Origin of the sequence: Lactobacillus sp. CBA3605, assembly GCF_002970915.1 — a bacterium.
Lineage (GTDB): Bacteria > Bacillota > Bacilli > Lactobacillales > Lactobacillaceae > Lactiplantibacillus.
In genome coordinates this window covers 749,731-807,401 of sequence record NZ_CP027190.1, presented here as the reverse complement: position 1 = coordinate 807,401, position 57,671 = coordinate 749,731, and the positions used below count along the sequence as shown (strand labels likewise).

Sequence of the window (57,671 nt, the reverse complement as noted above, 5' to 3'; positions counted from 1 at the left end):
GTACCGCTTTTGGGGCGCCAACAGTTGCACTCGGTGAGTTAGTTTTTAATACCGGCATGAGTGGGTACCAAGAATCGATTACAGATCAATCATATAATGGTGAAATCTTGATGTTTACCTATCCTTTAATTGGTAATTATGGGATTAATCGTGATGATCATGAATCAATAACACCGACTTGTAAAGGCGTGGTCGTGCATGAACTTGCCCGTCGTGCCAGCAATTGGCGTAGTGAAATGTCGTTGGATGATTACTTGAAAATGACAGGAATTCCTGGGATTACGGGGATTGATACGCGTGCAGTAACGAAGCATATTCGGACGATGGGAGCGATGAAGGCGACCATTGTGGATACGGTTAAATCAGATACTGTGACGCGGCTACAGGCCACAGTCTTGAATGCGGCCGTTGTGGCTGAAAGTTCTACCACCAATGCTTATCCGAATCCAGCTACTGGACCCAACGTGGTCGTGGTTGATTTCGGGTTGAAACATTCCATTTTGCGAGAATTAGCTAAACGACAATGTAACGTGACCGTGTTACCGTACAACACGACGGCTAGCCAAATTCTAGCGTTAAATCCAGATGGGATCATGTTAACGAATGGCCCGGGTGATCCTAAAGCGGTGCCTGAAGCGTTGACGATGATTCGTGAAGTTGAAAAGCACGTGCCACTCTTTGGTATTTGTTTAGGGCACCAGTTATTTGCTTTAGCAAATGGGGCCGATACTTTCAAAATGAAATTTGGACATCGGGGCTTCAATCATCCGGTGCGAGAAATTGCGACGGGCCGAATTGACTTTACGTCCCAAAATCATGGTTATGCGGTGGATCGGGCCTCATTAGTACAAACCGACTTGATGATAACGCACGAAGAAATTAATGACGGTACCGTCGAAGGCGTTAGACATCGGCACTATCCGGCCTTTTCAGTTCAATATCATCCGGACGCCGCCCCGGGCCCCCATGATGCTGACCATGTTTTTGATGAATTTATTGATTTAATGGCTGCACAAGCAACGACGCAGAAAGGAAGCAATTTCAATGCCTAAACGCACAGATATTCATAAAATTATGGTCATTGGTTCGGGCCCCATTATTATTGGGCAAGCTGCTGAATTTGATTATTCTGGGACCCAAGCTTGCTTAGCTTTAAAAGAACTTGGCTATGAAGTTGTTTTAGTTAACTCAAATCCAGCGACCATTATGACGGACAAAGAAATTGCCGATCAGGTTTACTTAGAACCAATCACTTTAGAGTTCGTTTCGCAAATTCTGCGTAAGGAACATCCGGATGCCATTCTGCCGACTTTAGGTGGACAACAAGGGCTAAATATGGCGATGGAATTAGCAGATTCCGGTATTTTAACAGCACTTAAAATTGAATTATTGGGAACCAAGTTGAGTGCAATTGACCAAGCAGAAGATCGCGAGAAATTCAAAGAACTGATGGAGACCTTAGGTGAACCCGTTCCAGCTTCAGGGATTGCTTATACGGTTGAAGATGCTGTATCTTTTGCAACAACGACCGGCTATCCGGTCATCGTGCGCCCGGCCTTTACTATGGGTGGCACGGGCGGTGGGATTGCTGAAAACGAAGTCGACTTACGGACGATTGCTGAAAATGGGTTGGCGTTGTCGCCAGTGACCCAAGTCTTGATTGAACAAAGCATTGCTGGGTATAAAGAAATTGAATTTGAAGTCATGCGGGATGCGGCCGATAATGCGATGGTAGTTTGTAACATGGAAAACTTCGACCCCGTGGGAATTCATACCGGGGATTCGATTGTGTATGCGCCCGTCCAAACCTTATCTGATCGTGAAGTGCAACGTTTACGGGATGCATCGTTAAAGATTATTCGGGCATTGAAAATTGAAGGGGGCTGCAATGTTCAACTTGCCTTAGACCCTAACAGTTTTAACTATTATATTATCGAAGTGAACCCCCGGGTAAGTCGGTCATCGGCCTTAGCCTCTAAGGCGACGGGGTATCCCATTGCGAAAATGGCTGCCAAAATTGCGGTCGGGTTGCACTTAGACGAAATTAAAAATCCGGTTACTGGTACCACGTATGCGGAGTTTGAACCGGCATTGGATTACGTGGTTTGCAAGATTCCACGGTGGCCATTTGATAAATTTACCCATGCTGATCGGCGTCTTGGCACCCAAATGAAAGCCACTGGCGAAGTGATGGCCATTGGGCGTAATATCGAAGAAGCCACGTTAAAAGCGGTCCGCTCCCTAGAAATTGGTCATACTTATATTGATGACCCGGCATTAGCAACGGTTGACGACGATACGCTTAGCGATAAGCTGATTCATGCGCAAGATGACCGGCTATTTTACTTAGCCGCGGCGATTCGTCGGGGGTATCAGATTGAAGACTTAGCGGAATTAACCAAGATTAACGTATTCTACTTGGATAAATTATTACATTTGATTGAACTTGAACGAGCGTTAACCGCGCAGCCGGATAATCTGGAAATCCTGACAACTGCTAAACAAAATGGGTTTGCGGATGCGACGGTGGCCAATTTATGGCACGAAACAGTTGATACCGTTCGCCATTTTCGGCAAGCTAATCAGTTAACGCCGGTTTATAAGATGGTGGATACTTGTGCAGGTGAATTTGCTTCCACGACGCCGTATTACTATGGCACGTATGAGACTGAAAATGAAAGTCAGGTTAGTGCACGCCAATCGGTCTTAGTTCTTGGTTCTGGACCGATTCGGATTGGGCAAGGTGTGGAATTTGATTATGCCACGGTTCATTCAGTTAAAGCAATTCAACAAGCTGGTTATGAAGCGATTATTATGAATAGCAATCCAGAAACAGTTTCAACCGATTTCTCGATTTCCGATAAACTATATTTTGAACCTTTGACCTTAGAAGATGTTTTGAATGTGATTGATTTGGAACAGCCCTTAGGGGTTATCGTGCAATTTGGGGGTCAGACTGCGATTAATTTAGCTGCGCCGTTAGCAAAACGTGGTGTTAAAATTCTTGGCACCAGCGTGGCGGATGTGAACCGTGCTGAAGACCGCGATGAATTTGATCGGGTGATTAAGCAATTACAGATTCCACAACCAGCTGGCGATACGGCTAGTGATGAAGCCACGGCATTGGCGATTGCGGACCGCTTAGGCTATCCGGTCTTAGTTCGGCCAAGTTATGTATTAGGTGGTCGGGCGATGGAAATCGTTAAAAAACGGGCGGATTTGGACTATTACATGCATAATGCGGTCCAAGTCTCTCATGACCATCCGGTGTTAGTGGACCGATATTTAGTCGGTAAAGAATGTGAAGTGGACGCCATCTGTGATGGTGAAACGGTCTTGATTCCGGGCATTATGGAACATATCGAACGAGCGGGCGTCCATTCGGGAGACTCGATGGCCGTCTATCCGCCACAATCACTTTCGGCAGTGGTGCAACAACAAATTGTGACTTATACGAAACAATTGGCCCTGACTTTAAACTGCATCGGTATGATGAATATTCAATTTGTCATTCACGATGAGCAAGTGTATGTGATTGAAGTTAATCCCCGGGCTAGTCGGACGGTGCCATTTTTAAGCAAGGTTACCGGGATTCCGATGGCCCGGGTCGCAACGCGTGTTATTCTAGGACAAACCCTGCAAGCGCAAGGCTATGCGACGGGCTTAGTGCAGCCGGGGCCACTCGTACATGTTAAAGCCCCAGTCTTCTCATTTTCCAAGTTGAACCGTGTTGACAGTCTGTTAGGACCAGAAATGAAGTCTACTGGTGAAGTGATGGGGAGCGATCAGACGATGGCAAAAGCGTTATATAAAGCTTTTGAAGCAGCAAAACTCCACGTACCGAGCCATGGCAATGTCTTGATTACGGTGCGCGATGATGATAAACCTGAAGCGCGGCAATTAGCCCAACGGTTCCATGAACTGGGCTTCCAATTAATGGCGACTAGTGGCACTGCCACGGACCTGACCGCAGCTGGCTTACCAGTCAAGGTGGTCAATAAAATTGCAACCGGTGAACATGACTTACGCCATCAAATGGAGGCGGGACAAGTTCAAGTGGTAATTAATACCGTTTCAGATGAAGAACAAGCTGAAAACGATGGGACGTTGATTCGTAATACGGCAATTGCCCATGGCATTCCGTTGTTTACCGCTTTAGATACGGTTGCTGCAATTTTGCAAGTCTTAGAATCACAATCATTTGTGACGCAAGCCTTATAAATAGGAAAAGGGGATCAACATGGAACGATTAGCAGTTAATTTAGCAGGGGTAACGTTTAAAAATCCAGTGATGCCCGCCAGCGGTACAGCCGCTTATGGTCAAACGATGGCGCAACAATTAGCACTGGGTGATTTGGGTGGCCTCGTGATAAAATCCACAACTGCCCAACCTCGCGTGGGTAATCCACGACCAACAACTGCAGTAACGTCTGCTGGTTGGTTGAATGCGATTGGGTTGAAAAATCCAGGCATCGAAAATGTGTTGGCAGAAAAGTTGCCATGGCTAGCGACGCATTATCCAGATTTACCAGTCGTTGGGAGTGTAGCCGGTAACACATTTGACGAATATGTGACAGTGGCCCAACAAATGGCAACGGCACCGAACGTTAAATTACTGGAAATTAATATTTCATGTCCCAATGTTGATCACGGTGGCTTGGCGTTTGGCACTGACCCAGCCGTGGTGGAAGCTCTAACACGACAAATTGTGACGGCGGTTGATAAACCTGTTTTTATGAAGCTAACGCCGAATGTAACGGCAATTGTTCCAATTGCGCAAGCCGCTGAAGCTGGCGGGGCTGCCGGATTAACTATGATTAATACGCTAACGGGGATGGGGATTGATTTGCAGACCCGGCAACCCATTTTAGCGCATGGCACTGGTGGTTTATCTGGCAAAGCTATTCATCCATTAGCTGTGCGGATGATTCATGAAGTTCGGCAACACACCAAGTTACCAATTATTGGTGTCGGAGGCGTCTTTACGCCAGCCGATGTATTGGAATTTTACTTAGCCGGTGCCAATGCAGTCCAAGTTGGCGCAGCGACGTATGGGCAGCCGACCGCCTGCACGGATATTATTGCGGGTTTGCCTGCAGCAATGGATCAATATGGGATTACGAGCTTAACCCAATTGATTTCGGAGGTGCAAGGATGAGTCGACCAGTGATAATCGCCTTGGATTTTCCAACTGCAACGCAAGCATTGGCTTTTTTAGACCGCTTTCCGGCACAGTTATCGTTAACGGTTAAAGTGGGCATGGAACTCTTTTACGCTGCTGGACCACAGATTGTAACGGCCATTGAAGCGCGGGGGCATGCGGTGTTTTTGGATTTAAAGCTCCATGATATTCCCCATACGGTAGGTGCAGCGATGCAGGTCATCGGTCGGTTAGGTGTTCGTTATACGACGGTTCATGCCGCCGGTGGAGCAGCTATGTTGACGGCAGCAAAACAGGGCCTGGTCGCGGGAGCTGCTGAACGTGGGTTAACAGCACCGCAGTTATTGGCGATTACCCAACTGACATCGACCAGTCAAACGATGTTGAATGATGAGCAACAAATTCCTGGCACCGTTGCTGCCAGTGTGGTGCACTATGCAAAATTAGCGCAGACGAGTGGGTGTGACGGGGTTATTTGCTCCGCCCAAGAAGTGGCAGCAATTCATGCCGCCGTTGGCCCGGATTTTATTGGCATTACGCCGGGAATCCGCCCACTAACAGCGGCGACTGACGATCAGCAACGGGTGATGACGCCAGCAGCAGCGGCGCAAGCCGGTAGTAATGGCTTAGTTGTCGGTCGACCGATTACCCAAGCAACTGATCCGTATCAAGCATATCAACAAATTTTAACTGAATGGAGTGCTAGCAATGACTGAAATAGCAGCAACAATTGCGACAGATTTATTAACGATTAAGGCGGTCACGTTACGTCCCAACGACCCATTTACTTGGGCTAGTGGGATTCATAGCCCCATTTATACGGATAATCGCTTAACGATTTCGTATCCTCAGGTTCGCCAACATATTGCTGCGGGGATTGCCGCAGTGATTCGTGCACAATATCCTGAAGCCCAAGTGATTGCGGGCGTCGCAACTGCGGGGATTCCACATGCGGCTTGGGTGGCGCAAATTCTGAATTTACCATTGATTTATGTGCGTTCTAAACCTAAGGATCATGGCGCTGGTCGTCAGATTGAAGGGGTCCTTAAACCGGATGCTAAAGTTGTTATGTTGGATGATTTAATCTCTACAGGTGGGAGCGTGCTCCAAGCAGCTAAAGCGGTTCAGGCCGCTGGGGGTGATGTTTTAGCGGTCGGTGCTGTTTTTAGTTATGAACTGGCTGCTGCCACGCAAAATTTTGCCGCTGCCAACTTGCCATTGTTTAGCTTGTCGAACTATACCACACTGATTAAAGTCGCTCGGGCCGCCAATTATATTGATGACCAAGAATTAGCCTCATTACATGCCTGGCGGGAAGATCCGGCCGCTTGGGCCTAATGATTTAAACTAAAAAAGTTAGCAAGCCCCCGAGCTTGGCTCAGCAGCCAAGCTTGAGGGCTTTTTTTGTCGGTAAGTGACCTGCATTTTTCGGGTAAAAACTGCTGGCAACGTCCTTTTTTTGTCGTGTTAATTATGCGATAATTAAACTTAATTAGTAGAACGTTTGTTCAGATTGAGGGAGGTTATTCTAGTGAGTTTACAATTCGTTTTAGGTCCAGCTAAGCAGGATCACCGGACAACGATGGTGGCCCAGTTAGTGGCCGCATTAAAGGCCCAGCCGACTGATCAGTTTTTTTATTTGGTTCCCAATCATATTAAGTTTGAGACTGAAGTTGATGTTTTAAACCGCTTGTCACAAGCTTTTGCGCAGCCCGATTTATATGCGCAAACGCAAGTCCAAGTGTTTTCGTTTACCCGGTTAGCTTGGTATTTAATGAAAAATGAAGCAGCATACCAGGTGCCGCGGTTATCAGCAGCCGGTGTCAACATGCTGCTCTTTAAAATTTTACGGGCCCATGCGACGGAATTGCAACTTTTCGGTGGGGAAAGCAACCAGACTGGTTTTGTGACCCAACTAGCAAAAGAAATCAATGAATTGCAGACCGCTAATTTAACGCCTGAAGCGGTTGTTCAATTAGCTGAACAGGCGCCAGCGGGAGATTTAAAGGCGAAGCTACATGATTTGGCCCTAATTTATGCTGACTTTACCACAGCCACTGCGGGTAAGTATCTAAAAGCGGCGGATGTGTTAGCCCAGTTGAATCATTATTTGCAACAACAGGATTTAACCGGAATGCACGTGTATGTTGAACTGGCTGGCTTTGCACAGTTACCCGCACAGGAACAAGGTATTATTACAACGATGCTGGACCGGGGCGCCGACGTGACCATCAGTCTAATGTTAGACCATGCGCGAACGGATCAAGCCCCAGATAATGGGCAGTTATTTTACCAGACAGGGCGGTTGTATTATCGACTGTATCAATATGCCCGGATTCGGCAAATCCCTGTATTAATGGATATTCAAGCGCAAACGTGCCGAGTTAGCACCGGGTTAGCTGCGTTAGATGATTATTGGCGTGGTCACCCGCAACCTATGACGCCGCAAACCGCTAGCAATGCAAATATCCAGTTATTCCGGACGGATACCCGGCAAACTGAATTAGCCCAAGTGGCCCGCCAGATTCGCCAATTAGTTGCGACTAAGGGGTATCATTATCGAGATTTCTTGGTACTGACGCGACACTTGGATCGGTATCAGACTATGTTAGCACCGATTTTTCAAACGATGGCGATTCCATTTTTCGTGGATTTGCAACGTTCAATGGCGGATCATCCCCTGGTTGAATTAATTGGGGCCTTATTTGATTTAGATGCGAAGCATTATCAATATCAGGATGTCATGCGAATTTTGAAAACTGAATTACTCGTACCGATGGTGGATGGTCAACCAATGGACCGACAAGCCTATCGGCAAGCCGTTGATTTGACGGAAAACTTTATTTTAAAGAGTGGGTATGCGGGTAATCGCTGGTTACAAAGCCAGGATTGGGAGTATTTCCAACTTACTGCTGGTGATGCCGGTGTTGAGACTGATAAGAATGCAGCAATTACCGCGCAAATTAATTTGATTCATCATTTTGTGGCTGACATCTTTCCACCATTCTTTAAAGAAATGGCGCAAGCCGTTGACGGGCGAGCGGCGGCAACGACCTTATTTAACTTTTTAAACCAACATGGCGTCGCCAAACAATTGATAGCATGGCGTGACCAAGCGTTAGCGCAACAAGCCGTGGCGACGGCTGCCGAACCTGAACAAACGTGGCAGACTTTTTGCCAGATGTTAGATGAATTTGTGACGACGCTGGGGGCTGAACCTTTTGATAGCACGGACTTTTTAGCGTTATTGCAAGCCGGCTTTGAAGGGGCAAGTTACAGTCAAATCCCAGCAACCCTAGACCAAGTGCTGATTTCCGAAAGTGGGATGGTTCAAAGTCAACAACGGCAGGTCGTCTTTATGATTGGTGCCACTGACTTAGTGATGCCTGATCGCATCATGAGTAATGAGCTGTTGAGCGATGTTGATAAGGCTGCAATGCAGCCAACCTTAGCCGAAATCCCCGGTGACCATTATTTAAGTGATACTGCTGTTATTCAATTAGGTGATGAACGGTGTTTGAATTATTTAGCCTTTATGAATGCCCAGCAAACGCTATTTTTAAGTGCACCGCTAAAAGATGATCAGGAAACTGATTTGAATTTATCTAATTACGTCAAGCAATTGCAGCAGCACTTTAAATTGCCAGTGACGACTTACTTGAGCGCACCAGATCCAACGCAAACTAAAGTTGCCCCGTTTATTGGGACTAAGTGGCGGACGTTAACGCACGTGATTCAAGTTTATCGAGAAGTCTTGACGGCTAATACTGACCGTAATCGAGTTGGAGAACCCTTGCGACCAGCGCCAATTTGGGTCTGGTTACGCCGGCGTTTGACGCAAGATTCCCAGTTTGGGGCTTTGGCGCAGCAATTGCTGACGGGATTGAGTTATCATAATGTCCCCACACCTTTGACTGCGGCCAGTGTACAAGCTCTTTACGGTAATCAAATTTATACGTCAATTTCGAAGTTAGAAGAATTTTATCGTAACCAATACGCGTACTTTTTAAAGTATGGCTTAAAGTTGCGTGAACGTGATGTGTTTGAACTTTCAGCGGCTAGCACCGGTGAGTTCTTTCATGCGGTTTTGGATGGCTTAATTAAGGCGATTCGTGCGGACCACCTTGCGTTAGCCAGTGTCACAGATGGTCGCTTGGATCATTATTTAGATCAGGTGACTGCAACGGTCTTAGCACAACCGCAATTTATGATCTTAGCTAGTTCGCAACGGATGGGCTATGTGCAGCAACAGATGATTAATACAGTACGACAAATGGCCGTGGCGATTCGTAATCAGAGCACATTTTCCGCTGCCCAACCGCAACAAACGGAGTTGTTATTTGGGAATGTGGGCCAAAATAAGGGACTACGTGCCTTGGATTTTCAAGTAGATGCGACGCACAGTGTGCATGTGCGTGGGAAAATTGATCGTTTGGATCGGATTCAAGTAGCGGATCAAAGTTATTTAGGTATCGTGGATTATAAGTCTTCAACCCATCGCTTTGATTTTCAACAAGCCTACTATGGCTTAGCGATGCAAATGCTAACGTATTTAGATGCGGTCTTGGCCAATGAACAAGCAATTGTGGGCACCGATACACCGGCGCCAGCCAAAGTGAAGTTGGCTGGTGCATTATACATGCACATTCAAAATCCGACGCTCAAACCTAGTGATGTAAAGACGGGCTTTGAAGCTGCCGTCTTAAAAGCGAACAAATATAAAGGCATTTTATTGGATGATCCGGACTTATTAACGCAATTGGATAGTGATTTACAACAGCAAAGCGGAGTTTCCAAAATTTATCCGTTCCGGCGTAAGACTTCTGGCGCTTATAATCATGCTAATACGCGGACGCCATCCTTGGTGACAGAAACGCAATTGACCCAATTGTTGGCGCATAACCAGGAGCTGATTGTCGCCGCTGCGCAGGCCATTTTTGCGGGTGCAGTCGCATTGAATCCAGTGCGATTGACCGATAAGACGACAGCATTACAATATTCGCCGTATTTATCAATTATGCAATTTGATGCGATGTTAGCGGAAAATAATTATCGGGACATGCCACCGTTGACAGCTGCTGAGGTGTTGCAACGGTTAGCGGACGAACAAGGAGGTCAGTCAAAATGACAGCATTTACAACCAGTCAACAAGCGGCAATTACGCAACAGGGTAATAATTTGTTGGTTTCAGCTTCGGCAGGTTCTGGGAAGACGACCGTGTTAATTGAACGTATTATGCGCAAATTAGCCGCCGGGACAAATCTGGACCAATTGTTAGTGGTCACATTTACGAATTTAGCCGCTAAGCACATGAAACAAAAATTAGAACAACAATTAAATGCCCAAATCTCCAAGTTGTTGAAAACTGAAGCTGGTCAAGCCCAGACCTCCATAGCCGTGCAACAATTACGGCAACAGTTGAATTTACTCGGTGTGGCCAATATTAGTACCCTAGATGCTTTTTGTTTACGACTGATCCAACGGTATTATTACGTTATTGATTTGGACCCGGTGTTCCGATTACTAACAGACAATACGGAAGGTCTCTTGATTCGTGACCAAGTTTGGGGCGCCGTCCGTGAAAAGTTATACGGTGATGATGGTGAGCTATTTGCTTTATTAACGGCCAACTTCTCGAATGATCGTAATGATGATGGCCTCAGTGCGCTAATCATGCGATTATTTGATTTTGCCCAATCAACACCAGATCCGAATGCCTGGTTAAACGCGTTGCCAGCGAACTATAACTTGAAGGCAGCCACAGTAACGACGGCAGATTTTTATCAGACGCAGTTGTTACCGATATTACAGACCGAAGTTCAAACCATGTTAACCACTAATCAACAAGCCATTACAATTGCCCAAGGGGTGGACTTGGAAGCCAAGACGGTGACTGCTTTGCAACTGGTTCAGACCCAATTAACGACTTTACAGACGGCTTTAACCACGGCCAGTTGGAATGAGTTACGCGATCAATGCCAAACGTTAAAGTTTGGTCGTTTGAAGAAAACTTATAAAGACGACGAGCTCCGCACGACAGCCGCCGCCACGGTCGGTACTTTAGTCGATGGCATTAAGAAACAACTGAAACAACTCAGTGACCGTTACTTTGCGGCGGATGAACAGCAGGTCTTGGATATCATGACCGGGGCAGCGGCCATTGTAACGGAACTCGTGCATGCGACCCAACAGTTTAAAACGGCCTTTGCGGCGGAAAAACGGCGTCGCCACGTGTTAGATTTTAGTGACTTGGAACATTTGGCACTCCAGATTTTAACGCAGGATAGTGACAGTGGGCGGGGCGCTTTAGCCCAACTACGGGCGCAGTTTGAAGAAGTGATGGTGGATGAATATCAAGATATTAATAGTCTGCAAGAGACGATTCTCCAGTTAATATCGCGACAAACCCCAGGTAATATGTTTATGGTGGGCGATGTTAAGCAATCGATTTATCAATTCCGACTAGCCGACCCCTTATTATTTTTAACGAAATATCGTGATTATGGTCAGCAGCCGACGCATGGTGATCGCATTGTATTAGCTGAAAACTTCCGATCGGTTGAAAATGTGGATAACTTAACGAATCTTATTTTTAGTCAATTAATGGATGCACCGGTTGGCCAGATTGAATATGATGAAGCGGCTTATCTTAAGTATGGTCCAAAAGATTACCCCGCTGATTTACCGCAGACGACGCATTTATTGCTCTATCAAACGGGACAAGCTACGCCAGCAGTCACGCCGGATGTGGAGGCAGATTTTGCGATTGATGATCCTGCTGAAGGTAGTATTCGGATGGTGGCTCAAAAGATTTTAGCGTTAAAAGCGATGGATCGACCAATATATGATCGGACTACCAAGACGTATCGACCGTTTCGCTACAGTGATGCGGCGTTGTTAGTTCCGACCCGTAATCATAACTTAACGATTATTGATATTTTTAAGCAATTACAGGTGCCAATTGTGGTCAATGATGCACAAAATTATTTTCAGACGACTGAAATTCGAATTATGATGGCTTTACTGAGTATTATTGATAATCCGTATCAAGATATTCCATTAGTGGCCGTTTTACGATCACCCATCGTCGGCTTTGATGAAAATCAATTGGTTTATTTACGGATTCAAGATAAAACCAGTGATTATTTTCAGGCGTTACAAACGTTTTACACCGAGTATCCGCAACGTGATCATAATCAATATGGGGATGTGGTGTTTGCCAAGCTTGAGCAGTTTATGACGCAATTGACTGAATTTCGCGATTTAGCTCGGCGTAATCAACTTGTTACGTTGATTTGGCGGATCTATGAACGGACTGGTTTCTTAGATTATGTTGGTGGGATGCCCGCTGGAAAACAACGACAAGCAAACTTAAATGCGTTGTATGAACGAGCGCATGCTTATGAAGCTGGGAGTTTTAAGGGCTTATTCCAATTTGTTCGGTTCATTAAACGGATGCAAGCTAAGGATCAGGATTTGGCGTCAGCAGTGGCTGACACGGATACCGAAGCTGTTAGCGTAATGACGATTCATGGGAGTAAGGGCTTGGAATATCCAGTGGTCTTCATTATGGATCTCGATAAGCAGTTCAACCAGACTGATACACGGCAATCCGCTTTATTAGATCGGCAAGCGGGGATTGGGATTACTTACTTGGATCCTGAAACTCGGGTCAAATATCCGACGTTACCAAGATTAGTCACGCAACAAGTCGTTAGTCAGAAATTGCGGGCTGAAGAGATGCGGAAATTGTACGTGGCGATTACGCGGGCTGAACAACAATTGTATCTGGTAGGAACCATTGAAACCATTGAGGTTGCCACTAAGCAATGGCGGCGTGTTTTAGATACGCCACAACGGGTGTTGAATGCCCAAGCGCGCATCACGGCTAAGAGTGACTTAGATTGGCTGGGGATGACCTTGATTCGCCATCCAGATTTAAAAGAGTATTGGGATGGGATGCAACCGGCATTTTCATTTACGGATGATAAGACTCACGTCGCAATCGAATTAGCGGATACTAAGACGTTTGTGACGACCAATACGCCGGCTGCAGCGGCGCAAGACACTAATAGCGTGGATTTAGTAGAGGCGCACGTCACTGACACAGTTCCGACTGCCACGCAAACAGCTGTCGCTCAGCTCTTGGATTATCATTATCCAGATCAAGTGGCGACGGCAACGACAGCCTATCAGTCCGTTTCAGAAATTAAGCGGGTCTTCGAAGATCCGGATACACCGCTGATGCAAGCCAATCCATTAGTCACAGCCCAGCCAATCACTAGTCGGTATGTGACGGATGATTTAGGGCAACCTGAGTTCTTACAAACGGCCCAAGCCCCGACTAGTGCCGAAGTGGGGAGTGCCACGCATTTGGTTTTGGAACAGTTACCGTTGATGCAACCAGTAACGCTGACAGTGGTTACGACGACCATTGCTGATTTAGTGGCAAAACAAGTCTTAACAGCGGCAGTGGCTGCCTTGGTATCACCGGCTGAAATTGTGGGTTTTTATACCAGTACGTTGGGCCAACAAATCTTAGCGGCACCAACGAATGTGCATCGTGAAGTGCCATTTTCATTATTAATGCCAACCTGGCGCTTGTTTGATGAATTTGATCAAACCGATGAGAATAAAATTCTGATTCATGGGATTATTGATGGGTATTTAGAAACGCCGGCTGGCTTGATTTTGTTTGATTATAAAACTGATCATGTGAAGCAACCAGCTGACTTAATTAAACGTTATGCCGGGCAGGTTAACTTATATGCCAAGGCATTAGAATCAATGTATCAACGGCCGGTGGTGCAAAAAGTCTTGTACGCATTGGCTAGTCAAACCATTGTGACGGTTCCAAATTAATTTAAGCAGTGGTCAAATAATTCGAAATCGGCGGTCATTCTTTTTTTGAATGACCGCCGATTTTTAGATTATTAAAGGTTAAGTTGATAAGCATTGCGCTGATCGGTAACGTCGCCGTCCATGACGACGACGCCTTGATACGTAAAGCCAGCTTTGAGAATTACGTGCTGCATTCGTTGATTTAAAGCGTGCGTGTCGACGCGTAATTGTCGAAAGCCAAGTTGGTGGCTCAAGGTGATCAGATTACTGAAATAAAAGTCAGCCAAATGTTGGCCATGATAAGCACCAGCAATGGCAATCCGGTGAATTGACGTGTAAGGAGTCGTTGCGTCAATCCATTGACCAGCTTGCATGACTTGGTAATTAGGGTCCGGAGTAGTGAGTAAGGCAGCAGTTCCTGCAATCTGACCATCGACGATTAATAGCCAGGCGCGCTTAGCCGTAATATCAGCTTGGATATCAGCAGCAATGGGATAGCCATCCTGCCACTGTGGAATCTGATCGTTAGCGAGAACGGTCCGGGCTTGTTCAATAATGGCTAACATGGCGGGTAAATCCGCAATAGTGGCGGTACGAACGTATTTAAGCATGGCGGATAACTTCCTTCTTAATTGAGATGGCTCTTATTATAAGACTAATCTGAGACTGGGACAAATCCTGAAACATATTGATACCAAGTTAGTGATGATTAGCTTTATAATAAGAACTATTAATAATTGGGAGTGACGAATATGAAAGTATTTATAATTGGGGCTCATGGCCAAATTGGTAAGAAGATTGTTTCAAAGTTAGTGGCCCAGGGCGATCAAGTCTTTGCTGGGATTCGTAACACTGATCAGGCTGAAGCTTTTGAAGATGCTGGTGCACAACCAGTTAAGTTCGATTTATTAGCACAACCAGCCGAATTAGCGACCGCTTTTGCAGGGATGGATGCCGTGGTATTCGCAGCTGGCTCGGGTGGTAAAACTGGATATGATATGACCTTAATGATTGATTTAGATGGGGCCGTTAAGTCGATGCAAGCAGCTGAACTGGCTGGTGTACAACGCTATCTGATTATTAGTGCAGAATTTGCGGCGGATCGTGAAAAGTGGACGTCAACTTTGAAACCATATTACGTTGCCAAATACTATGCGGATGATTGGTTAAAAAATCGGACGCAGCTTGATTATACAATTCTACAACCTGGGGGCCTGGTTAATGATGCTGGGACTGGTAAAGTGACTGTTAACCCTGGTGTTGGTGGCGAAATCACGCGTGATGATGTTGCCACGTTTGCCGTTAAAGCCTTGGCAACGCCAGCGACGATTGGTCAAACGATTACGTTGATTAATGGTGATACCGAAATTACGACAGCTGTTAAAATGGCTTAAACCACCGGCTAAAACTAAATTTAAATCGAAAAAAAGCTTGGCATTCATTCATGATGCCAGGCTTTTTTGGTACTGATTGCGTTACTGTTTGTTTTTTGAATGGTTCACAACTAACATTGTGCCTAACACACTAATCATGACTATGGCTATTAAACCTAAGGTGCCCCCTAGCCACATGAAGGGGAAGCCACCGAAATACCAACCACCACACATGTTCTTCACCACTTTCTACGAACCGAATTATAACTTCATTATAACTGGTTCTTAAGGGATAAAGAACTATTCTGCCTTGAAGGTTAGTTGATCAGTCAAGGTCGCTTGCTGGGTCGGTGTTAGGGGTAGGATGGGTAACCGTGGCTGCCCAACGTCGCAGTGGCGTTGATTTAAAGCTGCTTTGACTGGCGCCGGTGAGGGTAAACTGAACAGTGCCGCCATTTTGGGAAATAGCTGGCGTTGGCGTTGACCCGCCAACGTAATTTGACCAGTATCTAAGGCCGTGAGCATTGCTGACATTTCATCGCCAAATAGATGACTAGCAACGGAAATAACCCCATGAGCACCGAGTAATTTAGCTGTCAGGGTCTGAGCATCTTCGCCAGTATAAACGTAAAAATCACGTGGGGCCTGTTCAACGACGGCGGCTAGTTCTTCTAAGGAAGTACACTGCTTAACGCCAATAATATTTGGATGTTGAGCCAGTGTTAGGATGGTATCAACTTGCATTTTAACGCCAACGCGACTGGGAATATTGTAAATCATCAGCGGCAACCCGCCACGATCAGCGATAGCGGTAAAGTGAGCTAGCATCCCAGCTTGATCGGGTTTGTTATAAGGTGGCACCACGACTAACGCCGCATCAATCCCGACGATTTGACTGGCTTGGCGTGTTAAGGCAATGGTTGCGGCGGTATCATTTGATCCGGTATTCGCCATCACTGGGACCCGCCCAGCGACAATTTGCGCGGTTGTTCGAAACAGGGTTAACTTTTCAGAATGAGTTAAGGTTGGTCCCTCACCAGTTGTGCCACCAACGAGTAACCCATTGGTATGGTGGGCAAGTAAGGTCTCAATTAAGCCCTTTAAACGGGCATAGTCAAGCTGATTTTGGTCATCGAAGGGCGTGACCATCGCCGTCATTAAAGTTGCGGTTGTAAAATCCATTGTAAAAAACCTCCGTTTATAAATTTTGACGTTGGGCACACCAAGTTGCGAGTTGATTCATCCCTTGACGCAAAGCGGCTTCGCTAGCCGCATAGCTGATTCGAAACCAACCTTCACCAGCGGCGCCGAAAGCGGATCCCGGAATAACAGCTACCTGTGCTTGTTTGGCTAACTGAGTTGCAAAATCCAAGCTGGTTCCTTTAAAGTCAGCGGGAATTTGAGCGAAAAGGTAAAAAGCACCAGCCGGATGGAGATAGTTAAGGCCAATTTCGTTTAGTCGCTGCATTAAGTAATCCCGCCGGTGCTGATAACTGGCCCGCATCTTGGGGCCATCGGCTAGGCCATTAGTGAGGGCCTCAATCCCCGCCATTTGCGTAATGGAACTCGCAGAAGTCACTAAGTATTGATGGGTCTTTTTCATTTCAGTCATGAGGGACTGGGGGGCCATAATGAAGCCCAGGCGCCACCCTGTCATGGCATGTGATTTGGACAGGCCGTTGATGGTAATGGTACGTTCTGGATATAGGGTTGCCAAGGCCACATGGGGTTGGTCGTAGGTGATTTCACTGTAAATCTCATCGCTAATGACGAGTAAGCCAGCTTGACGAATGACCTTGACTAGTGCGGCTAATTCCGAGCGGGTGTAGGTGACCCCGGTCGGATTTGTCGGGTAGTTTAAAATAATGGCTTTTAAGTTATCTGCGTGATGGGCCTGAATGGTGGCGGCTAAGACTGTTGGTGTCAACTTATAGTTACTGGCCGTGGTGTCAATGGGAATGACTTGGGCTTGGGCCATTGCTAATACGGGCTCATAGCTGGTGTAGCAAGGCATAGGCAATAAGACGCCATCACGGGGATTGAGCAGGGTCAGTAAACTCGTTGCCACCGCCTCGGTAGCCCCGACCGTTGCTAGAATTTCATTTGGTTGATAAAGTAAACCGTATTTTTCGTGAAAATAATGGCTAGCTGCCACTTGTAATGCTGGAAATCCCATTAATGGTGAATAATGACTGCAATCAGCTTGGATGGCACGGATGGCTGCTTTTTTGATATGGTCAGGCGTTGGTAAATCCGGTTCGCCCACGGTTAATTTGATAATGTCAGGAATGGTGCTGATGGCCTCATCGAAACGGCGGATACCAGAGACTTGAATTGTTTTTATAATGTGATTAGTCAATTAAATCAGCTTCCTCTCCTCAAGATTAATGCCTATAATAGAGAAAAACTGTATTGATTAAAATAGACACTTTTGACAAAAATGAAAGGACAGTTAGCTTATGCCACTTGATCGTCACTCAGCGACACCGTTGTATTTACAGCTTTATCACCAATTGCGAGCGAGTTATGTGCCCCAACAATCGGCCCATCAAAAGTTATGGTCGATTCGAAAACAAGCACAAAATCTTGGCGTTTCGAAGACAACGGTAGAACAGGCCTATGAACAATTATTGGCAGAGGGATATGTATATGCGGTGCCTGGCAGTGGTTATTATTTTAATGATATTCGTCATTGGCCTGCGACGGCTAAGCCGGTCATCCCAATCCCGCCACGGCGGATTGCCCCGCGACCCATTCAATTTGATTTTCGTTATGGGGTGACTGAGGTTTTAAAACCCAGTTGGAATAGCTGGAAACGAGCTGTCCGCTTGGCACTACAACAAACTGAGCAGGCGCCTACCGAACTGTATCCAGATGCGCAAGGTTTGTTGACGTTACGCGAACAACTGGTGGTTTTTTTGCGGCAAACGCGTGGGGTTCAATGCCAGGCTGATCAGATTGTCATTACCAATGGGCCTAAAACTGGCCTTAGCTTATTGCTGAGCTTGCTGCCAGCTGGGACGGTGGGCATTGAAAATCCCGGTTATCGTGGGTTAGCAACCTTGATTGCTGGGGTTGGTCACCAAGCAGTGCGCTTACCAGTTACCACGGCTGGCGTGGACTTAACTGCCATTGAGCAACAACAGCCACAGGTCGTTTATACAACGCCATCCCACCAATTTCCATTAGGTTATGCGTTGCCGATTGCCCAACGCTTAGCCTTATTGCAATGGGCCGCCGAACATCAGCGTTTAATCGTGGAGGACGACTATGATAATGAATATCGTTATGATGCCCAACCTTTGCCAGCACTTCAATCGTTAGCTACAGCGGATCAAGTCGCCTATTTAGGGACGTTTGCCAAAGGAATTGATCCGACCTCACGCATGGGTTACGTGGTCTTACCAACAGCGTTGATGGCAACGTATCATCAGCAGTATCAATATCGCTCCGCCATGGTTGCAGGATTACTACAACAAACGATGGTGAACTACTTTGAAAGTGGGGCCTATTATCGGCATTTGAGCCGTAGTCGGGCCTTAAATCGCCAAAAATATCAGCGGGTGTGCCAATTGTTAGCGGCTACTGCACTGATTATGCCGATTGAAACGGGAGCTGGCTTACACCTAGTTGTCCAGATTCCAAATTTAGATCAAACGCAACTCTTAACCGCTTTAGAAGCTGCTGGTATTCGGATTTATCCGTTGGATTCGAATTGGGTTGCCATGCCTAGTCACGACTACTATTTATTAGGCTTTACGGCGTTGACGTTAGCGGAATTAACCGTCGCAATTCCGAAGTTAATCGCAGTTTGCCAGCGTTTGATAGCCAACAAGACGACCAAGTAAAAATGACTTGGAGTGATGAAATAACAAAAAAATGTCCCGCTGAGAAAAAATTCTCAGCGGGACATTGATTAACCTTTATAAATCCAGTCGTTACCATCACGCTTTAATAAGTCATCTGAAGCGGTTGGTCCCATAGTTCCAGGTTGGTAGTTCGGAAAGTCAGGGGTATGTTCATCCCAGTATTTCTGAATAACATCGACGAACTTCCAAGAATAGGCCACTTCTTGCCAGTGAGTAAAGTTGGTAGCATCGCCATTTAAGGCATCATGCAGTAAACGTTCGTATGCTTCAGGACTATTCGCCGTGGCTTCAGAATCGTGATCGAAATCGAGCTTGACGGGGGTCGTTGCAAAGCCTTGACCGACACATTTAGCATTCATCCGTAATTCAAAGCCTTCGGTTGGTTCAACGTTGATTGTCAAAACGTTTGGTTCTAAGCCATTATCAGGCGTTTGATCAGGATTGTCGTCGTGATTGAAAATATTCACAACGGGGCGTTTGAAGACCACATCAATCCGGGTAAACTTATCAGCTAAGCGTTTCCCAGTCCGCACGTAGAATGGCACACCTGACCAGCGGAAGTTATCAATCATCACTTTGCCGGCTACGAAAGTATCCGTATTGGACTCAGGTGAGATCTTATCTTCTTGCCGATAGCCTTTAGCTTCATCAGTAGGGGCGTATTGCCCACGAACAAAGTTAGTGGCAATTTCAGCAGGCTTATATGGTCGTAAACTACGTAAAGCTTTAACCTTTTCGACATCAATATCATTTTCGGTAAACTCAACGGGTTGATCCATTGTGAGTAAACTTAAAATTTGCAGAATATGATTTTGAACCATATCGCGTAAAGCACCGCTATTGTCATAATAAACGGCCCGTTCTTCAACACCCAACTTTTCACTTAACGTGATTTGAACGTTAGAGATGTACCGATTATTCCAAAGTGATTCCCAAATGTTATTGCCAAACCGAATGGCCGAAATATTTTGAATCATTTCTTTACCTAAGTAATGGTCGATGCGATAAATTTGGTTTTCATTGAAGGTTGCCGTTAATTGATCGTTTAATTCCTTGGCACTATCGTAATCATGGCCGAATGGCTTTTCGATAATGACCCGGTTGAAGCCATTTGGGGTCAAGATATTTTCAGACTTCAAATGTTGCGCAATCGTACCAAAGAAATTAGGGGCCATGGCTAGGTAGAAAATTCGATTACCTTGTAAGCCGTATTGTTGGTCTAACTTTTCAGACAATTGTTTTAGCGTCACGTAATGTTGCGCATCTGTCACATCATGGGATTGGTAATAAAAATGACTCGCAAATTTAGAGACCGTGGCTGGATCAGCGTGTAAGCTGGCCAGTGAATCCGTAATGATTTGATGATAATGTTCATCCGTCCAGGGCCGTCGGGCAGTCCCGATTACGGCAAAGTGCGCTTGTAAATAACCCTTTTGATAAAGCTTAAATAACGAAGGGTAGAGTTTGCGTTGAGCTAAGTCACCGGTACCACCAAAAATGGTGAACAGGGCGATTTTTTCTTCAGTCATCTATTTCACTTCTTTACTAGAAATATTAATTAAATTACATTAATTTGGAATTAAGGTTTTAAACTTGTAAAAGTTACCATTACTAATATTAAGCAATTAATAGTAGCGGTCAATTATAATGCACTGGTTAGGCTTTCGATTGTGGCTTATCAGGAAATTCATGTCGCAATTCACGTTCGGTGGCAATGTTTTGTAGAATTAGACCAGCCCCTAGTGCAATGGCTTGTAAGTTCACACTTTGCAGGCCAGCAATGTTAAAAATGCCACCTAAGACTGCGCCAATGAAAAGCAGACCAAAGATTTCAATTCCCAACATGGCATAGAAATGTTGGGCAAATTTCCAGGTTTGTTCATTCTTGATGGCGCGTTGTGACATGTAACCAGCTAACGAATGCATTTTTGGCATCCGAATACGCTGGTAAACCCAAATAAGTAAAATGACCAAAAAACCAGTCGCTAAACCAAAATTATTACTCGACATCTCGTTACCCCGCCATTTCATAGATTAACGCCAAAACTACGTTTAATAACATTATAACAATCATCAACCGAGGTCGTCGACTATCAAGTCGAAAAAGTGTTAATTTCTCGTTTTTTTAAATAAAATCAGTAATATCGGTGAGCATAAGATGGTGTCAGTGATTTAATTAATGCGTATCTTTTTTGAAAAATGCAGTCAAAGTTTGCTTACCCCAAATATGGGTGATGGTATTAGGCATTATCTTCATAAATTGACGTAAGACGGCAGTGAACCCAACGTTGACTTGGAGACGGTTTTTCGCCATCCCCTTAATACCAGCATCAACTAATTTTGATAACGGTGAACTAACCATTTTTGTTAAGCGGTCATTATCGTATTGTGAAGTTAGGTTAGTTTCGGTAACTAATGGCGGGAGTAATTCTAGAACATGAATATTTAAGCCTTTAGCTCGAATTTGTTCACGTAAGGCATCGGTGTACATATGAACGCCCGTTTTTGAAGCGGAATAGATTGGTGAATCGGCGACGGACATCAGTGCAAGTAGTGAGCTGACGTTGACAATCATGGCTTCCGGTTGCTTTTGTAAAAGTGGTAATAAGGATTTAGTGACATAAATCGTGCCGTATAAATTAGTTTGGATTTCAGCCGTTAAATCAGGTAGTGCAATTTTTGAATCGAATAAATCATATTGACGCATAATACCGGCCGAATTTAAAATAATCGTTAATTTTGGAAAATCATGATTTAAAGTGTCAGCTAAGGCTTGAACATCTTTAGGTTGGCTAACATCAGCAGCAATCCCATGAAGTTTGGGATATTTAGCCAGTAGCGTATCCAACTTAGATTGTGATCGGCCGACAATAATGACGGTATTGCCCATGGACATGAGTCTAATCGCAAATGCTAATCCGATACCCGAGGTACCGCCAGTGATTAGAATGGTTTCATTTTTTAATTTCATAAGTTGCTCCTGTCAATTGAATTATTTAGATGATGTGATGTATTGTAGCACCGATAGTTACAAAAATCAAAAAATGTTACTTAAGGTGAGCATAATCAGGATAAGCTGTGCTAAAATAAGGCTTTAAGGAGTTGATGACGATGAGAAAAGTGACGAATGAGCTGATCATTCAAACAGCGGAGCTACTATTAGCAACCGATGACGATGTGACGTTAGCTAAAATAGGTCATGAATTAAATATTACGCATGCAGCGCTGTATAAGCATTTTAAAAATAAGGACGACTTATGGACAGCGGTCTTGAAACAGTGGTTTAGTCGAGAAATCATTGCTAAAATTACGACACCGCCAGCGGCTACACCGGCAACAGTGGCGTTGAAAGCTTGGTTATGGCAACTGGTCAATGCGAAGAAAACAACCTACAATACGAATCCAAGGATGTTTGCATTAAATACACAGTATATTGATGATCGACCACTTGTCTTGCGGGAAGTCCTACAACCTGCGTATCTTGAAATCAATCGAATTATGGGTTATGAAACAGGTGGTACAGCTAAAGCTGAGGCGATTATGGCCGCTTTGACTGTGTTTATGCTGCCGACGTTTAAAGAAACGTGGAATTGGCCTGATTATAAGGAACGCTTTGATGTGTTATGGGAATTAATTGAGCCGGGACTGTGAGTGAGGCAAGTTAAGTTGGTGAGAAAATTCTTAGGCGCCGTCTCGAGGAGAGCGTATACTTAGGGATAATCATTGACTGAGGAGGATTTTTTAAATGGAAGAATATCGTGAAGAAACCGATACGTTGGGGCCAGTTAAGATTCCTGCCACCGCTTTATGGGGGCCACAAACGGAACGTAGTCGCCATAATTTTCCGCATGGAGACGTGATGCCGGTGCAAGTTATTCGGGCCTTATTACAAATTAAGCAGGCTGCAGCGCGCGTGAATCAACAAGTGGGAACGCTGACGGCCGCCAAAGCAACTGTGATTGAACAAGCGGCCAAACAGCTTTTAGCCTTAGATGACGCTGAGCTAATGGCGGATTTTCCGTTGCATGTTTATCAGACGGGGTCGGGGACGCAAACGAATATGAATGTGAACGAAGTATTGGCCCATGTCGCGGCGCAACTTGATCCGGCTACGCCGGTAACGCCCAATGACGATATCAATCAATCACAAAGTTCGAATGACACTTTTCCAACGGCAATGAATATTGCGGCGACCTTGGCATTAGTGCCGGTCGTGACGCAACTACAAGCGTTAATCACGGCATTAACTGCGAAGCAGCTGCAGTATTGGCACACCGTTAAGATTGGTCGGACCCATTTACAAGATGCCACGCCTTTAACTTTTGGCCAAGAAATCAGTGGTTGGGTTAGTATGTTAACCCATGATTTAGGCTATGTGAATCAGTTGAAAGCAGCCTTATTAGCGTTACCGATTGGGGGCACCGCAGTTGGGACTGGCTTAAATACGCCACCGGCCTTTGCGGCCAAAATGACGGCTAATCTTGCTGTGACTTATCAGGTCGCTTTTCGACCTGCCGATAATAATTTTGCTGGATTAGCGGCACATTCGGAATTAACCGTGGTTCATGGCGCGTTACGGACGTTAGCGGCGGATTTAGTCAAAATTGGTAACGATTTGCGGTTCTTAGCTAGTGGGCCACGGGCCGGTTATGGCGAATTAAGTATTCCGGCCAATGAGCCTGGCTCATCAATTATGCCGGGAAAAGTCAATCCCACGCAGATTGAAGCGTTGACGATGGCGGCGGCCCGCGTGATGGGGAATGATACTACCATCACTTTTGCGGCTAGTCAGGGAAATTTTGAAATGAATGTTTACAAACCAGTAATTATTGCGGCCTTTTTGGAATCGGCTGAGTTATTGAGTGGCACGATTGAAGGTTTAACCACGAAATTAGTCGCAGGCCTGACGGTGAATGCTGAGCGGATGCAGGCGTTAGTTGATGAGTCTTTAATGACGGTTACGGCGTTGTCACCAAAAATTGGGTATCATCATGCGGCTGAGATTGCGCAACTGGCTGAACGAGCTGGGTCAACGTTACGGGAGGCAGCTTTAAAGAGTGGTTATGTCACTGGTCCTGATTTTGATCAATGGGTTGACCCCTTAAAAATGACGAATATTGATCGTTCAAAATAGAAAAACTTAGGTGAAATTAATGCAAAAAGAAGTTCGGTTACGGTGGCTGTTTATTGCCAATTTGCTTAATAATGCGGGGGCAGCTTTTATGTGGCCGTTGACTACGGTTTACATGCACAATTATTTGCATCAAACGTTAACATTTTCAGGCATTATTCTGTTCTGCATGTCGTTAGCGATGATTTTAGGAAACTTTGTGGGCGGCCGATTATTTGACCGTTGGCGCCCGTATTGGACGGCTATTTTAGGCGTGACCATTTCGACTATTGCGTTAATGATATTGGTCTTTTGGCACAGCTTGTGGCCATACGCTGGTGGTTTAATTTTAGTTGGTTTTGGTGACGGAATTAGTATGACGGTCGTCAATGCTTACGCGGCTACAGTCACGACTAAGTCGAATCGCGTGGTCTTTAACTTATTATATATGGCTTTAAATGTGGGCGTTGTTATCGGGACATTGCTCGTGGGCTATTTGTTGGATCTGGGGATTAACGTGGTTTTCATGGTAGCAACCTTATGCTACCTTGGGTTGTTTGCGATTGTGTTGACAACCTTTAATGTTGCCCCCGTTGCGACGAAGCAACCGGAAACTGTGACTAAGGTGACGACTGATCAGACCTCTAGTCGTAAGCGCCACTTGATTTGGCTCATTTGCTTGATGATTTTCACCATTTATCTGAGTTATGCACTTTGGGAGAGTCTCTTGTCGGTCCACATGACGAACTTAGGAATTCCATTCCGGCAATACAGTGAAGTTTGGACCATTAATGGCTTACTGATTATTGCGAGCCAACCGGTGGTGACGTTGTTTAATGAGCGTTTTAAGATTGGCACGCAAATTGGTTTTGGCATCACGTTGTTTGCACTATCTTTCTTGGGCCTAGTCTTTGCCCGGCAATATGTTGATTTTATTATTATTATGGTTGTTCTAACGGTGGGCGAAGTGATTGGTCTGCCAATCGTGCCTGCGTGGATTGATGATATGGCCGCAGCTAATCAACGTGGCAAATATCAAGGTCGTTTCAATATGGCATTGTCGTTGGGGCGGGCAGTGGGCCCGTTATTTGGTGGGATGATGGTTGCCCAGTTCTCGTACTCAGTGTTGTTTATCACGGTGACTGCAGTCATGCTTATGACTTTAGGCATTGTGTTAGTTAAGGCGCGGCAAGCCCATCTGTTGAATGGCTAACTCGTTTTTCAAGTGATGGCCAAATCATTAATCGCTTAAAAGCAAAAGGTACACTAGCAAATTTTTAGTTTGCTAGTGTACCTTTTATAATTTGTAGGGCTTAATCAGTTAAAGCTTGTAGCCGTTCTTTCATAACGTTATAAACACGTTCAGTATCCACTGAGGTGCCGCGTAATTCGTAATCGGCAATGAAGTCGGTGTCTAATTGTTCAGCGTAACGGCGTGCAGTTAAACAGTATTGATCATTAAAGTTACGGTTACCACTACCGACCACGCCGAGGCATTGGTTGGCATTTTGATCGTAATTGAGGTATTCACCTAAAACGTTGGTCATTAATTCTTTGACCCCGTTATCAATACCGTTACCACCATCTAAGTAGGTTGGAACAAAGGCGAAGTAAGGTTTTGTTTCAATTGCAAAGTCAGATTGTTCCGTAATTTCTTTTAATGTAATTAACGGATTATTTTCATCTGCAGCGTGTTGAGTCTTAGCGTAGTCTTGCATCCGAGTTACAAATGAACGGGTATTACCTTCAATGGAAAGATAAATGATATTAATGGTTGTTTCGCTCACGGTCATTTCCTCATTTCTGTCTTAAAGTTGTAGCCTAATTTTACGCTGTGGAGGTTAGTTTTGCAAACTAATTGTAAGCGATAACGTTATTATTGGCTATTAGGAAGGGTGGTCTTAGTGTTCATGATGGATTTATGCGGTTACAGGATGTTTTTGGCTGGGCGGTGAAAAAACGACTAAAGTAATAAGTGTTCAAGTTAAGAATTGTTTTGACGATTAGGAGGTCAAAAATATGAGTAACGAGACAAAGAACCGCGATATGGCTAAGGCCTACATTCAGGTGTTACTAACAAGTTTTAAAAATCACGAGCAACAACCTGGCGAGCTTTTAGATATGATAGATGTTTTGGCGCAGGTTTATAAAAAGCTTGATAAAGCTAAGGATTCGGCCGCATTAGTGAATCGGCTAGTTAATTATATTCGTAGTATGGCCATTAAAGGGCGGATTCATTTTCCAGCAGAGGAAGAGGATTTGATGATTAAGCTCAGTGCAATTGGGAAAAAGGCTGGCTTAAACGGTTTATATATGGCTGATTTTTCTGATAAATCACAATTTTATGGCTTTTTAGAAAAATTTCCACGGCACAGTTAACGCCGCTTTTGATGGCGAAGGCCGTGACTTAATGTGCGCCTGGACGAATTTATTTTAATAATCATTAAAACTATATAAAAACTATGATACATTGAAGGAATGATAAACGCGATAGTTAGAGGTGCCAAGCATTATGCAAGTTGATATGCGAGCTTATATTTTTCAAATGTTTACCGATATTATTATATTGTATGCTTTTTCAAATCGTATTAATAATCAGCAATTTTCAACCGGGAAAAAAGTGATGGGTTATGGCCTAGCACCATTGATTTTAATCCTCAATGTTCAAGGTGACTTTAGTGTCTATCTGCTTTATATGGGATTGATCTATCTCATTAATTACCAGTTTCATTGGGTGCCACGAGGGGTTAATTTATTATTATTTGCAGGCGATTGTATTATTTTAGCATCGTTTATTGCCAATGCCGTTTCAGTCCCTTTTGTTAATTTTGCAGTTAAGCAAGGCTGGTTTTTTGTGATAGCGACGCAATTAGTTGAAGTAGGCGTTTTGACATTAATTGTTAGGTATTTAAAAAAGCCGATTAATAGCTTATTTTCAGATCAGAATTTTCAAGTGCTATTAATGATTTTGCAATTAATTTTATTAGTCATTTTTTATTTTTTCATTCAACTGGCTAATAAGGTCGGTGTTTATGATAAGTTTACATTTGGCACGTTGATATTTGCCATTATCGAGTGTTTATTACTTGCTGGGGTATTCTTGAATGCTTATTTACGGTCTAAAAGGCGTTATCAAGCCAAGCTTGAACAGCAACAATTAGACAATTTACGAACTTATACGAAGCAATTGGAACAGAGTCAAACTAAGCTAAGAAAGTTCCGGCATGACTATAAAAATATGTTGCTTAGTTTGTCTGAATTGACGTAGATTGGTGATTTGCGAGCGGTAAAACATTATCTGAATGAACTACAAATATATTCTAATCAAGAATTAAGTGAAATGACTGATCATTATCAGGATATTGGTAATGTCAATGAGATTCATATGAAAAGTATCTTGTTGACTAAGCTATTCGCCATAGAAAATCAAGGCATTAAGTATCGCTTTGAATGTCGAACGCCGATTCAGCCACTGACCATCAATCCTTTTGATATGGTGCGATTGCTTAGTATTACATTAGATAATGCGATTGAGGCCGTCCAAGATAATCAGCATAAATATATTACAATTGTTATCTATCAAGCACCGACCAGTCTAAATATTATGATTGAAAATACTGATCAGACCTCGGCTAGCGATGTGAACACGTTAAGACAGTTAGGTACAACAACTAAGCAGAAGCATAGCGGTTTAGGGTTATCAATTATTGATGATATTCGGCATAAATATCATAACGTCTTAGTCTCCTACAAATGGATCCCAGCAAAATTTTCAGTTCAGATTACCATTGAAACGTAGAAAGTAGGTTTAACTGATGTATCCAATTGTTATTTGTGAAGATAGCTCGATTCAATTGAGGCAACTCACACACATCGTCAAAGATTATGTCATGTTTCACGATGCTGAGTTTGAGTTAGCTTTAAGTACAACAACGCCGCATGATTGTTTGACTTATTTGAAGCAAGCTAAGCCTGAAAACGGTATTTATCTATTGGATATTGATTTGAATGCTGATATTGATGGTATTGAGTTGGCTGAAAAAATTCGAGCGGTGGATGTTCAGGCTAAACTGATCTTTATTACGACTCATGATGAAATGGCACCAATTACGTTGAAACGACAGTTAGAAGTGCTAGGGTTTATCAGTAAGGATCAGCCTGTGGAGAAAATTCGGGCTGAAATTATTGATAACTTAGCTTTAGCGCAGCAGCGCTCATTGGCAGCCGCAACGACGCGACAACAAAATTTTGCGTTCACGGTTGGCAGCCGAATTTTCAATCTTAATATACAAGAAATCTTACTCATAACTCCGGCTGATATTCCACATCGGCTTAAATGCTATGCGCAAGCGGGTGAATACGAGTTTTATGGGAAGTTATCAGCGCTTGAAAAGCAATATCAGCAGTTGTTTCGCTGTTCAAAATCAGCCTTAATTAATGTGGATAATGTGATTGAATATGATGTTAAAACTAAACTAATTTATTTTGGTGATGGCTTGAGTTGCAAGTGTTCAATGACTAAAGTTAAAGCCTTGAAGAAGCGACTAAAAGTTAATGGCATTGTTGGGGAACAATAACCGGCGTCGGTCGTTAGCTAACAAAAAACACTGCTCGAAAAATCATTGATTTTTCGAGCAGTGTTTTTTGTTATTTTTTATCATCATTAGCTGCGTTATCGACCGTTGAAGCAGTCGTTGAAGTAGTTCGACGACTAACTTCAAACCAGTTAATATACGCATTTTCAAAATCTAACGCTTTAAAATCAAAGTCAGCAATTGTAATCGTATCGCCAGCCTGAATCTTAGGGAAATTATCTAAGATATAGCCCGTTAAAGTGACCACATCCGAATCCTCGAATTCTTGCAAGTCGGTCTTGAAGAACCGTTCGAAATCATAAAGGGTCATTTTACCACTAATCTGGTAAATACCATCGGCTTGTTTTTCAATGTATTCGGTTGAAACATTGTCGATTTCATCATTAACGGTCCCAAAGAGTTCTTCATAAATATCTTTATCAGTAACAATCCCACTCGTCCCACCATATTCGTCGACAACCACGACGATGGGGGTCTGCTTATCAATCATCTTTTGCAAGATAGCTTGAATCGGCGTTGTTTCGGGAATAGTAATGATATTTCGGAGCACTTTGTTAACCCGAATTTCGTCATCAACTTCACCTTGGCGGATTAAATCATAGTTGTAAACATAACCTAAGATTTTATCCTTATCGTTGTTAGCGACAACGGGCAGCCGACTGAAGCGCTTTTGTAAGTAAACGCGAATCGCTTGTTTAACCGTATCGTTAATATCAATTACGACTAGTTGCGTTCGGTCAATCATAATATCCTTAGCAATCTTGTCGTTAAATTCAAAGGCCCGTTCCATGTAGAGATAGTCGTCACGGTCAAGTTGACCGCCTGAAACGGCGTTACGCGACAAGTTCAAGATTTCAGCTTGTGAATAGACATCATTATCTTCATTAGCTACAGGAATGCCTAGCAGCTTGACCACGCCGGTTGATGAGGTATTCAACAGCCAAACGAATGGATAGAAGATGACATGGAACCACCGTAGTGGCGTTGTAATGACTGCCATGACTTTTAAAGGCATATCAATCGCAATATTTTTAGGGACGATTTCAGTTAGAACAACTTCTAAGTAAGTTAGGATGAAGACCCCTAAAATAATGCTAATAACACGCAAAATAGAGGTGCTGATGGATAAGTTGAACAAATCCAATAGTTGTAGGACAAAGTGTTCGGTTGTTTGTTCACCGATCCACCCTAAGATAATCCCAGCTAATGAGACCCCCACCTGCGTGGTTGAAAGATATTCGTTAAGGTTTTGTACCATGTGTAGTGATGTCGCAATCCGTTTAGACGGCTTATCACGTTTTTTTTGTTCTTCTTCGAGCGCACTTGGTCGGGTCTGAACTAAGGCAAATTCACAGGCAACGAAGAAAGCAGCGACGAAGAACGTAATGACAATAATGACTAAATTTGAAATTATCTGGCCACTGTCCAAAGAAACATTCCTCATTTCATTTAATTAAGTTACATCAATTATAACGCGAAGTAGCTACTATTATAAGGATAGTTACGATATTTTGCAATCGAAGAAAGAAGTTTAACGTTTAGCGATAATGGTGCTAGACTAAGGGTAGATTAAAAAAGGAGATCTTTTAAGATGCCAGTAGAAACGAAAACTAAGGTCCACGAGGATTCGAAGAAATTGGTTTATCAAGCTAGCGACGTGCAAAAGGCGATGGCTTTAATTCGGGCGCAAGGATATGTGACCCGTCACGACTTCAGTCAAATGGCAGATGCTGACTGGGCTGAAGGCTTTAATGAAAAGATTGAAGCGGCTTTTGCGAAGGTCGAAGGCGAAGACCCTTATATTTATTTTGAACAATTTGACTTTAAGGGCGGCGACATTGATTCAGTCATCTTTGATATGGATCGTGTCAAGACCCGGGAACATGCGTTAACGTTATTAGCTGACGCCATTCATCAAACGGCTTACTAAAAAAATAATTTTATTTGGGATGGGAGCATTAATCATGCATCAACAACTACGGCATCATTTGAACGAGTTACAACCAATTAATGTGTTAAAGCGACTGCATCAAGCGGTTCATACAGTGGTGACTGCACCATTAGTGATGAAAACGGATGTGGTTGAACATGATGATGACTACACGGTGACCGTTGAATTACCCGGTTTTGATAAAGCGGCGATTACCGTCACGTATGTTGATGACTGGTTGACCATTCGAGCGCGACAAGGAACGATGCGCAGTCAAGCGGATGATGGTCGCCGCTTACGACAGGAACGGCCACTGAAAGATTTGACACGGCGATTCTATTTTAAGAATGTGTTGAAAGATCAGATTCAGGCCCATTACAGTGATGGCTTGTTGATGGTGACTTTGACTAAAAAGGTGACCACACCGGCCGGTAAAATTACAATTCAATAATTAAAAGCATTAAGGGAAGCCTTTAGCCGGGCTAACCTTAATGCTTTTTTGGATTCAATTCGTTTTAAATTTAGCGACTAGTTTAGCGATGAGGGCAACGAAGCGGCCAGTTAATAAGGCGGCTAATACGGTTCCTTCACGAACGCCAATCAGACCGTGCAAAAAGACGAGTGCAATGATAACGGCGATGAGCACCATAGCAATATCACAATCAACTTTTAGCTTAGCGAATGGTTGATGGGTCACCAAGGCAATCGCCACCACGATTCCTTCGCCGGGCATGACAATTAGGCCAGCGTTGACTTCTAAATAAACGCCCACAGCTAAGATTAGGATACTGACAAAACTGACGATGAGTTGTCGCGGGTAAGTTGTAATGGGTAGGTGACCAAAGACGCGGACAAAATAATCAATTAAGGCACTAAAGAAAGCGGCCGGCAGTAGTTGTAATAAGTTCGTCCAAGAAAATTGACGCCGTAAAATCAACGCTTCTAGCATGATGGTGATAATCATGATAACAACGGTCATTTGCCCAATTGAGTAACGGCTAATTAGGCTTAAGACGTTGGGGATACTTGAAATTGGCGAGGTACCGATACCTGCTAATTTTGAGAGCGCGACGCCCATTGCCATGAAGAATAAGCCAAATAACAACATCACTAGGTGCAAAATGAATCGGTAGGGGGTACGCATCGTATTATTAGTCATCAGAATGCACCAAGGAGTCAAAGACTAGGCCCAGTTGCGAGGCAAAGGTCGCCGCGTCAATTTCAGGATGTTGATTAAATAAGTTAGTCCACCAAGTCGTCATGGCTGTTCGGAGCTCATCGGCTAAAGTTTGTCCAGTGGTGGTCAAGCTAATCTGGTGGGCGCGGTGGTCATTGGGATTGGGGTGGCGACTGACCAATGCTTGCTGCTCAAGCGTCTTTAGATTACGTGCTAATAAGCTTGAATCTAAACCCATCGCAGTGGCGATTTCTTTTTGGGATAGGCCATGATGATCATTAATAAATAAGATGACATCACTAATCGTGGCCCGCATATCGAGGCTGGAGATTTGCTGATTGAACTCGTTTTTTGAGCGGCGATAGATGCCAGCAATCAGTTTACTTAAATTATAGGTTTCCAATGTCAACAACTTCTTTCAATATAATGATGGATAAGTCCATTAAATGCTCAAAAGTCCATTTTGTCAATTGAATTGCAGGATGCAAAAAGGAGCTTGGCTTTTACACCAAACTCCACAATGACCAGAACCTATTATTCAGTTTTGGTTTCAGCTTCAGTTGATTGTGCTTTATTCGCATCCGAGATGCCCATGTGAATCGTTCGTGGCCGATCTTTGATAATGACGATTGTACCTTGGCCGAGAAAGTTCTTAGGCCCATCGTAAGCCATTTCGTATTCATTCGCGAATGAGCCGGACTTTTGCAAGGTCATGAAGAAAATCTTGTCATCTTCATAGTCATCACTAAACATGACTGCCATGGTGCTATCAATCAAGAGTTTTTCTTGGCGCATTGCTTTTAGGCGTTCCCATAAGCCGGTGATTACTGGTGCAGGAATTACGGCCTTAACATCGTCGCCAACGCGGTGTTTCTTAGTCATTTCATACATATATGGAACCACTTTTCTTTAAAATTTAAATCAACTCATAAATCATACCACAATCCATTATTAATGCTATTAATAAGGAAATCTAGTTTACATGACTAGTTAATCTGTATATAATGAGGATAAGCAATCAAGGAGGGGATATTTAATGGCAACTACCGAAACTTACACTGATTGGCGTCGACGGATGAGTAAAGTCATCCTGCCTAAGTGGACCGAATTACCAAATTTTGATTTGTATATGGATCAAGTTCTATTATTGATTAATGAAACTTTGCAGCCGTTAGGGGTCGACCCGGTCACTGCGGCGATGATTAACAATTACGTGAAGCATAAGGTGATTTTGTCGCCCGTTAAAAAGAAGTATCAGATTATGCAATTGGCGGACATTATCGTGATTAGTTTGCTTAAACCCAGCTACCCGTTAGACATGATTCGCCAAGGCATTGATCAAGTGACGGCAACTGGCTATCCTAAGCGGGCCTACGATAGTTTTATCACCACTTTAGTCGATCGGCTTCATCATTTAGACGAGCCGGCCCGGGTGTCTGATCAAGACTTAAGTGGCAGTTTGACTACCGCTGCTGCCCAATTGATTGTGGATAAATTACGGACTGATGAATTATTACGCTTGAATCAGGCCCAAACTCAACCGACCCAAATTGAAAAATAAAGTGAATCTGATGAGATTTATTGACTGATAAGTTAAATTTAGTCAATAGTCTCATTTTTAGTTGCTGTCAGGCGTGGGATTTAGTATGCTTAAGAAGACCTTTGATAGGTTGCGAACAATTAAATTGAACCAACTAGCGGTATAAATGACATTCACAACAGGCAGTTCATTAGTGAAGCTTATTTACCATGAGAAAGAGTGATTGATATGAAGGTGTTCATCAGTGACGATCAGGAACAACACCGTCTCTGGTTAACCGACATCATTACGGCGCAACTAAATGACTTGAATTTTGATTATGAGTTAGCGTCAGTTTGGCAACCGGCGGACGTGTTGCGAGCGGTAGAGATGAGTACTGGACCTAATTTATATTTTTTAGATATTGTTTTAAAACAAGAAACAACTGGAATTGAGCTTGCGTCGCAGATTCGTGACTATGATCCCGATGGATTTGTGGTTTATGTGAGTGCCCGAGATGACATGGTACCCGCAACATTAACTGCGATGACGACGCCGACTGGCTTTATTTCGAAGGCTGATTTATTTGATAAGGCCAAGTTTGTTCCCCGGATTCGACGTGTGTTACAAGTCATTCAAAAACGCTTAGAAACGATGCAACAGGCGCCGACGCCAACTTTGAATTTGCAGAGTGGCGCGTTATTATTGAAGTTGAGACTCGAAGATATCGTATACTGTGAAAAGGTACACGGATTGAGAACTGCGCGAATTGTGACGGATAATCAAGCTTATGTGGTGCGTAAAACGCTAAGTACGATTAAAGGTCAGTTGTCCCAACCGCACTTCTTTAACGATTTTCAGAGTTATGCACTGAACTTGGATAAAATTGTGACGGTAGATTTCAATAAGGGCGTGATTACGATGAGTAATGGCGATCACTTGTCGTTTAGTCGAGGCACAATTAAAAAGTTACGGGCTTATTATCAAACTGAAGATTAAGGATGATGATTAGATGATAACGGCGTCCCAATTAGTAGCAATTAAAACGTATGCCTTACAGCGATTAGCCAATGATCACAGCGGGCATGGCACAGATCATTTGGAACGGGTCGTTAAGTTAGCCCAACGGTTAGCTGTGGCAGAACAGGCGGATGTCACGCTGACCATGGCGGCGGCCTGGTTACACGATGTGATCGATGATAAATTAATGGTTGACCCTGAACAGGCCCACCAAGCGTTAGCGACGCAATTAACAACGATTGGCGTGACTACTGAAGCGCAAACGGCCATTTTTGAGATTATTGACCATATGTCCTTTAGTAAGTCTTTGAATGGGCCGCAAAAATTAAGTTTAGCAGGCCAAATTGTGCAAGATGCTGACCGGCTAGACGCTATTGGCGCAATTGGAATTGCCCGGGCGTTATATTATTCCGGGCACGTCGGTGAAAAAATCTATGATCCTGAGATTGCACCACGCGAACACCTCACTAAAGCGCAGTATCGCCAAGAACCAGGAACGGCAATCAATCATTTTTATGAAAAGCTATTCAAGTTGGCTGGTTTGATGAATACCACTGCTGCTAAGCAATTAGCGCAACGACGCACAGCTGTCATGCGCCAGTTTGTCACCCAATTTAAAGCAGAATGGGTTGCGGACGATGACTAAAGTGAGCTGACCTAAAAGTTACAAAAAGTGGGACTACCGGTAGTAAAATGCCGGTAGTCCCACTTTTCGATTGAATTAAAAGCCAAGTTAATCCGCGATTAGGCGGGTAATGATTAAAACAATGAGCGAAACGACCAGCGCATAACTTAGAATGATGGCAATGGTAAACCCAAAGGTGATGATGCTGGTTAGAATGGTAGTCGCTTGACCATCAAGTAACGTGATGATGGTTGTAAAAACGATGATTAAAATAACCGTGCTCATCAAGCCAAGGGCACTATTTTGATAATCAGCGGGACTAAGATCAAACCCACCAATCACAATTAAAATTGTTAAAACCAATAATAATCCCAGTTGCCACCAACTGGTCCCGGCAGAGGTTAAAGCGGTCCAACTGCCGTGCCAATTAGGATTTTTAGGGGTCGCTGCTAACGTTAAGATTGCCCGTGCTAACCCTGGGAAAAGCCACGCATCAAGCCCTAGTAAACTGGCGGTGCAACCGAAAATCGGTGCGACACCGATAAATAAATTACCAATCATTTGATAGTAATTACCTTGCCGCCACGTATGATTCACGTAACCTAATGCTAAGTCATCTGGATCGCCAGCTGTTTGATGTAAGTGTGGCCGTTTAATTAACCGGACAGACTGAATGCCGTGGCGAAAAACAACCGCCATAACCAAGTGGCTGAGTTCATGAATAATAATCCCTAAACAGCCTAGATAGACCTGACTGTTAATCCCGAAGCGACTGACTAAGTGCGCCTTAGTCTGACGGTTGATTAAGGTTAACACCCAAGCAAATAGGGCAGGAATTCCTAACAGGGTTGCTAATAAGAGTAAATTATTCCAAATAAGTTGTTTCACACAATCACTCCGTTATTTCGCCGAAAGTCCCATGGACCAGGCGACGTAAGTCTTCGGCGTTGATTTCAATCGAACGGCCGATTTTACCAGATGAGACCAAGATGGTGCCTTGTTTTTTGGCACTCTCATTAATGAAAATTGGAAACTTTTTAGTTTCCCAAATACCAACGGGTGTATTAGCACCATGCTGATAGCCCGTGGTACGTTCTAAGTCTTTTAAAGGAATCATGCCCACTTTTTTGTTGCCAGAAAGTTTGGCTAACTTCTTATAACTGAGATGTTCATCAAGTGGTAACACGCCGACTAAGGGGCCTGTTTTGTTGCCAATTAAAGCGAGGGTTTTATAGATGTGATGTTCATCAACGCCTAAGTGATCGACTTGTAATTGTGCGACATCACCCTCAGTTTCAGTGGGAAATTCATATTGTTGATAGCTTAAATTAGCTTTATCTAGAATTTTTTCAACCAAAGTTTTTCCTAATTTTGCGTCTTTTTTACTTTTTTTTGACATAGCATTTCATCCTCACAATTATAAATGTACGTTCCAATTCTAAAAATGGACCGGTGCAATTAACCCTCGGCGGTCAAAGTCTGCTATACTTTAACTAAACTAGTTAAGTAAAGGAGGGACCGAGATGGCAGATTTAGTCTATCAACAAGTGATTACTGACCTAAACAAACGGATTATGGCCAATGAATTTGTCGATAAGAAGTTGCCAGATGAACGGAGCCTCAGCGAGCAATATCAAGTGAGCCGGAGTTCGATTAAGCGAGCACTGAATGTGTTAGCTAATCAAGGATTAATTTTTAAAAAACGCGGTTCAGGAACGTTTATCAATCCATTATATCTTAAAAATCAATCTTCGTTTAAATATGAAGGCACCAATTTGGGCATTACGGATAGTTTAAACACTGAAGGCGCCCAACCTAGTATTCAATTATTAGACTTTCAGGTGATTCCTGCAAGTCAAGAGTTGCAACAGGACTTATTTTTATCGGCAGATGAGTTTGTTTATGAAATTAAGCGGTTACGTTTGCTGGATGACCAACCCTTTATGATTGAAACCGGATATATTCCAATTAAGTTGGTACCGGAGTTAAATCGGCAAGTGGTGAGTGGGTCGATTTTTAATTATGTTCAAGCGACGTTACATGATGCGGTGACAAAATCCTTCTTATCGATTTCAGCGGATGCGTCGCAGGCCAATGATCAAAAATTATTGGGGTTGAAGCCAACGGAACCAGTCGGTGTGATGAGTGGTATTTTCTTTTTGGATGATGGGACACCATTTGAAGTGTCGAATATGCGGCTACATTATCAGTATATGAAGTATACGACGTTTGTTTCGACGGATTAATGAATTAGCGGGCGTAGGTTTTGGCAAGCCAAGGTCGTCGAAGTAATCATGACTGGGACTTTTGGGGACCATCAATTATTGAAAACGCTTGAATGGCTGCCGTTGGCAACTAAAACGGTAGGCTTAAATTCGGGACATATTAAGTAAAACTCGCTAAACTAGGTTTGAGCAACGGCTCGAGCTTTTTTATTTGTCCAATTAAGACTTAAATTATATAATTGGACCGTTCCAATTGATAAAAAGGTTGATTTTTAAAATGAACCTGTTAAGATAGAACTTGTAAACGATGTCAGATAGTAACTCGAATGATAAATGCAAGCAAATTAAGGAGTGTTTTGAATGGCTACAGATTACTCATCACCAGCATATTTGCAAGAAGTTGACAAGTATTGGCGTGCTGCCAACTACTTATCAGTTGGTCAACTTTATTTAAAAGATAATCCATTATTACAACGGCCTTTAAAGGCGAGCGACGTTAAAGTTCATCCAATCGGTCATTGGGGAACCATTGCCGGTCAAAACTTTATTTATGCCCATTTAAATCGGGTCATTAATAAATATAATTTGAAGATGTTTTACGTTGAAGGTCCCGGTCATGGTGGTCAAGTGATGGTTTCTAACTCATACTTGGATGGCACGTATACCGATATTTATCCTGAAATTACGCAAGACAAAACTGGGATGCAGAAATTGTTCAAGCAGTTCTCATTCCCAGGGGGCGTGGCGTCACATGCGGCGCCTGAAACACCTGGTTCAATCCATGAAGGTGGCGAACTCGGTTACTCTATCTCACACGGTACTGGTGCGATTTTAGATAATCCTGACGAAATTGCGGCAGTGGTCGTTGGTGACGGTGAATCCGAAACGGGGCCATTGGCAACTTCTTGGCAATCAACGAAGTTTATTAATCCAATTAATGATGGGGCAGTTTTACCAATCTTAAATCTTAATGGTTTTAAGATTTCCAACCCAACGTTGTTTGGTCGGACTTCAGATGCCAAAATCAGACAATACTTTGAAAGTATGAACTGGGAACCTATCTTTGTAACAGGCGATGATCCTGAAAAAGTGCATCCATTATTGGCCAAAGCCATGGATGAAGCGATTGAAAAGATTAAAGCCATCCAAAAGAATGCTCGTGAAAATAACGATCCAAGCTTGCCTGTTTGGCCAATGATCGTCTTCCGCGCACCTAAAGGCTGGACAGGTCCTAAGTCATGGGATGGCGAAAAGATTGAAGGATCATTCCGGGCACATCAAATTCCAATTCCAGTTGATCAACTTGATATGGAACATGCTGATGCCTTAGTTGATTGGCTCGAATCATACAAGCCAACGGAACTCTTCAATGACGACGGGACTTTGAAGGCTGATATTGCGGCGATTATGCCAACCGGTCAAAGTCGGATGGCTGCTAACCCAATCACCAATGGTGGGGTTGATCCAAAAGCTTTGAATTTGCCGAGTTTCCGAGATTACGCTGTTGATACGACGCAACGCGGCGCCAACGTTAAGCAAGACATGCTTGTCTGGTCAGATTACTTGCGTGACGTTATCAAGCAAAATCCAGATAATTTCCGATTATTTGGACCAGACGAGACGATGTCAAATCGGTTATACGGTATTTTTGAAGCGACTAATCGGCAATGGCTTGAAGATATTCATCCAGATAGTGATCAATATGAAGCACCAGCTGGCCGAGTTTTAGATGCTCAGTTATCTGAACATCAAGCTGAAGGCTGGCTTGAAGGCTATGTCCTAACTGGTCGTCATGGTTTATTTGCAAGTTATGAAGCTTTCTTGCGCGTTGTGGATTCAATGTTAACGCAACACTTCAAGTGGTTACGGAAGGCCAATGAACTTGATTGGCGCAAAAAGTATCCTTCATTGAACATTATCGCTGCTTCAACGGTATTCCAACAAGATCATAATGGGTATACCCATCAAGATCCAGGTGCTTTGACGCATTTGGCTGAAAAGAAACCTGAATATATTCGGGAATATTTACCAGCCGATGCGAATACGTTATTGGCAGTTGGTGATGTGATTTTACGAAGCCAAGAAAAGATTAATTACGTGGTAACGTCCAAGCATCCACGCCAACAATGGTTTAGTATTGAAGAAGCTAAACAATTAGTTGACAATGGTCTAGGGATTGTTGATTGGGCTAGCACCGACCAAGGTAGTGAACCAGATATTGTGTTTGCAACGGCCGGTACGGAACCAACCTTGGAAGCTTTAGCGGCGGTGCAACTCTTACACACGAACTTCCCAACCATGAAGATTCGGTTTGTTAACGTGGTTGATCTATTGAAGTTGCGGAGTCCTAAGCACGATCCACGGGGCTTGTCCGATGAAGAATTTGATCATTACTTTACGAAAAACAAACCAGTTGTCTTTGCGTTCCATGGTTACGAAGATTTGATTCGTGATATCTTCTTTGATCGTCACAATCATAATCTGTACGTACATGGCTACCGTGAAAATGGTGATATTACAACGCCATTTGATGTCCGGGTCATGAACCAAATGGACCGTTTCGACCTAGCTAAGACCGCAATTGCGGCGCAACCAGCGATGGAAGATCAAGGGGCTGCCTTTGTTCAGAGTATGGATAATATGCTGGCTAAGCACAATGCTTATATTCGCGATGCCGGTACTGATTTACCAGAAGTTAATGATTGGCAGTGGAAAGGCCTGAAATAACAGGTTACTATTGAATTGATCATAAAATAAACGACGTTTCAACTTGGTGACTACTCACCGGGTTGAAACGTCGTTTTTGAGTGCTTAAAAATGGTCTAGCTGGGTTAAATCAGCAAAGCTGGCAGGTAACGGTGCGGTAACTGTCACTGCAGTCGCCGTAAATGGTAACGTGAGATGTAGTTGCCAAGCATGCAACAATAAGCGCGGCGCTGATTGATACGCGTCGTCATAAAGTGGATCACCGATGATGGGGTGATCGTTAGCTGCGAGATGAACGCGTAATTGATGGGTACGGCCAGTATGGAGGTCAAGCTTAACCAAGGTTTGGTACCGAGTTGTCTGGATAACTTGATAGTCAGTCAGCGCAGTCTGGGCGTCGACCGTATTAATCCAGCGTTTGCGCTGATCAATCGGGTCATGGCCGATAGGGTCGGTGAACTGTCCGGTGAGGTGATCAAAATGGCCACGAACCCAAGCATAATAAGTCCGGTGAATTTGTTTGGTACTGATCAAACGATCAAGGATTGGGACGACCACCGGATTTAAGGCCACTAGCATAGCACCGGATGTCATTTGGTCGAGTCGATGGACCATGTAAGGGACTTGCCCGGTCGTTTGCAGATCCGCAGCCAAATGGTTTAAAACCGACCCCCGTTCACCCGGTTGATTGGGGTGGGCCTTTAAGCCAGCAGGTTTGTTGATGACGAGCAAATCTGTGTTTTGATAGAGGATGGGGACGGCCCCCGCAACATCTGGTTGATAACTAGAAACTGGGGTCCGAAAATCAGTTGGTAAAAATTGTAAAGTTAAACGGTCATTCGTATGAACAATGGTTGCGACCGAGGCGGGGCAATCATTGAGCCAGATGCGGCGCCCTTGTCGTAATTGTCCTTGGATGCGTTTAGGAATTAGCCATATTTTTAAGCAGTCACGCACGGTTTGTTGATCAAGAGCTGCTGAGAGCTTAAATTGCTTGGTCCATTGCACGATAATATCACCTTTCTTAACTTAAAAGTGAGTTCCGAGGGCCTGTTTAGGTACCTCGGAACTCACTTTTTTCGTGTCATTATTTAACTGGTTTGACGATTAGCACATCACAAACTGCATTACGACTAACGTAGGTCGTGACTGAACCGACCATTAATCGTTCAACTGCAGACAAGCCGGTTGACCCAATCATAATTAATTCATTATGATGATCGGCAGGGAATTCTCGGGCAATGACTGTCTTCGGATTACCGAAACGGACATGCACGTCAACTTTTTTAACCCCAGCGTCAATGACTTCTTGTTTGAGTTCGGCTAGGCGTTGTTGGACATCTTCCGATAGCTTATAAATCACATCGCCACTGACAGCGCCGCCATACGTATCACTGAATTGGTTAACTTCCAAAACGTTTAAAATGTCCAAATGAGTATCGTTGCGCTTGGCAACTTCAATACCGCGTTTTAAAACTTCTTCGGTGACTTTGGAACCGTCAACTGGTACCAAGATATTTTGATATTGTTGTAACATAATGGTTACCCCCGTTTTTAATAGCTAATTAATATGTTTATTTTAGCATTAATTTCGGCGGCTGTAAGCCTTTTAGCTTAGAAGTTGCAGTCTGATGACTTTTTTTACAGTTTGTAAAATTTAATATTGATATATTAATTATTGAAAAAAGTTAAATTTTTTATTAAGCGCCTTTAAATGATGGTTTTACTAGTTGGTAAATTAAAATTAATTACTTAATATTGGTTAGAAGATAGGTCTAAACAATATTAATTGTCATTAGATTTAAGAATGGCCTTGTTTTATGTGCGTAAAAGGTGGCTGCTAAAAAGATAAATAATTAGCAAGCAGGGTTAATTATTGTCACTATGAATAAAATCCTAACATGTGAAATTTAATTAGTTTTGAAATAACAAAGTAACAGTAAAATTATATTACAATATTCGAATTGAATGTAACACGGGAGGGTGCTACTATTAGGGCCGTAGCAGTAATCCTGAGATAATGAGTTTAAATAAATTGTTGTCTGTTAGTCAGCTTTAATAAGAGATTTGGGGAATTTTAATTGAAAATCGGAATGACAAAAATCATTGCATCATTAATGTTGAGTACCGCTTTATTACCAGTGGCAGTTAGTAAAGCGGCATCAACCGGCGATAAGGCAACTAACGATACTGATACGACTGCGGTTGCTACTAATCAAGCCGTCAATGGTCAAAACAATTATGTACAGTCCGGAAAAGCGCCAGCTGTGACTAGCCAAGCGGCCACGTCAACTGTTGCAGTTAGTGCGAGTGCCACTAGTAGTAGCCAAGCAAGTAGTAGTCAGGTTGACGACGCCAGTGCTGCTAATACGACTAGTACGGCCACCGCAGCTCGTTCAGTGACCAGCCAGACAATTGCTAGCTCGGCTGCGTCTACGAGCACCCCAGTTTCGGTTGCAAGTCAGGCGCCAATCGTCAGTTCAGCTGCTGTTAGTCAAGCAACGGTGACCACGACATCAGCGGCAACTGCCGTAACTAGTGCGACCAGTGGTGTGCAAAATTCAGCCGTGACTGGTGAAGCAACGGAAAAAGCTGCGCCAGTTGCTGATCAAGCTTTGTCAGCTGTTGATGAAAAACTGGCAATTACTAGTCAGGAGTCAATCAAACAACCAGCGTCTGCAACCAGCATAGTGGATCAAATGGTGACTAGTGCGGCGCCAGTTCAAGTCAAATCAGTTGCTAACTCGGCTGCAATGGCAATTGAACCAGAAGATATAACGATTGGCAGTGCTGCGGATGAAGCCGTGGCGCCAACCATGAATGATTATCAACAGACGTTCTTTAATCAGATTAAAGCCGGCGCCTTAGAAGGCTGGCGTAAATATGGCGTGTTACCATCTATCACAGCCGCACAAGCAATTATTGAAAGTAATTGGGGCCGTTCGGCTTTATCGACACAAGGAAATAACTTGTTTGGGATTAAAGGCGCCTATCAAGGTCAATCCATCTATTTTGAAACCAATGAATGGGTGAACGGGCAGTACGTCACCGTACGAGCAGCTTTCCGACAATATCCAAACTGGTCTGCTAGTGTGGAAGATCATGGGGCTTTTCTAGTCGATAACTCACGTTACCACAACTTGTTAGGGGTCACTGATTATCAAACGGTTGCGCGATTATTACAGAGCGATGGCTATGCGACTGATCCCAATTATGCGACGGCGTTAATTAATACCATCAATAGTTACCAGTTACAGAATTGGGACCAAGAAGTTATTGGGACGACACCCGAAAAGCCCGCTGAAAATAATACTACCGGCACTTATAAGTTCACAAAAACCGTTGATATTCATACAGCTGCTAGCATGCAGTCAGCAGTAGTTGGCACTTATGATGCCGGTGAATCCGTTCATTACAATGGTAAGGTTGTGGCGGATGGCTACACTTGGTTACGGTATCAATCGTATTCAGGGACAACACACTATATTGCGATTAGTGGGGATGACAGTGTGACAGTAACCCCCGCCACTGGGACCTTCAAGTTTACGACGACAACTAATATTCGTGATGGTGCCAGTCGTTCAGCTAAAATTGTTGGCACTTATGATGCTGGCGAATCTGTTCATTATAATGGTACGATTGAAGCCGAGGGTATTACGTGGCTACGATATCAATCGTATTCAGGGGCGACGCATTATGTTGCTATTGGGGATGATGTTGCCGATGCAGCGCCTAGTGTTGAATCCGCCACTGGAGCGTATCGTTTTACTGCTGATACGGCGATTAAAAGTGCGCCGCGTGCAACAGCAACCACGGTTGGCACCTATCGAACTGGAGAAACTGTATATTATAATGGCAAAGTGACGATTGCCGGACAGACGTGGTTACGTTACCGGTCATATTCTGGCGCGGATCATTATGTGGCAATTAATGGCAATCTGAATGACAGCAAACCAGTTGTTACGGCAACCAGTGGAACGTATCGTTTCCAGGCGACAACGGCTATTAAGGAGGCACCAGCGGCGAATGCGACCACGGTTGGCACCTATTACGCTGGTGATACCGTTCGCTATAATGCTAAAGTCACCGTTAATGGTCAAACCTGGTTACGTTACCAATCGTATTCAGGGGCGACGCATTACGTGGCGCTTGATGGAAATCAAAATAATTTAACAACGACAACTGCCAAGACGGGGAGCTTTACCTTTACAACGACAACCAATATTCGGACCGCGCCTAGTACGCGAGCTAGCATTGCTGGGGAATACTATCCCGGTGATCGGGTTTATTATAGTGGCACCGTGGTAGCGGATGGTTATACTTGGTTGAAGTATCTGAGCCGTTCAGGGGCGACCCATTATGTTGCAGTGGTGCATTAAGGGCATGCTAAAAAATTGTTTTATTAATGGCTTAGTCTTATACTAATCATATTAAAATGAATAGCGATTACGACCGCTATTAACTTCAGGCAATCTGGTCGGCCAACGCTGACTGGATTGTTTTTTATACACCGTTGCAATCGCTTACATTATGTGGTATATTAAATTCATCGGAAGAATCATCGGTCAGTAGCAACGTTACCCAATTGTTGTAACAAACCCGTCAAGTGATAGCTAGTACAGTACCCAGTGTTTCCGCTAATCTCGGATAACCAACTGACCATCCATCTATTGATGGCACGCTAATGCCACGGAGAATGACTAGCCGCCAATTAAGTCGTTCAAGGATGTGGCTTGTGGAGCAACGATTTTGGGGAATGACGAATTCCACACTCAATTTTATTGGTTCTTCCAAATGGGGACTCACAGTGTGGGTCCTTTTTAATTCGCGCAGTATAATGAAAGTAGCTAAAAGCTGAGGAGCTGATATCAAATGTATTATGTCTCAATGAAAGATCATGAAATCGGTCGTAATCTTGCGACTGAACAGTACTTAATGAATAATGTTGAGTTTGATGAACCATTGGTTTTGTTTTATTATGAAGAACCATGTATCATCGTCGGACGTAATCAAAATACATTGGAAGAAATCAATGCTGATTATGTTCGGGAACATAACATTACTGTGACGCGCCGGTTATCCGGGGGCGGGGCAGTTTATCAAGATTTAGGTAACTTATGCTTTAGCTTTGTCGTAGACAGTGATAGTCAAGAATTTGGTGATTTTAAAACATTCACGCAACCAATTATTGACGTGTTACATGATATGGGCGCAACGACTGCAACAGTTAGTGGTCGTAATGACTTATTGGTTGATGGCAAGAAGTTCTCTGGCAATGCGATGTACTCTCGCAATGGTAAGACGTTCTCACATGGCACGCTGATGCTAAATGTAGATTTAAACGTCGTTCCTAATGCCTTGACGGTCCCAACCGATAAGATTGCTTCAAAGGGGATTAAGTCGGTTCGGAGTCGGGTGACTAACTTACGCCCATTCTTAGCGCCTGAGTATCAAAATATTTCAGTACCAGAATTCCGGGATAAATTGTTAACTGAACTATTTAAAGTAGATTCTTTGGCTGAAATTGCGGATAAAGAATATAAAGTTTCACCAGAACAGCAAAAAGCCATTGATAAAATTTATGAAGACTATTATGCTAATTGGGATTGGGTTTATGGCAAATCACCTGAATTCTCGGTTAAGCGGCGTCAACATTTCGATATGGGGACCATTGATGCGAGACTATTGGTAACTGATGGTCATATTCAAAATATCAAATTCTTCGGTGATTTCTTCGGTAGTGGCAATGTGCAAGATATTGAAAAAGCCTTAACGGGCGTGCGTTATGATCATGATGAATTAACGAAAAAGTTAGCTGATATTGACTTGAATCGTTACTTCACTGGGATTCCGCGGGAAGCTATTATTGATTTAATCGCCGAATAACAGGAGTGGTTAGTTGAAACTTACACGGGTAGTTGCATTTGCGTTTGTTTCCTTTTTTTGTTACGGTATCGTCAATTGGATGATGTCGACCAGTCACTTTCAGTTACAAACGGCACGATTATCAGCTAGCCAAATGTGGCAGGGCTTATTAATCGCCTTAGTCTTATACTTTTTAGGCGTATTGGCTGTTTATGTGAATCGGATGCTCGGGTTTTACGTCTTGGGCCTAGTCTTAGTGATTTATTCATTAGGGTTGATTAGCGCCTTGATGTCTGGTTATCAAAGCACCGCTGGCATGGAAATTAAACTAATGCTAGAGGTCATGGCGGTGATTGGCCTTGGCGTGAACTTTTATACGCTGGTCTTATTGACCCGTTGGCGTCACAAAACTAACTAAATGAGGGATAGTTATGCAACGAAATGTACAGACTTTTATAGATGAAATCACTGCTGAAAAAATCGCGCAACCGACTTTTAGTGGTCGCTACGATCAGTTAATTGATCAATTAGATGCTTGGTTGAACGGCTTTTTAGACCAAGTGGCTGCTGATCAGTTGACGCAAGCAATCTTAACCACCGAACACGATCCAGCGATTAGTTTTCGCTTGGAGACTAGCGTGATTAATTTGCCATGGAATGCCTTAACCGAAATCGGTAAGGTAACGATGGCTGAGGATACCATGCCAATCAAGCTTTATATGATTGCGGAATCGGAAGCTTTTCAATCTGGCTTACGGATTGATGAGCTCGGAACGGCAACGGATGTTCTCGCTGATCGCACTAGTGCTAAAACGGTTTTGACAAGTTGGTTTGAAGCTCAAATTGATCATTTGAATCAAATTACTGGGGCAGATGCTTAATTAAGATGGGGTTCGGTGTGTTGGATTGTGATGGTAACAGCTATCACAATCTAGTCAGTGAACTCTTTTTTTGTCAGGGCTTGCCTTGAAGTTCACATTAAGGGATATGCTAAGGTCAGTTTAACAGCTAATGATTGGGAGCTATCGAGAACCCCGCATTAAGCAAAGGAGTGCAACTTATATGAACATAAAAGAAGCTAGTGAACAGACCGGCATTTCAGCGGCGGCAATTCGGTATTATGAAAAAGAAGGACTGATTCCAACGATTGATCGAACTGAAGTCGGTAATCGTGATATTGATGCCCGGATCATTCGGCGAATTCGGTTTGCAACACAAATGCGAGCGGCCGGTATGAGTATTGAAAGTCTCCGCCACTATATTGAATTGTTTGATGCTGAGGAAGACAATGCCAAGGAACAAAAAGCGTTACTAAAGTCTCAGCTGGCTGTCATGGAAGAAAAGCGTGATGATTTACAAGCCGCAATTGACCATTTGAATTACAAACTCAATCATTTTTATGATCACATGGAAACAACTGAGGCGGAGTTACGGGAATTAGAGCGGCAACATCAAAAGCAAACAACAGCCCGTGAATCAGGTCTGAATGCGGATGAACCGAACTATTAACTTGTGAAATTGGCGTTTGGGAACTTACCCAAACGCCTTTTTTGACGTTGAAAGTGGTAGTTGGCTAAAAACAAGTTCAACGCTTTGAAAAAAGTTTTGATTAGGGCTTGCCTTAAAGTACGGATGAAGGTCTAAACTACTTTTTGTTCACTTAAAGACAGGGAGAAATCACATGGGTAATAAAAAAAGATTCGATTGGATTTTATTAATTATTTTGTTTAGTTATTTTATGATTTTGCTAGATAATTCTATTATTTTCACGGGAACAGTGAAAATCGCACAGGATTTACAGTTGAATCAGCAGACACTTTCTTGGGTTAGTAGTGCTTATTCGCTAACTTTCGGTGGCTTTCTACTATTAGGCGGTCGTGCGGGTGATTTATTCGGGCGTCGGCGGGTCTTCCAAGTTGGGTTAGTTATTTTTGGCATTGGCTCATTAGTCGTGGGCTTGTCAGTGAACGCCACGATGATAATTGCTGCCCGCGCTTTCCAAGGGATCGGTTCAGCAATTTTAGCGCCAACTACCTTGGCAATTTTGATGGATACGTATACTGGACCAGCTCGAGTTCGCGCAATTGCTTATTATGGTGCAATGGCTGGGATTGGTGCCAGTGTGAGTTTGGTCATTGGTGGCGTGTTTGCGAGTCTTTTAACTTGGCGTATTGGTTTTTTCATTAATGTGCCAATTAGTATTTGGATGTATGCCTTAGCAGTTCGTGATTTGAAAGCGGACCATGGTCAAAGTGGCACCTTGGATTGGCTAGGGACTTTGACGTCCTTAATCGGCATGAGTGCGTTGGTCTATAGTATTGTTGGTGATTGGGCTCAGGGACCAGCATTACTTATTGCTGTCATCGCCTTAGCCGGATTTATTTATCAGGAACGACGAACGGCGCAACCGATTATGCCGTTACATTTATTCGTGGATCGTGAACGGCTTGGGGCCTATCTAGGTCGCTTTCTTTACCTGGGTGCGATGCTAGGATTTTGGTTTATTACCCCGCAATTAATGCAACAGCAATTGGGATTTAGTGCGTTGATGGCGGGTGTGGCCTTTTTTCCACTGACGATTGTGAACTTTATTGTTGCCTTGCAAGTGGCCCGCTTAACGGTTAAATGGGGCAATGGCGGTCTACTGGTGATTGGGATTACGCTAACCTTAATTGGCATGTTCTGGATGAGCTTCTTTACCAAAACAGTTGGTTATTGGTGGGGGATTGCGGCGCCGATGGTCGTGATTGGCATTGGTCAAGGCTTATCTTTAAGTCCCTTTACGGCTGCTGGTGTTGCACATACGCAAGGTGCTGACGCTGGAGCGGCTTCAGGTGTTGTTAATGTGATGCATCAAATCGGGGGTTCCGTTGGGCTATCGATTCTAGTGACCACTCAAAGTTTAGCCCATACGCAAATTATTGGTTTTCAGCAAGCCATTTTGGTCGGTTCCGGACTATTATTATTGGCTTTATTAGCTGCTATTTTCTTAATTGTACCGGGCGAACGCCAGTAAAAAATAATCGCTGCAAGAATTCACAAAATTCTTGCAGCGATTATTTGGTAGTGGTCATTGAGGTTGTCGAAACGTGTGCCGAAAGCCAGATTTTTAGTTAGCTTTACTAAGTAATAGGTGGTGTTTGCGTTTTAAATAGTGATAACTATAACGGCCTAAGATTGGTAGGATGATTAAAACTAGCATGATCCAAGTGAAATTTTGTTCGACAAATGGCCAATCACCAAAGTAATAGCCACAAAAACAACAGCTACCGACCCAAATTAAGACGCCTAAAAAATTCCAGATTTCAAAGTGACGCCAGTCCATTTGAGTTGTACCGGCAATGACTGGGATGAATAAGCCGACGAAGGGGATAAAGCGGCCCCAAAGCAAGGACGGCTTCTCATGGCGATCAAAAAGGGCTTTTGTGGTGTCAAGCTTGCTGGAATTTAAGCCTTTTTCTAAGTGACTGTGCTGATCCAAGCGGCGGGTCGCACGATACTTGAGCATGGCACCACTGGTAGCCGCGATAATAAAAATAGCTAATAAAAGCCAAATATTTAATTTGGAGTGTGTACTAGCCGCGATGGAGCTACTTAAGAATAAGAGCGATTGTCCAGGTAAAAAGGCAAAGGCGAGGTACGCTGATTCCAAGAAAATCACTAGGAACAAGACGACATAGGACCAACCGCCGATTTGATTCGTTAACGTGACTAAAAAATTTAGAGGTCGCATCAGAATAGATAAAAATGAAATGAGCCAAGTCATGGAAATTCCTCCTATAACACCGACTAAATATACCATGTTTGCGGGGTGACGCCAACTATTGTGGTTAGGGAAACTTGCATACTATGGTAAAAGATGGTAGTCTTACTAATGCGATGAGTCGATAAAGTCAGATTTCCAGCAATGGAAGTTCCGCGCGAGCGGCTAGTGACTAATTATTGATAGCGGGGCACGTTTCTCCGACGTATTCGGAGTGCTTGGGTCACTGACGTTGTGGAGCGGCATCCCTACTGGTTTTACCAGTACCGCGATTAATGGATTAACAGTAATTATACTGTTGATCCATTTTTTTATCCGCAAACGTTGATTTTTTAGTTTAAGACTGGAAAAAGATGGTAAATCTAACAAACTTAGCGTATGGTTAAGGCAAGCATAAAACTAAAACTTTTGGGGAGTTGATGTGTGATGAAAAAGATGATTATGGGGACTTCAGTATTAGTTGGCGTAGCAGTTTTGGGCGGCGGTAGTTATTTGTTGTGGCCGCAATCCAGTCAGACAACAACGCAACCAGTCCATCAAGCGGTCAGTTCTTCAGTCAAATCAGCTACTAAGCAGCAATCAACGTCGCAAGTTAAGCAAGGGACCACGGCGACCTCAGCGTCCCAGTCAACTGCAACCAATAGTCAAAAAACAGCTGCCAGTACTAGTACGACGACTGCGACGCGCGCTGCTACCACTGAAGCTAAGGCAAGCACCAGCGCCAGATCAACCACAAATAGCAGTCACGGCACAGACAATCAAAGCACTAGTCAGTCAGCGGTGATGGCGACACATTTAACTACGGCCCAACTTAATGATTGGGTTTGGCAGCAGGTTGCGCAACAGTATACGACGGCCAGTGTCACGAAAGATGATTTTTTATTCAGCCAGTATCACGCTGATGGGCTAGTCTATGTTACGGTCTATGAGAATACAAATGATCGAGTCTCACATTTGGTCGGTAATTTTCGAGTAAATGCCAAGGGACAATTGGAACGGCAATCAGTGACGGCTGCTACTTGGACTGTCGTATCCGCAACTTATAATAACTAAAATGATAAAAGCGCTTGACTTAAAGTCGACTTGAAGGTTTAAGCTAAACAAGTAAAGGTTACTAAGTTAATCACTTAGTAGAATTAAGGTGGATCTCCGGGTGGAAGCGGAGGTCCTTTTTTGGCATAAGTAAGCGCCTTCTTGCACAGCTGACTAAAATACGGCATACTAGATAGGTTAGTGCGATTAAGTGTCGTTAAAAATAAGAGACTAAGGTGGCCTGGTGAGATGGCGAAAGAAAAGTACGATGAAAAGGATAAGCAGGTTGGACGGGTAATCTTAGTGGCGGCGAAATGGATTGCAATTATCGGTGGGTTACTTGGACCATTTGTAATGATGATGAATCATAGCGTGGGCTTGGACCTAGGCAGTCTCAGTGTCATTTGTGGGGGCGCGGCAATTTGCTTTGGCAAGACCGGCCGAACACCAGGCGGTCAATGGTTAGCGCTATTATATACATTAGGCTTAGGTGTGTTGGTTTTGCTCTACTTTGTACTAGTAGCTAAATTCATATAAAATAATCAAAAAAAGACGATTGCAGGGATTAACTTGCAATCGTCTTTTAAGGTCTTAATCAGTGTTAAGGTTGATTTTCTTGATAAACGTCGTGTTCAGTAGCTTCTGCCATGTTGGAAGGCACGAAGTTATCCACTTTATGATTAATCAAGACGTCGGCATAATGGTCGACTTTTACATTAATGGTTTTTAAATGATTCTGGAGATCGTTAATCTCACCTAACGTGCGTTCCTGTTGTGCTTTCATCATCTCGTAGCGTTCAGGAACGGTGGTTTCGCCTTGTTGGACGAGCTGTAGATAATGCTGAATGCGTTCAACCGGCATCCCAGTCGAGCGTAGGCAGATAATGACTTTGAGCCATTCCAAATCAGTATCATCAAAAATTCGATTATTATTTTCATCACGTTTGACGAACGGCAACATTCCGTGGTCATGGTAGTAGCGGATGCTGTAAGTTGAGACGTTCATTTTTTTAGCAACTGCTTGGATAGTATAGGACAACTGTAACCCTCCCAAAGTTTAATATTAGTTTCGACTAGTATCATACGGCGAATTGACGCTAATGACAAGTGAAATGATTAATTTAAAAAAAGCCTTGTCTTACAGTAAGTGTAAGCTGTTACGCTGTAGTTGAAAATTAAATCTATGCCGGTGAAAAGGCTAATTTGTGTCATGGCGCTAAAATAAAGTGAATTTTTGGCTTGCCTTAGCGTTGGTCTAAGCTGTTAAAGTTAAACTATAAAATAATTAAAAGAGGGCTTTAAAGATGCAAAAAGTTTTAATTTTAGGCGCGACTGGTTCAGTTGGAGCGATTACCCGGGATTACTTATTAGCCCACAGTGATGATCAATTGACGTTGTTCTCACGGCGTGCCAATCAACTAGTTACCGATGATGGTCGTGAAACGGTGATTCAAGGCGATGTTAATCAAGTTGCACAATTAGCAACCGCCATGGCTGGTCAAACGGTGGTTTTTGCTGCTTTAAGCGGTCAGTTAGCGTTAATGGCACAACATATTATTGCTGCCATGCATCAAGCTAAGGTGAAACGACTCATTTTTATTAGTTCGATGGGAATTTACAATGAAATTCCAGCCCATCTTGGCGCTGAGGGTAACTTGGCCAGTAATTCGATGTTGCAGACTTATCGTGCGGCCGCAGATGTGATTGAAGCTTCCGATTTAGACTATACCATTGTGCGTCCCGGTTGGTTTGACAATGGTCGTGATGATTATGAAGTCACACAAAAGGGCGATCCATTTGGCGGACAGCTAGTTTCGCGGCGGGCGATTGCTGATTTAGTCATGCATGCGGCCGATGATCAAGCATATCTTAAGGAAAGTGTCGGCATTAATCGGCCGGAATGATGTGCCTGATTGGGTGTGGTAGTCATGATAAAAAGGGGGCCACTGGGGATGCGACAATATGCGATTCAGCTAACTGACCATGATTTTGAACCAGTCGGTGCTTGGTCCAGCAATCCACAGGCAGCTATCGCGCAGGTGAAAACTCAAGCTGATGTCGATTTATTAGTTTGGAATCCGGCGACTGATGAGAGTCAAATTATAGTTCAATATACGCTGGAGACCTTGGTCACCAAAATTGATCAAACGCCATATGCCCGTTTGATTGAAAAAATGAACACAGTATTGGCCTCGCTGAAGCAACCAGTGGCGCCCAAGTTACAACGACAGTGGTATTTGGTTGGTTATCAAGCTTGTTTAGATCATCAAGCCTTACTTAATACGGCCGCCGCCTTGCTTAGCCTAACCGTGGCTTATCTAAAAAACTCGCCACGAGCAGTATCGGACCTAAAGCAGCAGTTACGTGGCCTAGCGGATCAAGCACGTTGCTGGCTCTTAGCGGCCCGCGTTTCAGATTTACAGTTATTAGCAACCAATGAACCGCTAACCGTGTTGTTGCAACATTTGTTGACGCAAACTGTGGCGTTAGATGCGTGTCAGATGGCAGGGCGATCAGTGGCGTGGGAATTGGCGAACAATGCTGCAATGTTAAGCCAAGTCGAGACTGACCAATTTCAGTTGACCCAGTTAAAAAATAAGACAGCTTATCGGTTAATCCGGGCCGCCTATTTAGAACGCATCATGCGGTAACTGTCAGTTTAAAATTAATGGTGAGCTTGGGACAAAATCCAAGCTTTTTTTTATGAAAAAGCTTGCCTTATCGTTGGACGAAGGGACTACACTAAGGGGATTGAAACTAAGGAGGATGGGGCGATGATGGATCAAGTTATTAAGTTGCCACCTAGGGGCAACGATTCGGCGCGGGTAGTGGCAACGGTGACTCAAACTGGGCGGCAAACCTACCTATTAGCGCAACGGCAATACTTAACTTTGAAATTACAGCAATTTACCGAACCAACCCAGGCACCACGCATCAGACAAGCGTTACAACTAGAATTAGCTGGGTTAAATCAACAACTGGGATTAGTCGGCTAACTTTATGAGACAACAACTTGACAAAAATAACACAATTAAAGTATGATTAAAATACAATTAAAAATTGTGTAGTGATGAGGCGAGTAATTATCGAGACGTTCTACAGGAAGCCGTCCAGACTGTAAAGCGGTGAATGTTGAGATAATGAAGATGAACTCGGAACGCCTAATGATGGTCGACTGGCTGTCTTAGCGGTAACTGACCGATATTTTAGTGAGTTATGATGTCCATAACTTGATAAGTTTAGCTTGGGTGACCAGCTAATAAACTTGGGTGGTAACACGGTAAACGTCCCTAGTCCTTCATTGGATTAGGGCTTTTTTTGTTGGCTACAAAGTGAAAGGGAGTTTAATGAGATGAAGAAAGTAAGGCATCAGTTACAAGTTGAAACGCAGTTAGCACAGGCTGGAAATCGAACGGATGACGCGAAAACCGGCGCAATTTCAGCGCCAATCTATTTGGCCACTGCCTATCGCCATGCGGGGTTAGGTCAATCGACGGGGTTTGATTATCCGCGAGAAGCGCAACCAACACGTTGTATTTTGGAACAGACGATGGCAACGTTAGAGCATGGGACGGCAGCTTGGGCGTTATCTTCTGGCATGGCAGCTATTCAGCTGGTCTTTACACTTTTTAAAACTGGCGATCGGCTCATTATTTCGGATGATTTGTATGGTGGGTCCTATCGTTTCTTTGATTTGTTACATGATCATTACCAGTTGAACTTTTCAGTATGGCATGGCAAAAGTCAATCTGAATTGGCCACTTTGATTGATGATCATACTGTCGCCGTATGGTTAGAAACGCCGTCTAACCCCATGATGCACGTGATTGATATTGCAGCGACGGCGCAGACGACTAAAGCACATGGCTTAAAATTAATTGTGGATAACACGTTTTATACCCCTTTGGTTCAACGGCCGTTGGATTTGGGTGCTGATATTGTAGTTCATTCAGCGACCAAATATTTAGCAGGGCATAATGATATATTGGCGGGAATTGTGATTGCGAAACAACCTGCTGATGTGGACCAATTAGCCTTTAATTTGGTGACGACCGGTGCGGTTTTAGATCCGTTTGATGCTTGGTTATTATTGCGTAGCTTGAAGACGTTGCCATTACGGTTACGTCAACATGAAGCGAATGCGCAGGCCTTAGTTAAAACCCTGACGGCTAATCCGCAGGTTGACCGTGTGCTATATCCGGGTCGAGGTGGGATGATTAGTTTTTATCTAGCTGAAACGGTTGAAGTTGATGCCTTTCTACGGGCCTTGAAAGTAATTTCATTTGCTGAAAGCTTGGGCGGTGTGGAGAGTCTAATCACGGTGCCGGCCGTGCAAACACATAAAGACTTAACCCCTGCGCAACGGCAAGCTAAAGGTATCACGCCCAATTTATTGCGATTATCCACAGGCATTGAAAATGTGATTGATTTAAAAGCGGACTTAGTACAGGCAATTATCGCAGGGACCAAATAGGATAAAAGACTTTACTTACTTTTTGTACGTGGTAAACTTAACTTATTGAAATAAATATATATTTGGAGGCATTCAGATGGCAACAGCAACTTTAAGTGATGAAGAAATTCGGGAACGCATCAAAACTGGCAAGCATATGTTATTCTTTACGGCGGATTGGTGCCCTGATTGTGCTTTTATTAAGCCTGTCATGCCCCAAATCGAAGCTAAATATGATCAATATGATTGGATTACGGTTGATCGAGATGCCAATATTGAGATTGCGCAAGAAATGGGCGTTATGGGGATTCCAAGCTTCGTCGGGATTGAAGACGGTGAAGAAACGGGTCGTTATGTGGATAAGTTCCGCAAAACACAAAAACAAGTTGAAGATTTCTTAGATACTTTAGAAAAATAAGCTGCAACTAACGTTAACTGTGGATAACTCCAGAGTTAGCGTTTTTTTGTGTTTGGTTTGAAGGTGTTGTGAGGGCCTTATTGATTGGTTTGTGGATAATTCTCTGCTAAACTAAAACTTATTAATTCGAGAAATGGTGATAATAATGACAACGACTGTCTTTGAAGATGTAATTGTCCGGACGACGAAGCTGGATGAATTACCTGTATTACATGTGTTTGCGGCGAGCCAGGCCCAGACCAAACAACCGACTATTATTGATTATCATGGTTGGACAACCCCCACGTCAGCTGAATTAGTTGCAAGTTATCAATTAGTTCAGGCTGGTTTTCGTGTGATTTTACCCACCGCTTATTTACACGGCAGTCGGGCGACTGAAGTTGATTTGGATTCACATCCTGAACATTTCTGGGAAATTGTGGGGCATTCGGTTGCTGAATTTCCACGGTTAGTTGCGGCACTAGTGGCGCAAGGTATTAGTGATCCTGACCAGCTGGGAGTAATGGGGACATCGATGGGTGGCATTACGGCGGCCGCAATTATGGCGACCCAACCAGCTGTCGTTGCGGGGGCCTCATTAATTGGTGCACCAGCCCCGACTGCTTTTGCTAAGGCGCAGGTTGCACAATTACCGGCGGCCATCCAAGCTAAGTTACCGAACGCTTGGTTGCAGACCACTTACGACCAGCTTGGTCAATTTGACTTGTCACAACATGCGGACCGGTTAGCTGGGCGGCCAATGTTTTTCTTTAATGGTACGGCAGATACGATGGTCCCATACCAATATGTTGCTGATTTTAAGCAAAAGTTTGCGGATACGCCAGCCTTAGCCCAAACCGTTTTTAAAACGGCTGAAGGCGGTGGGCATCACGTCCCACATAAAATGCATGCGGCGGCAGTCGATTTTTTAAAAACTGCAATTTTGGCGTAAAGTTATCCCCAGTGGATAACTTTAATTGAGATTTAGAAAAAAACAATCGCAACAAGAATTCACAAAATTCTTGTCGCGATTGTTTTTTTTGTCATCAAGGGTGCTAGCCGTGTCCCCTATGAAATGACATAGACTTGATCGTGAATTAAATCAAAGGGACGATAATGCGTATTTAATTGGGTAACTGCGTCATCATCACGATAATGGGCGTGATCCCAGAACTGCTTGGAACCGGTGGCCCCATACTTTTCACCGATACAAATTAAAGGTACCGGCGTCTCGCTGGCACGAATGGCTTGCAACAAGTCCCAATCTAAGGTGAGCTTATCCGGTGACCATGCCATGATAACGTAGTCGATGTCTGCAGCGTAGCGCTTAAACGCGGCGACCGCATCTAACGTTTCAATAGCAGTGACCGGTTGGCGGCCAGTCTGATTGTCGGTTTCTTTTGTCCAAGCTTTCGAGTCAGTGGTGATGATCGTCTGATTGGAATGTAATCGTTTGAGGCCTTTTGAGATGTAGCCATTACCGGCCATGACCTCTAGAACGGGAGCCTCACCAACAAAATCGGCCAAGTCTTTTAAGAAGGGCGCACTGATATAGGCCCACATGCCATACTGCGCTTCGATATAATCCCGGAAGTCACGGAGGAGTTGGTCAACTTTTGGTAATGCGGCCGAAAGCTGATTCCAAGCAGCATCACCGGCTGGATCGCCCATGGCATATTGGGTATTCAGTCGTTGGAACAATTGATCTTGAAAGTCATCAGGCAGTTGTAGTACCGGTAATTGTTGAGGTGGTAACCCGGCGGCTAGTAACCGATCACTTTCCAAGGCGTTATTAATGAGCACTAACACTTGAGGATCGTCTTGGAACAGCTCACGATAGTGGGTAAGTTGCGCAATATACGGCTTAGTGGTTGGCTGTTTTTTGGCCCGTTTCTTTAGTTGCTTTAATTTTTTCGGATTCATTGCGTACTCCTAATTGTCAAAGTGTAAATCAAGTTCTTCTTGACCAGCGGCATCGGGCGTTAACCGTTGTTGGCGACCATGTAGATA

At 43.8% G+C, this 57,671-nt stretch carries 56 protein-coding genes (2 of these 56 only partly in view); 37 read left to right on the top strand and 19 right to left on the bottom strand.

Annotation, left to right across the window (positions count from 1 at the left end):
* The 7 genes from C5Z25_RS04030 to addA form a co-directional block, all read left to right on the top strand.
* Positions 1–1,052, top strand: the 3' portion of a protein-coding gene (locus C5Z25_RS04030; RefSeq protein WP_105451451.1) for a carbamoyl phosphate synthase small subunit. It extends 43 nt beyond the left edge of the window; only the last 1,052 of its 1,095 coding nucleotides appear in the window; the start codon falls outside the window, past its left edge; the stop codon is at positions 1,050–1,052.
* A complete protein-coding gene (carB, locus tag C5Z25_RS04025) occupies positions 1,045–4,221 on the top strand; it encodes a carbamoyl-phosphate synthase large subunit (protein WP_105451450.1) in 3,177 nt (1,058 codons plus the stop codon). Before C5Z25_RS04030 ends, carB begins: the two co-directional genes overlap by 8 nt.
* Positions 4,222–4,240: 19 nt before the next feature.
* The gene (locus C5Z25_RS04020) at positions 4,241–5,158 is read left to right on the top strand and encodes a dihydroorotate dehydrogenase (RefSeq protein ID WP_105451449.1); all 918 of its coding nucleotides are present in this window, start codon (positions 4,241–4,243) and stop codon (positions 5,156–5,158) included.
* Positions 5,155–5,877 (top strand): orotidine-5'-phosphate decarboxylase, encoded by a 723-nt coding sequence (gene pyrF / locus C5Z25_RS04015; protein ID WP_105451448.1) that lies wholly within the window; start codon positions 5,155–5,157, stop codon positions 5,875–5,877. Before C5Z25_RS04020 ends, pyrF begins: the two co-directional genes overlap by 4 nt.
* Complete coding sequence (gene pyrE, locus C5Z25_RS04010) at positions 5,870–6,499, top strand: orotate phosphoribosyltransferase (protein ID WP_105451447.1); 630 nt, start codon at positions 5,870–5,872, stop codon at positions 6,497–6,499. Before pyrF ends, pyrE begins: the two co-directional genes overlap by 8 nt.
* Positions 6,500–6,692: 193 nt before the next feature.
* Positions 6,693–10,289, top strand: coding sequence for a PD-(D/E)XK nuclease family protein (locus C5Z25_RS04005; RefSeq protein WP_105451446.1), 3,597 nt, complete (start codon positions 6,693–6,695; stop codon positions 10,287–10,289).
* Entirely contained in the window at positions 10,286–14,023 is a 3,738-nt protein-coding gene (gene addA / locus C5Z25_RS04000; RefSeq protein ID WP_105451445.1) for a helicase-exonuclease AddAB subunit AddA, read from the top strand. Before C5Z25_RS04005 ends, addA begins: the two co-directional genes overlap by 4 nt.
* A gap of 71 nt (positions 14,024–14,094) precedes the next feature.
* On the opposite strand, the gene C5Z25_RS03995 is transcribed toward addA, so the two are convergent.
* Positions 14,095–14,613 carry a GNAT family N-acetyltransferase gene (locus C5Z25_RS03995; RefSeq protein WP_105451444.1) on the bottom strand — a complete coding sequence of 173 codons (519 nt, stop codon included), beginning with the start codon at positions 14,611–14,613 and terminating at the stop codon, positions 14,095–14,097.
* A gap of 141 nt (positions 14,614–14,754) precedes the next feature.
* Here C5Z25_RS03995 and C5Z25_RS03990 point away from each other — a divergent pair, with 141 nt between their 5' ends.
* Positions 14,755–15,396 carry an SDR family oxidoreductase gene (locus C5Z25_RS03990; RefSeq protein ID WP_105451443.1) on the top strand — a complete coding sequence of 214 codons (642 nt, stop codon included), beginning with the start codon at positions 14,755–14,757 and terminating at the stop codon, positions 15,394–15,396.
* A 279-nt stretch (positions 15,397–15,675) separates the two neighbouring features.
* On the opposite strand, the gene dapA is transcribed toward C5Z25_RS03990, so the two are convergent.
* Together dapA and C5Z25_RS03980 are read right to left on the bottom strand one after the other, a co-directional pair.
* Positions 15,676–16,557 carry a 4-hydroxy-tetrahydrodipicolinate synthase gene (gene dapA / locus C5Z25_RS03985; protein ID WP_105451442.1) on the bottom strand — a complete coding sequence of 294 codons (882 nt, stop codon included), beginning with the start codon at positions 16,555–16,557 and terminating at the stop codon, positions 15,676–15,678.
* 16 nt (positions 16,558–16,573) lie between these two features.
* The gene (locus C5Z25_RS03980; protein ID WP_199774928.1) at positions 16,574–17,734 is read right to left on the bottom strand and encodes an aminotransferase class I/II-fold pyridoxal phosphate-dependent enzyme; all 1,161 of its coding nucleotides are present in this window, start codon (positions 17,732–17,734) and stop codon (positions 16,574–16,576) included.
* 100 nt (positions 17,735–17,834) lie between these two features.
* On the opposite strand from C5Z25_RS03980, the gene pdxR reads away from it, so the two are divergent.
* Complete coding sequence (gene pdxR, locus C5Z25_RS03975; RefSeq protein WP_105451441.1) at positions 17,835–19,223, top strand: MocR-like pyridoxine biosynthesis transcription factor PdxR; 1,389 nt, start codon at positions 17,835–17,837, stop codon at positions 19,221–19,223.
* Positions 19,224–19,291: 68 nt separating this feature from the next.
* On the opposite strand, the gene zwf is transcribed toward pdxR, so the two are convergent.
* The 3 genes from zwf to C5Z25_RS03960 form a co-directional block, all read right to left on the bottom strand.
* Positions 19,292–20,773: a glucose-6-phosphate dehydrogenase gene (gene zwf, locus C5Z25_RS03970; protein ID WP_105451440.1), complete on the bottom strand. Its 1,482-nt coding sequence runs from the start codon at positions 20,771–20,773 to the stop codon at positions 19,292–19,294.
* Positions 20,774–20,900: 127 nt separating this feature from the next.
* Positions 20,901–21,254, bottom strand: a complete 354-nt coding sequence (locus C5Z25_RS03965) for an SdpI family protein (RefSeq protein ID WP_105451439.1) — start codon at positions 21,252–21,254, stop codon at positions 20,901–20,903.
* A 166-nt stretch (positions 21,255–21,420) separates the two neighbouring features.
* Positions 21,421–22,215: an SDR family oxidoreductase gene (locus tag C5Z25_RS03960; RefSeq protein WP_105451438.1), complete on the bottom strand. Its 795-nt coding sequence runs from the start codon at positions 22,213–22,215 to the stop codon at positions 21,421–21,423.
* Between the two features lie 140 nt (positions 22,216–22,355).
* Here C5Z25_RS03960 and C5Z25_RS03955 point away from each other — a divergent pair, with 140 nt between their 5' ends.
* The 3 genes from C5Z25_RS03955 to C5Z25_RS03945 all read left to right on the top strand — a co-directional run bounded on the left by C5Z25_RS03955 (position 22,356) and on the right by C5Z25_RS03945 (position 25,567).
* A complete protein-coding gene (locus tag C5Z25_RS03955; RefSeq protein ID WP_105451437.1) occupies positions 22,356–22,895 on the top strand; it encodes a TetR/AcrR family transcriptional regulator in 540 nt (179 codons plus the stop codon).
* Between the two features lie 94 nt (positions 22,896–22,989).
* Positions 22,990–24,378, top strand: coding sequence for a class II fumarate hydratase (locus C5Z25_RS03950; RefSeq protein ID WP_105451436.1), 1,389 nt, complete (start codon positions 22,990–22,992; stop codon positions 24,376–24,378).
* A 19-nt stretch (positions 24,379–24,397) separates the two neighbouring features.
* Entirely contained in the window at positions 24,398–25,567 is a 1,170-nt protein-coding gene (locus C5Z25_RS03945; RefSeq protein WP_105451435.1) for an MDR family MFS transporter, read from the top strand.
* A 100-nt stretch (positions 25,568–25,667) separates the two neighbouring features.
* On the opposite strand, the gene nrdI is transcribed toward C5Z25_RS03945, so the two are convergent.
* Entirely contained in the window at positions 25,668–26,141 is a 474-nt protein-coding gene (gene nrdI, locus C5Z25_RS03940; RefSeq protein WP_105451434.1) for a class Ib ribonucleoside-diphosphate reductase assembly flavoprotein NrdI, read from the bottom strand.
* 259 nt (positions 26,142–26,400) lie between these two features.
* Between nrdI and C5Z25_RS03935 the strand changes: the two genes are divergently transcribed.
* From C5Z25_RS03935 to C5Z25_RS03920, 4 genes are all read left to right on the top strand, one after another.
* On the top strand, positions 26,401–26,733 hold the full coding sequence (locus C5Z25_RS03935) for a bacteriocin immunity protein (RefSeq protein ID WP_370447221.1): 333 nt from the start codon (positions 26,401–26,403) through the stop codon (positions 26,731–26,733).
* Between the two features lie 133 nt (positions 26,734–26,866).
* Positions 26,867–27,622 carry a hypothetical protein gene (locus tag C5Z25_RS03930; protein ID WP_105451432.1) on the top strand — a complete coding sequence of 252 codons (756 nt, stop codon included), beginning with the start codon at positions 26,867–26,869 and terminating at the stop codon, positions 27,620–27,622.
* Positions 27,623–27,694: 72 nt separating this feature from the next.
* Positions 27,695–28,153: a GHKL domain-containing protein gene (locus C5Z25_RS03925; protein ID WP_105451431.1), complete on the top strand. Its 459-nt coding sequence runs from the start codon at positions 27,695–27,697 to the stop codon at positions 28,151–28,153.
* A gap of 16 nt (positions 28,154–28,169) precedes the next feature.
* A complete protein-coding gene (locus C5Z25_RS03920) occupies positions 28,170–28,931 on the top strand; it encodes a LytR/AlgR family response regulator transcription factor (protein WP_105451430.1) in 762 nt (253 codons plus the stop codon).
* A 70-nt stretch (positions 28,932–29,001) separates the two neighbouring features.
* Here the strand turns inward: C5Z25_RS03920 and C5Z25_RS03915 are convergent, their stop codons facing one another.
* Positions 29,002–30,378: a hemolysin family protein gene (locus C5Z25_RS03915; RefSeq protein WP_105451429.1), complete on the bottom strand. Its 1,377-nt coding sequence runs from the start codon at positions 30,376–30,378 to the stop codon at positions 29,002–29,004.
* Between the two features lie 162 nt (positions 30,379–30,540).
* Here C5Z25_RS03915 and C5Z25_RS03910 point away from each other — a divergent pair, with 162 nt between their 5' ends.
* Positions 30,541–30,879: a hypothetical protein gene (locus C5Z25_RS03910; protein WP_105451428.1), complete on the top strand. Its 339-nt coding sequence runs from the start codon at positions 30,541–30,543 to the stop codon at positions 30,877–30,879.
* Between the two features lie 34 nt (positions 30,880–30,913).
* Positions 30,914–31,330: an Hsp20/alpha crystallin family protein gene (locus C5Z25_RS03905; RefSeq protein ID WP_105451427.1), complete on the top strand. Its 417-nt coding sequence runs from the start codon at positions 30,914–30,916 to the stop codon at positions 31,328–31,330.
* Positions 31,331–31,384: 54 nt separating this feature from the next.
* On the opposite strand, the gene C5Z25_RS03900 is transcribed toward C5Z25_RS03905, so the two are convergent.
* The 3 genes from C5Z25_RS03900 to C5Z25_RS03890 form a co-directional block, all read right to left on the bottom strand.
* Positions 31,385–32,038 carry a YczE/YyaS/YitT family protein gene (locus C5Z25_RS03900; RefSeq protein ID WP_234002777.1) on the bottom strand — a complete coding sequence of 218 codons (654 nt, stop codon included), beginning with the start codon at positions 32,036–32,038 and terminating at the stop codon, positions 31,385–31,387.
* Positions 32,031–32,459: a MarR family winged helix-turn-helix transcriptional regulator gene (locus tag C5Z25_RS03895; RefSeq protein ID WP_105451426.1), complete on the bottom strand. Its 429-nt coding sequence runs from the start codon at positions 32,457–32,459 to the stop codon at positions 32,031–32,033. The genes C5Z25_RS03900 and C5Z25_RS03895 overlap by 8 nt, the downstream gene beginning before the upstream one ends.
* Before the next feature lie 131 nt (positions 32,460–32,590).
* A complete protein-coding gene (locus tag C5Z25_RS03890; RefSeq protein WP_105451425.1) occupies positions 32,591–32,947 on the bottom strand; it encodes a hypothetical protein in 357 nt (118 codons plus the stop codon).
* Positions 32,948–33,092: 145 nt separating this feature from the next.
* Here C5Z25_RS03890 and C5Z25_RS03885 point away from each other — a divergent pair, with 145 nt between their 5' ends.
* From C5Z25_RS03885 to C5Z25_RS03875, 3 genes are all read left to right on the top strand, one after another.
* Positions 33,093–33,617 (top strand): DUF1836 domain-containing protein, encoded by a 525-nt coding sequence (locus C5Z25_RS03885; RefSeq protein WP_105451424.1) that lies wholly within the window; start codon positions 33,093–33,095, stop codon positions 33,615–33,617.
* Between the two features lie 207 nt (positions 33,618–33,824).
* Positions 33,825–34,574 (top strand): LytR/AlgR family response regulator transcription factor, encoded by a 750-nt coding sequence (locus C5Z25_RS03880; protein ID WP_105451423.1) that lies wholly within the window; start codon positions 33,825–33,827, stop codon positions 34,572–34,574.
* Positions 34,575–34,587: 13 nt separating this feature from the next.
* On the top strand, positions 34,588–35,241 hold the full coding sequence (locus tag C5Z25_RS03875) for an HD domain-containing protein (protein WP_105451422.1): 654 nt from the start codon (positions 34,588–34,590) through the stop codon (positions 35,239–35,241).
* Positions 35,242–35,328: 87 nt separating this feature from the next.
* Here the strand turns inward: C5Z25_RS03875 and C5Z25_RS03870 are convergent, their stop codons facing one another.
* Together C5Z25_RS03870 and ybaK are read right to left on the bottom strand one after the other, a co-directional pair.
* Complete coding sequence (locus tag C5Z25_RS03870) at positions 35,329–36,108, bottom strand: hypothetical protein (RefSeq protein WP_105451421.1); 780 nt, start codon at positions 36,106–36,108, stop codon at positions 35,329–35,331.
* 4 nt (positions 36,109–36,112) lie between these two features.
* Positions 36,113–36,619 carry a Cys-tRNA(Pro) deacylase gene (gene ybaK / locus C5Z25_RS03865; protein ID WP_105451420.1) on the bottom strand — a complete coding sequence of 169 codons (507 nt, stop codon included), beginning with the start codon at positions 36,617–36,619 and terminating at the stop codon, positions 36,113–36,115.
* Between the two features lie 124 nt (positions 36,620–36,743).
* Between ybaK and C5Z25_RS03860 the strand changes: the two genes are divergently transcribed.
* Both C5Z25_RS03860 and C5Z25_RS03855 read left to right on the top strand, forming a co-directional pair.
* Positions 36,744–37,466 carry a GntR family transcriptional regulator gene (locus C5Z25_RS03860; protein WP_105451419.1) on the top strand — a complete coding sequence of 241 codons (723 nt, stop codon included), beginning with the start codon at positions 36,744–36,746 and terminating at the stop codon, positions 37,464–37,466.
* A 339-nt stretch (positions 37,467–37,805) separates the two neighbouring features.
* A complete protein-coding gene (locus tag C5Z25_RS03855) occupies positions 37,806–40,172 on the top strand; it encodes a phosphoketolase family protein (protein ID WP_105451418.1) in 2,367 nt (788 codons plus the stop codon).
* Positions 40,173–40,256: 84 nt separating this feature from the next.
* Here the strand turns inward: C5Z25_RS03855 and C5Z25_RS03850 are convergent, their stop codons facing one another.
* Positions 40,257–41,159: an RluA family pseudouridine synthase gene (locus C5Z25_RS03850; RefSeq protein ID WP_105451417.1), complete on the bottom strand. Its 903-nt coding sequence runs from the start codon at positions 41,157–41,159 to the stop codon at positions 40,257–40,259.
* A 79-nt stretch (positions 41,160–41,238) separates the two neighbouring features.
* On the bottom strand, positions 41,239–41,688 hold the full coding sequence (locus tag C5Z25_RS03845) for a universal stress protein (protein ID WP_105448925.1): 450 nt from the start codon (positions 41,686–41,688) through the stop codon (positions 41,239–41,241).
* A 544-nt stretch (positions 41,689–42,232) separates the two neighbouring features.
* Between C5Z25_RS03845 and C5Z25_RS03840 the strand changes: the two genes are divergently transcribed.
* The 6 genes from C5Z25_RS03840 (at position 42,233) to C5Z25_RS03815 (ending at position 49,032) form a co-directional block, all read left to right on the top strand.
* Entirely contained in the window at positions 42,233–44,530 is a 2,298-nt protein-coding gene (locus C5Z25_RS03840; RefSeq protein ID WP_105451416.1) for an SH3 domain-containing protein, read from the top strand.
* A gap of 493 nt (positions 44,531–45,023) precedes the next feature.
* A complete protein-coding gene (gene lplA / locus C5Z25_RS03835; RefSeq protein ID WP_105451415.1) occupies positions 45,024–46,037 on the top strand; it encodes a lipoate--protein ligase in 1,014 nt (337 codons plus the stop codon).
* Between the two features lie 13 nt (positions 46,038–46,050).
* Positions 46,051–46,434 carry a hypothetical protein gene (locus C5Z25_RS03830; RefSeq protein WP_105451414.1) on the top strand — a complete coding sequence of 128 codons (384 nt, stop codon included), beginning with the start codon at positions 46,051–46,053 and terminating at the stop codon, positions 46,432–46,434.
* 13 nt (positions 46,435–46,447) lie between these two features.
* A complete protein-coding gene (locus C5Z25_RS03825) occupies positions 46,448–46,897 on the top strand; it encodes a hypothetical protein (RefSeq protein ID WP_105451413.1) in 450 nt (149 codons plus the stop codon).
* A 181-nt stretch (positions 46,898–47,078) separates the two neighbouring features.
* On the top strand, positions 47,079–47,525 hold the full coding sequence (locus C5Z25_RS03820; protein WP_105451412.1) for a MerR family transcriptional regulator: 447 nt from the start codon (positions 47,079–47,081) through the stop codon (positions 47,523–47,525).
* A gap of 172 nt (positions 47,526–47,697) precedes the next feature.
* Positions 47,698–49,032 carry an MFS transporter gene (locus tag C5Z25_RS03815; RefSeq protein WP_105451411.1) on the top strand — a complete coding sequence of 445 codons (1,335 nt, stop codon included), beginning with the start codon at positions 47,698–47,700 and terminating at the stop codon, positions 49,030–49,032.
* A 93-nt stretch (positions 49,033–49,125) separates the two neighbouring features.
* Here the strand turns inward: C5Z25_RS03815 and C5Z25_RS03810 are convergent, their stop codons facing one another.
* Positions 49,126–49,782, bottom strand: a complete 657-nt coding sequence (locus tag C5Z25_RS03810) for a DedA family protein (protein WP_105451410.1) — start codon at positions 49,780–49,782, stop codon at positions 49,126–49,128.
* A 423-nt stretch (positions 49,783–50,205) separates the two neighbouring features.
* Here C5Z25_RS03810 and C5Z25_RS03805 point away from each other — a divergent pair, with 423 nt between their 5' ends.
* Together C5Z25_RS03805 and C5Z25_RS03800 are read left to right on the top strand one after the other, a co-directional pair.
* Positions 50,206–50,832 carry a hypothetical protein gene (locus C5Z25_RS03805; protein WP_105451409.1) on the top strand — a complete coding sequence of 209 codons (627 nt, stop codon included), beginning with the start codon at positions 50,206–50,208 and terminating at the stop codon, positions 50,830–50,832.
* A gap of 228 nt (positions 50,833–51,060) precedes the next feature.
* Positions 51,061–51,348 carry a hypothetical protein gene (locus C5Z25_RS03800; RefSeq protein ID WP_105451408.1) on the top strand — a complete coding sequence of 96 codons (288 nt, stop codon included), beginning with the start codon at positions 51,061–51,063 and terminating at the stop codon, positions 51,346–51,348.
* 64 nt (positions 51,349–51,412) lie between these two features.
* Here C5Z25_RS03800 and C5Z25_RS03795 read toward each other — a convergent pair whose 3' ends face one another.
* Positions 51,413–51,850, bottom strand: coding sequence for a MerR family transcriptional regulator (locus C5Z25_RS03795; RefSeq protein ID WP_105451407.1), 438 nt, complete (start codon positions 51,848–51,850; stop codon positions 51,413–51,415).
* Between the two features lie 265 nt (positions 51,851–52,115).
* Here C5Z25_RS03795 and C5Z25_RS03790 point away from each other — a divergent pair, with 265 nt between their 5' ends.
* The 6 genes from C5Z25_RS03790 (at position 52,116) to C5Z25_RS03765 (ending at position 56,613) form a co-directional block, all read left to right on the top strand.
* Entirely contained in the window at positions 52,116–52,715 is a 600-nt protein-coding gene (locus tag C5Z25_RS03790) for an NAD(P)H-binding protein (protein WP_105451406.1), read from the top strand.
* A gap of 48 nt (positions 52,716–52,763) precedes the next feature.
* Positions 52,764–53,462, top strand: coding sequence for a hypothetical protein (locus C5Z25_RS03785; RefSeq protein WP_105451405.1), 699 nt, complete (start codon positions 52,764–52,766; stop codon positions 53,460–53,462).
* Positions 53,463–53,585: 123 nt separating this feature from the next.
* Entirely contained in the window at positions 53,586–53,807 is a 222-nt protein-coding gene (locus C5Z25_RS03780; protein ID WP_105451404.1) for a hypothetical protein, read from the top strand.
* Positions 53,808–54,163: 356 nt separating this feature from the next.
* Positions 54,164–55,285 carry a PLP-dependent transferase gene (locus tag C5Z25_RS03775; RefSeq protein ID WP_105451403.1) on the top strand — a complete coding sequence of 374 codons (1,122 nt, stop codon included), beginning with the start codon at positions 54,164–54,166 and terminating at the stop codon, positions 55,283–55,285.
* A 76-nt stretch (positions 55,286–55,361) separates the two neighbouring features.
* Positions 55,362–55,682 carry a thioredoxin family protein gene (locus C5Z25_RS03770; RefSeq protein ID WP_048000313.1) on the top strand — a complete coding sequence of 107 codons (321 nt, stop codon included), beginning with the start codon at positions 55,362–55,364 and terminating at the stop codon, positions 55,680–55,682.
* Between the two features lie 145 nt (positions 55,683–55,827).
* Positions 55,828–56,613, top strand: coding sequence for an alpha/beta fold hydrolase (locus tag C5Z25_RS03765; RefSeq protein ID WP_105451402.1), 786 nt, complete (start codon positions 55,828–55,830; stop codon positions 56,611–56,613).
* Positions 56,614–56,729: 116 nt separating this feature from the next.
* Here the strand turns inward: C5Z25_RS03765 and C5Z25_RS03760 are convergent, their stop codons facing one another.
* Positions 56,730–57,584, bottom strand: a complete 855-nt coding sequence (locus C5Z25_RS03760) for an SAM-dependent methyltransferase (protein ID WP_105451401.1) — start codon at positions 57,582–57,584, stop codon at positions 56,730–56,732.
* A 9-nt stretch (positions 57,585–57,593) separates the two neighbouring features.
* A protein-coding gene (locus C5Z25_RS03755; protein ID WP_105451400.1) for a helix-turn-helix domain-containing protein crosses the window boundary here: on the bottom strand, positions 57,594–57,671 show its 3' portion. 339 nt of this gene lie beyond the right edge of the window; the window shows 78 of its 417 coding nt (coding positions 340–417); its start codon lies off the right edge, out of view; its stop codon occupies positions 57,594–57,596.

What these genes read in the sequence shown, in the direction of transcription:
- C5Z25_RS03900 (WP_234002777.1), bottom strand. Translation starts at nt 32,038, where the DNA reads ATGACTAATAATACGATGCGTACCCCCTACCGATTCATTTTGCACCTA.
- C5Z25_RS03805 (WP_105451409.1), top strand. Translation starts at nt 50,206, where the DNA reads ATGAAAAAGATGATTATGGGGACTTCAGTATTAGTTGGCGTAGCAGTT.
- ybaK (WP_105451420.1), bottom strand. Translation starts at nt 36,619, where the DNA reads ATGTCAAAAAAAAGTAAAAAAGACGCAAAATTAGGAAAAACTTTGGTT.
- C5Z25_RS03890 (WP_105451425.1), bottom strand. Translation starts at nt 32,947, where the DNA reads ATGTATGAAATGACTAAGAAACACCGCGTTGGCGACGATGTTAAGGCC.
- C5Z25_RS03880 (WP_105451423.1), top strand. Translation starts at nt 33,825, where the DNA reads ATGAAGGTGTTCATCAGTGACGATCAGGAACAACACCGTCTCTGGTTA.
- C5Z25_RS03945 (WP_105451435.1), top strand. Translation starts at nt 24,398, where the DNA reads ATGCAAAAAGAAGTTCGGTTACGGTGGCTGTTTATTGCCAATTTGCTT.
- carB (WP_105451450.1), top strand. Translation starts at nt 1,045, where the DNA reads ATGCCTAAACGCACAGATATTCATAAAATTATGGTCATTGGTTCGGGC.
- C5Z25_RS03960 (WP_105451438.1), bottom strand. Translation starts at nt 22,215, where the DNA reads ATGAAATTAAAAAATGAAACCATTCTAATCACTGGCGGTACCTCGGGT.
- C5Z25_RS03935 (WP_370447221.1), top strand. Translation starts at nt 26,401, where the DNA reads ATGGCTAAGGCCTACATTCAGGTGTTACTAACAAGTTTTAAAAATCAC.
- C5Z25_RS03925 (WP_105451431.1), top strand. Translation starts at nt 27,695, where the DNA reads ATGACTGATCATTATCAGGATATTGGTAATGTCAATGAGATTCATATG.
- C5Z25_RS03965 (WP_105451439.1), bottom strand. Translation starts at nt 21,254, where the DNA reads ATGTCGAGTAATAATTTTGGTTTAGCGACTGGTTTTTTGGTCATTTTA.
- C5Z25_RS03770 (WP_048000313.1), top strand. Translation starts at nt 55,362, where the DNA reads ATGGCAACAGCAACTTTAAGTGATGAAGAAATTCGGGAACGCATCAAA.
- C5Z25_RS03990 (WP_105451443.1), top strand. Translation starts at nt 14,755, where the DNA reads ATGAAAGTATTTATAATTGGGGCTCATGGCCAAATTGGTAAGAAGATT.
- C5Z25_RS03800 (WP_105451408.1), top strand. Translation starts at nt 51,061, where the DNA reads ATGGCGAAAGAAAAGTACGATGAAAAGGATAAGCAGGTTGGACGGGTA.
- C5Z25_RS03780 (WP_105451404.1), top strand. Translation starts at nt 53,586, where the DNA reads ATGATGGATCAAGTTATTAAGTTGCCACCTAGGGGCAACGATTCGGCG.
- pyrE (WP_105451447.1), top strand. Translation starts at nt 5,870, where the DNA reads ATGACTGAAATAGCAGCAACAATTGCGACAGATTTATTAACGATTAAG.
- addA (WP_105451445.1), top strand. Translation starts at nt 10,286, where the DNA reads ATGACAGCATTTACAACCAGTCAACAAGCGGCAATTACGCAACAGGGT.
- C5Z25_RS03775 (WP_105451403.1), top strand. Translation starts at nt 54,164, where the DNA reads ATGAAGAAAGTAAGGCATCAGTTACAAGTTGAAACGCAGTTAGCACAG.
- C5Z25_RS03995 (WP_105451444.1), bottom strand. Translation starts at nt 14,613, where the DNA reads ATGCTTAAATACGTTCGTACCGCCACTATTGCGGATTTACCCGCCATG.
- C5Z25_RS03875 (WP_105451422.1), top strand. Translation starts at nt 34,588, where the DNA reads ATGATAACGGCGTCCCAATTAGTAGCAATTAAAACGTATGCCTTACAG.
- C5Z25_RS03855 (WP_105451418.1), top strand. Translation starts at nt 37,806, where the DNA reads ATGGCTACAGATTACTCATCACCAGCATATTTGCAAGAAGTTGACAAG.
- C5Z25_RS03860 (WP_105451419.1), top strand. Translation starts at nt 36,744, where the DNA reads ATGGCAGATTTAGTCTATCAACAAGTGATTACTGACCTAAACAAACGG.
- lplA (WP_105451415.1), top strand. Translation starts at nt 45,024, where the DNA reads ATGTATTATGTCTCAATGAAAGATCATGAAATCGGTCGTAATCTTGCG.
- C5Z25_RS03790 (WP_105451406.1), top strand. Translation starts at nt 52,116, where the DNA reads ATGCAAAAAGTTTTAATTTTAGGCGCGACTGGTTCAGTTGGAGCGATT.
- C5Z25_RS03930 (WP_105451432.1), top strand. Translation starts at nt 26,867, where the DNA reads ATGCAAGTTGATATGCGAGCTTATATTTTTCAAATGTTTACCGATATT.
- pdxR (WP_105451441.1), top strand. Translation starts at nt 17,835, where the DNA reads ATGCCACTTGATCGTCACTCAGCGACACCGTTGTATTTACAGCTTTAT.
- C5Z25_RS03845 (WP_105448925.1), bottom strand. Translation starts at nt 41,688, where the DNA reads ATGTTACAACAATATCAAAATATCTTGGTACCAGTTGACGGTTCCAAA.
- C5Z25_RS03885 (WP_105451424.1), top strand. Translation starts at nt 33,093, where the DNA reads ATGGCAACTACCGAAACTTACACTGATTGGCGTCGACGGATGAGTAAA.
- C5Z25_RS03910 (WP_105451428.1), top strand. Translation starts at nt 30,541, where the DNA reads ATGCCAGTAGAAACGAAAACTAAGGTCCACGAGGATTCGAAGAAATTG.
- C5Z25_RS03815 (WP_105451411.1), top strand. Translation starts at nt 47,698, where the DNA reads ATGGGTAATAAAAAAAGATTCGATTGGATTTTATTAATTATTTTGTTT.
- C5Z25_RS03920 (WP_105451430.1), top strand. Translation starts at nt 28,170, where the DNA reads ATGTATCCAATTGTTATTTGTGAAGATAGCTCGATTCAATTGAGGCAA.
- pyrF (WP_105451448.1), top strand. Translation starts at nt 5,155, where the DNA reads ATGAGTCGACCAGTGATAATCGCCTTGGATTTTCCAACTGCAACGCAA.
- C5Z25_RS03820 (WP_105451412.1), top strand. Translation starts at nt 47,079, where the DNA reads ATGAACATAAAAGAAGCTAGTGAACAGACCGGCATTTCAGCGGCGGCA.
- C5Z25_RS03955 (WP_105451437.1), top strand. Translation starts at nt 22,356, where the DNA reads ATGAGAAAAGTGACGAATGAGCTGATCATTCAAACAGCGGAGCTACTA.
- C5Z25_RS03950 (WP_105451436.1), top strand. Translation starts at nt 22,990, where the DNA reads ATGGAAGAATATCGTGAAGAAACCGATACGTTGGGGCCAGTTAAGATT.
- C5Z25_RS03760 (WP_105451401.1), bottom strand. Translation starts at nt 57,584, where the DNA reads ATGAATCCGAAAAAATTAAAGCAACTAAAGAAACGGGCCAAAAAACAG.
- C5Z25_RS04020 (WP_105451449.1), top strand. Translation starts at nt 4,241, where the DNA reads ATGGAACGATTAGCAGTTAATTTAGCAGGGGTAACGTTTAAAAATCCA.
- C5Z25_RS03825 (WP_105451413.1), top strand. Translation starts at nt 46,448, where the DNA reads ATGCAACGAAATGTACAGACTTTTATAGATGAAATCACTGCTGAAAAA.
- C5Z25_RS03785 (WP_105451405.1), top strand. Translation starts at nt 52,764, where the DNA reads ATGCGACAATATGCGATTCAGCTAACTGACCATGATTTTGAACCAGTC.
- C5Z25_RS03905 (WP_105451427.1), top strand. Translation starts at nt 30,914, where the DNA reads ATGCATCAACAACTACGGCATCATTTGAACGAGTTACAACCAATTAAT.
- dapA (WP_105451442.1), bottom strand. Translation starts at nt 16,557, where the DNA reads ATGGATTTTACAACCGCAACTTTAATGACGGCGATGGTCACGCCCTTC.
- zwf (WP_105451440.1), bottom strand. Translation starts at nt 20,773, where the DNA reads ATGACTGAAGAAAAAATCGCCCTGTTCACCATTTTTGGTGGTACCGGT.
- C5Z25_RS03765 (WP_105451402.1), top strand. Translation starts at nt 55,828, where the DNA reads ATGACAACGACTGTCTTTGAAGATGTAATTGTCCGGACGACGAAGCTG.
- C5Z25_RS03810 (WP_105451410.1), bottom strand. Translation starts at nt 49,782, where the DNA reads ATGACTTGGCTCATTTCATTTTTATCTATTCTGATGCGACCTCTAAAT.